Raw genomic sequence first — 57,671 nt, forward strand, 5'->3', positions numbered from 1 at the left:
TAACATCTAACTTAAACTCTTTGCTGAAGCTACGTCGGGTTTGTTTGTTACTCATGATCTATTAGGTATAAATTAACAGCCACAATCTATGACTTAACCGGGTGTCTACCAAAATGTAGCAACTCCATATTCCCTCTTTATTAAGGGGGACTTTTTAAAAAATTGCACCCAAAAATCTCCCTTACCAAAGGGAGTACCGACTTTAGTCGGGGAGGGTTGTCTTCTTAAGTGTTCAACGCATTAAAACCAAAACAAATAAGGGATGATCATGATAAAGTGGAGCATAAAATACCTATTCATATTATGTGCAGCGCTATTCTTGATTCAATGCGATAGTTCTGTACATAATGTTTCTTCAGAACCTAATGAAAAATCATCTGGCGCTCCTAAAAATTCCCCATCAGACACCAACCAAACATCCGGCGTCATGATGCAGGGGTTTTACTGGGATGTACCCAAAGGCGGCACATGGTGGGAAACCATAGAACACAAAGTCAGCACCCTCGCGGATATGTCCGGTAGATATGGAATTGACCGAATTTGGCTGCCCCCCGTTTCCAAGAGCCAAAGCGGTGGATATTCGATGGGATACGATCCCGCCGACTATTACGATCTGGGAAACTACAAACAGTACGGTACGGTAGAAACCCGCTTCGGATCTAAAACAGAACTAAAAAATCTTATTTCTACCTTAAAAAGCAACGATATATCCGTTATGGGAGATATCGTTTTAAATCATCGATCCGGCGGTGATAAAGAATACAATCCTGCAACCGGTGATAGTACGTGGACCGACTTCAGTCAGGTAAAATCCGGAAAGGCAACCTGGAGCTGGGCGACCTTCCACCCCAACGATGACCATACCACAGATCCCGGTGATTTTAGCGACATGCCCGACGTCTGCTACACCACCGATATTGCTTATAACGATATGAAAACCTGGATGAACTGGCTGCAGGATAATATTGGCTTTAACGGTGGATGGCGATTCGATTATGTGAAAGGACTTGAACCCCGGGTCATAAAAGATATGAAAGCTGCCACGGGGGATCCTTTTTCTATTGGCGAGTACTGGGATGCCAACACCGATATCCTGCAATCCTGGTCGAGTGAGACCGGGGCCTCCGTATTCGATTTTGCGCTATATTACACCATGGCCGACATTTTTAATGCCACGGATGGCAGTGGATATCTTCCCAATATGATAGACCCCAGTCAATCTTTTGCTGCCAAAAACCCGATGCGCGCCGTTACCTTTGCCGGCAATCACGACACGGATGACATTGTACACGACAAGATGATGGCCTACGCCTTCATGCTGACTTACCAGGGCTATCCATCTATCTGGTGGAAGGATTATTTTAACTACGGATTGGATGATCTAGGCGGAGAATGGGGCAACGGAATTAATCAGCTCGTCTGGGTGCGTGGCCAGCTGGCAGATGCCTCGCCAAATATCGAACTGCTCAAAACCGACGACGGCGACCTGCTCATCTACGCAGCAGAGGGGTATTCCTCGAAGAGTCCCGGCTATATTGTAGCTATCAATGACCATCCAAAGGGATGGAAAGGCGCTTCGGTACAAACCGACAATACCTATCTCCATGACAAAACACTCAAGGTCTATGCTTGGTATTCAACCGTGGATGGACAGAATGTGCAGCCTGAATCCGAGTATGCCAACAGCTCCGGAGAAGTGGAAGTATGGGCTCCGCCCAGAGGCTACGCCGTCTATTCGGTTGAGGGTTTCTGAAAACCTACCCTTTCTCTATGTCAATAACCTTATACAGAAGTTACACCTTATCTTAAATTACATTACCTATGAAATCCATTATTCGTCTAATCAGCTTTATCCTGCTTTTGTCTATATCTACTTATAAAGCAGAGGGTCAAAATTACGACCTCAAGCGCATAGAGCCACTCAACTGGTGGATCGGCATGGAGAATCCAGAGCTGCAGATCATGCTCTATGGGCAAGACATTGGTGAGCTGACTCCCGTTATAGATTATGAGGGCGTTACCCTTAAACGCATCCAATCAGTCGATAATAAGAATTACCTGTTTCTTTACCTGCACATTGCCCCTCAAACTGAAGCCGGAACGGTCAACATTTCGCTGATGAAGGATCAACGCGAGGTCGTTTCATACCCTTATAAGCTTAAAGAACGGGAAAACCAATCAGCGCAACGCCAGGGATTTAATTCTTCGGATGTAATCTACTTAATTACCCCCGACCGTTTTGCCAACGGCAATCCCCAAAATGACGAGCTGGCAGGCTACGCCGACTCACTCGATCGGGATGATCATTACGGCCGGCATGGTGGAGACCTCCAGGGTATTATTGATCATCTGGACTATATTGATGACATGGGCTTTACGGCTATATGGTTGAACCCTGTTTTAGAAAATGCCATGCCCAACGCTTCGTACCACGGCTACTCTACTACGGACTATTACAAAGTCGATCCTCGTTTTGGAAGCAACAAATTGTATAAGAAACTCAGTAAAGAGGCCGAAAAACGAGGGATAAAATTAGTCATGGATATGATCATGAATCACATCGGTTCTAATCATTGGTGGATGGATGATTTACCCTCTCCCGACTGGGTGCACTACCCGGATGAATACCAGCAAACCAATCACCGGAGAACCGTTCTGCATGATCCGTATGCCTCAGATATTGATAAAAAGCGTTTCACTTCTGGATGGTTTGTTAAAACGATGCCTGACCTCAACCAAAACAACCCCCTTTTGGCCGACTATCTAATCTACAGTAGTCTCTGGTGGATTGAATATGCCGGCCTGCGTGGTATTCGTCACGATACCCATCCTTATGCTGGTCAGTCGTTCATGCACAAATGGACCTGCCGCATTATGGAAGAGTATCCCAACTTTAATATTGTTGGCGAGGAATGGAGCGTAGATCCCTTGACCATTGCCAAATGGCAGCGTGGAAGCGATTTACCTACAGATTTTGGCTCTTGTTTACCCAGTATGATGGACTTTCCTATCCAAGTGTCCCTTGTTGAGGCTCTGACCCAAAAAGAAAGTTGGGATAATGGATTTATTAATCTTTACGAAAAACTCTCGTCCGATCATTTATATCCAAATCCACAAAACCTGGTCATTTTCCCAGACAACCATGACATGGACCGCTTTTACCGCCAGGTCAATGAAGATTATGACCTCTATAAAATGGGTCTTACCTACATTATGACGATGCGCGGCATTCCCCAGTTCTATTATGGTACCGAAATTCTTATGAGCAATGAGAAGTCACATGATCATGGCCAAATAAGAGAAGATTTCCCCGGTGGCTGGATTTCGGATAAGAGTAATGCATTTAGTGGCCAGGGACTCTCAGAACATAAAAAAGAGGCTCAAGGCTTCGTTAAAAAGCTTTTGAACTGGCGAAAGGATCATCCCGTGATCCATGATGGAAAAATGATGCAGTTTGCCCCGAAACATGATGGTTTATATGTCTATTTCCGCTATAATAAGCAACAGAGGGTGATGGTCATCTTGAACAAAAATAATAAAGAAACGCCTATAGCAACGGACTATTACCACGAAATGACAGGCGATTATAACCAAGGTACAGACGTCGTTAGTGGAATAACCTACTCTCTGGATAAGCTTACAGTTCCGGGCCGCTCTGCTCTCATTTTGGAATTGAAGAAATAGACATATTTTTTCGGACTGGGGGTACCGAGTCAACATTTAGCTTGGAATAGCCTCCTGTAAGGCCCGGGCCTTTACCAGGGTTTCCTCCCATTCAGCATCTGGGTCTGAATCGCCGGTAATGGCACCACCTACTGCATAGTAAAGGTTCTCATCCTGGATGATCGCTGTTCGAATCACCACATTAAAATCAAAATCACCATTGGGCTTTATATAACCAACGGCGCCGGAATAGATACCTCTTTTATAATTCTCCAAGGTCTCAATCGACTGCATGGCACTAATTTTGGGTGCACCGGTCATCGATCCCATGGGGAAACAGGCTTTTAGAATTTGAATAGGATCGCTTTGTCGGGCTTTTGCTTTTACCGTCGAAACCATCTGATGGACTGTTCCAAAGGTTTCAATTTTAAACAGATCGCTCACCGCTACCGATCCTTTCCGGGCAATCCGACTCAAATCATTTCGGACCAGATCAACAATCATTAAATTTTCGGCCCGTTCTTTAACTGATGCCGCCAGCTGCTCTTTTAGCCTCTGATCCTCCGATTCCGTATCTCCTCTTGGTGAGGTCCCTTTGATGGGTTGAGTAAAAATGTCCTCTCCGTCCTTCCTTAAAAACCGCTCCGGTGACTGGCAACAAACTGCAAGGTCATCGAACTTTAAAAAGGCTCCAAATGGAACCGGGCCTATTTCTTTCATGGTTTGATAAAGCGACCACGGATTTCCCCTAAATCCACCTTTCATTTGATGGGAAAGATTGATCTCATAATATTCGCCCTCTCGGATGGCCTGCTGTGCTTTTTTAATGCTATCCAGATATTCATCCCTCGATGTTTGGGCTGTCAGTCCATCAGTCTTAAAACGGCCTTGTGCAGCTTCACCTGTTGGATGGGGTAATTCTCCTTTGATGGTTCTTGTTTCTAAGGATTTGCGATGCTGCCGTAAAATCAATTCAGGAACCATAAAATAAAGATCCGGAGCACCTATGGGATCCGAATTTTGTGAATGGAGCAGCTCCAGATGGTTTTTAAGATCATACCCCAGATATCCAAAAAGCCAGTCATGGTGTCGGTCTCTAAACTCCTGCAAAAATTTCCAGGGATTCCCCTTCCGAATATATTTTTCGCCGTCTTCGATTAGATGCACTTCATTACCATAGGCTTTAATCTCGGTCTTCGGCTGGCTCGCAAGAAAGGAATACTGCGACCAGGGATGGTCCTGCGATTGGGATTCGAGTAATATTACTGAACCCTTGGTGCTAATTTCGTTCGAAAGTACAGCCAGATCAATATCCATCACCTATTGCAATGCATTTAAGTGTTGGGCACGAAAGCTGGAATATAACTGCTGAACCTCTTTGGTAACAGGATGATCCGTATCATACTTCTTTCCATCAACCTGATGAACGGAAAGTACCTCCCGGACTGAATTACACATAAATATGGCCTCAGCATCATCTAATGTTCTTAGTCGATACTGACCCTCATTTAACGCCCATTGCTGCTTGTCTTCAGTAATGGTTATAATTGCCTGGCGGGTAATGCCCGGAAGGAGATCACAAGCCTCTGAGGGTGTAAAAATTTGGTCATTCTTAATCCAAAATAGATTAGCGATCGTCGTTTCTGATACCCATCCATTCATTGTTTGCATGAGTGCATCATCTGCCCCCTTTTGGGCTGCTTCTCTTGCAGCTAAAATATAGTTTATGCCATTGGTAAACTTACCCACTGATGGTAATGCTTGTGAAGGTATCCTCCGGACATCAACCGTTGCCAATGTGGGAGGTTCGAAAAAATTCGGACATTTTGAAGCCATGATCATATAATGCAGTGTGCCACTACCCTGAGATTGATATCCTCGCATGCCTTCTTGCCAGCACTGTATGCGTACAATAGCATCGGTGGCAAGCAGCTCTTTTTGCTGCAACAAGTCAGCTGTATTTTTTCTTAGCTCATCCAGTGAGGGTATCCCCGGAGCTGAGATGCCCAGTACGCCCAGCCCATCTCTCAAACGATTAATATGCTCTTCCAACAGTAATGTACGGCCCTGATAAACCCGAAACGTTTCAAAGACTCCTTCTCCGTACATCATGCCCCGGGAATTCGCCTTCACAATCGGCTGTTCCGCAGACTGAAGCTGCCCGTCAAATAAGATCCAGTTATTACTTTGACCCACGGTGAATCATAGTTTTTAAGCTATCCAAATGTGTCTTTTCCAGACTTCCCAAAGAAACAAAGCGAACCTTTCCACCGGGTTGAAAAAGCAGGTAAGCCGGCAAACCCGGTACCTGAAACGATGAGAACTGGCGGGATCCTGCAACATAATGAAAAGGATAATTATGCTCCTCAATATAGGTTGTAGCTTCCTCCTTCTGGAGGCCAACGATAGCTGAAAAAATGGCCAGTTTACTTCCCGCCTCTTCTTTAAGCGTAGATAGCTTTTGATGTTCTTCTGCCGAAGTATCCGACCAGTTTGACCAGAACTGCAATAACACAAACGAACTATCAAAGCTGGAAATTCTCAGGCTATCTGGTTGGCCAACCCGTTTCCAACCAACCGTCTGTAATAAGTCTTGCTGCATCATTTGCTTATTAAATGCCCTTCGCTTGTCCTGCTGGGTATTGATGGTCAAATAAATGATTGCCAAAGCTGCTATTACTGCAACAACGGCTAAGAAAGTATTAAAATACTTTGGATCTAATCGCATTGATCTTTTTGCTCAGGAATTAGAATAGCACCCGAAACCGGTGGCAGGCTAATTTCTGCCGAATGTTCTGAAAATTCGATACCCGTATCCGTTAGTTGGTTTTCGAGGTATGTATGCTCCGGAAGCTCAAAATTCGCTAATGGGATTTTAATCTGCCGGGGTTCCTCCGATCTGTTAATGACTACAATCGCAAAATCAAGTGAGCTTTTTTGCCGGGCAAAAACGAAATACTCCTGCTCATCTGACGGGAGTGGAACAAAATTGCCTGTCTGTAGAACCTCATGTTCATTTCTTATCTCCCCGAGCTTCTTATACCAGTTAAATAATTTCTCGTCGAAATTGTTATCATCAACGGGGCGTTCCCGGTCTAACGGATCTAAACGCTCAGGATCATATTCAAAATCAGGCCAGACCATTGGTTTACGATCATCCGGATCGCCAGCTCCCCACATTCCGGCCTCCGTTCCATAATAAATCATAGGCGCGCCGACATAGGTATACTGAAACAGGGATACCAATTTTTGGATTCTTCGCTCCTCAGCATTGGGCTTTCGAACATCAAATCCGAGCTTGGGCCGCCCATCCTCATTGTATTCACGTCCCGGATTGACCACCATCGATGCCAGGCGTGGCGTGTCATGGCTGTCCATTAGGTTCTGCATAACATAGGGAGCGTCTTTCGGAAAGCTATTCCGCACCTCTTCCAGTTCATCCAAAAATTCATTAGTGCTAATCGACTGATCAATGATGTAACGCTGCACCGATTTGGCAAAAGGATAATTCATAGCCGCGGTAAAAAGCTCTCCACTTACCCACTCCTTGGAATCGGAGGTCCATAACTCGCCTACGGTATAAGCTTCAGGATTAATTGATCGAACCACGGCGTTCCACTCCTTCCAGAACCCCTTCCCCACTTCTTCCGGTACATCCAGTCGCCAACCGTCTACTCCATCTGAGGGATTGCCATCACCATTGGGATCCATCCAGCGCTTTGTAATTTCGAAGATGTGTTCCCGGACTGGCTTTACCAGGGTATCACCTTCTTCTTTAAGCTCAGGCAGTGATTTATGCCCCCACCAGCCCTCGTAATCGAATACAGAACCAACATATGGATCATTAAACGATTTTACGGCGTACCAGTCTTTAAATATGGACTCATCCTGCTTTTCTGCTAAGTCACGGAATGCCCAAAAGTCTGTCCCCGTATGGTTGAAGACGCCATCGATGATAATTTTCATATCTCGGTTATGGACTTCTTCAATCAGCTTTAAAAACAATTTATCTGCTGAGGTCCATTGCCAGGTAGCAGGATTTTGCGGATCCTCTTGCTCTATGATTGCCCGATCTCCTTCCGGGTCCGGCCCAAAAAAGCGATCGATATGGCGGTAACAGCTGGCATCGTACTTATGCAACGAGACTGCTTCAAATATAGGATTTAAATATAAGGCACCGATACCCAGCTCCATCAAATAGTCCAGCTTATCGATAACGCCCTGGAGGTCGCCCCCATACCGACGATGATAAACACCGTCCATGAAGCTATCACCCATCGACTTCTCCCAGTCGGCACGATCGTACCAGTCGGATGTCCAAGGTGTAGGTGCCCATCCCTCTGGACCATTAACACGCTCTCCGGTAGGATCGTTAGACGAATCTCCATTCCGAAAGCGTTCTGGGAAAATCTGATACCAAATGACGTGCTTAGCCCATTCCGGAGTGTGATAATTATTATCAGCTGTATCTAATAATTCATCAGTTACTTCTGCTTCAATCGGTTTTGTTAGCATAATATAGTGCCGTAATTCGTATTAATGTCCTGTTGCAAGCTCAATATTGTATCTTTCTATCTTTGAGTATTACTTAAATAAAGATTAGCTATTAAGTATGATTATATCCTTTAAACCTATTTATGCTGATCAGATCCATATTATTTCTGTTATTGAATAACAGCTTAACGCTATAAAAGTCCTGAAATTATTAACTTAAGGGTACGGATTTATCGGCATCATCCTCAACGAATAACATCATTATCGATGCTATTGTCAATGTGATACCTCCAATTATAAGCGCATAAATAGCTTCTCCTCCAAAATAATTTTGCACCAAAAAACCCAGGATGCTTGCTGCGATAATCTGAGGTAGAACCACAAAAAAATTAAAGATACCCATATAAACTCCCATTTTGTGGGCAGGAATAGCTGATGATAATATCGCATAGGGCATTGCTAAAATACTTGCCCAGGCTAAGCCAACGCCAAGCATGGGAATTAATAAAACATACGGATGACTTACAAAATAAATGCTTACCAGACTTAGTCCGCCGATAAACAGTGAAAAAGCATGAACAACTTTTCGGGAAGTCCATTGTGCAAGCGTAGGCAACGCAAATGCTACAATTGCAGCAAAACCATTGTAAACACCAAAAGCCACACCAACCCAGTCGGCTCCCTCATTATAGAGTGCTGAGGTAGTATCGGTTGTACCGTAAATGTGGGCTGTTACCGCGGAGGTAGTATAAATCCATAAAGAAAACAGGGCGAACCAAGAGAAAAATTGCACCATTGAAAGTTGAACCATGGTCTTGGGCATCCCAATGAAATCGGTCATGACCTCAACCAAGCCATGCTCTTCATACCCACTTTTCTGTAGGTAACCAGCAAAAACTAATAAGACGCCCAATGCCAGTAATCCGCAGGAAAAAATAAGTAATTCTTTCTCATAACCTTCCCCCATAAAAATAGCAGTCAATCCAGCTCCGGCAATCAATGCTATGATGCCAGCATACAGTTTCCGAGCTCCTGAATTCTGTACCTCGTTGGTATCTGGTCTAATTGCGGCTTCTGTGTTCCCTTTTTCTTCAAATCGCTCCATCATCTCCGGGGGATATTCTCCTGTGCGGAAAACCGTCCACAGTACCGCGCCCAGAAAAGCAATGGCTCCGATGTAAAATGACCACTGTACCGATAGCGGAATTTCACCGGCACCAGCAGTATTGGGTAAGCCAATCCAGTTCGTCATGATATAGGGCAACAAAGAAGCGATGACGGCCCCCGTACCGATGAAGAAGCTCTGCATCGCAAATCCCTTGGTTCGCTGATAGTCGGGCAGCATATCGCCCACAAAGGCGCGGAAAGGTTCCATAGAGATATTAATGGAGGCATCCATAATCCAAAGCATGCCTGCTGCAATCCACAACGCCGGAGAGTTCGGCATGATGACCAGTGCTACAGAAGCCAATATAGCTCCCACTAAAAAGTAAGGACGTCGGCGGCCCAAGCGGTTCCAGGTTTTGTCACTGAGGTAGCCGATAATCGGTTGTACTACCAACCCCGTTACTGGTGCTGCTATCCACAAGATAGGAATATCATCAACGGAGGCACCCAGGGTTTCAAAAATGCGACTCACGTTAGCATTTTGAAGGGCAAAACCGAACTGTATCCCCATGAATCCAAAACTCATATTCCAGATTTCCCAAAATGAGAGGGCTGGCTTTGAAGTTGCTTCGGTTTTGTCCATTGGGGATTTATTTTAACTCACATTTACTGTTTAACCAATACAATATATCCATTAGCTGGTAACTGTAGGTCTGTAGATGGCAGGTCCAGCGTATGATCTGGCATAAATGCATCTTGGTACGTTCCGGCGGGCAATGATGATTCTAACGCTACCTGCTTGGACTCAGTGGCAAAATTGAGAACCACAATAACCGTACCTTCTCCTTTGGTGCGTTTATAGGCATACACCTGTTCGTGGGCTGTTGGCAGAACTTCAAAGTCACCGCCATATTGCCCATTCCAAAGGGCTGCATGTTGATCCTTTAGTTTAAATAATTGCTTATAAAAAGCTTCGTATTCGTACCCATCCCACCGAATGGTATCCTTTTTAAAGAATTCGAGTCGCTCGTTAAGGCCCGTTTCTTGTCCGCTATATACCAGTGGCATACCATCGATTGTAGCTGCCATCACTGCAAAATTTTTAAAATTATCGCCAAACAACTCCTGGTCGCTTCCATTCCATGAGTTTTCATCATGGTTGGTCGTAAAATAGAGTCGGTAGGCATGCTCTGGGTACAACGAGTCTTGTTTGGCCATATATTCTGTAATCGCAGACAGGCTTTCCTCTCCGCTGGCTATGGCCGTCGTCAAATGAAAATACTCCCACGTATAGGTCGCATCAAACCAGGGGTGCATTTCCGGGGTATTCCATTCAGCCAGCCAAAAGAAATCTTCTTTTTCTTTGTTCACCGCCGGTATTGCTTTTTTCCAGAATGCAAGGGGAATATCATGGCCTGCATGATCAACTCTGTAGCCATCAATATTGGCTTCTGTAATCCAAAACTTCATTCTCTCAATCATTTTGTCCCACAACTCCTTGTTGGCATAGTTGAGCTGTGCAATGTCGGTCCAATCCGCCTCATAAGTAATATTCCCCAACGAATCTTGCATGTAATATTCCGGGTATTCTTCTATCCAGGGATGATCCCATGCCGTGTGATTGGGCACCCAGTCCATAAATACTTTCATTTCTTTCTGCTGAGCCTCATCAACCAAGGCCTTAAAATCATCCATGGTCCCAAAATGGGGATTCACGGCCGTATAGTTTTTAATGGAATAATAGCTCCCCAACTCTCCCTTTCTTTTTTCTTCCCCAATTGGATGGATAGGCATGAGCCAGAGAATATCTACTCCCATCTCTTTCAACCGGGGAAGCTCTTTACGGAAAGCATTGAAGGTGCCTTCCGGGGTATACTGCCGGATATTTACTTCATAAATATTAGCACTTTTTGACCATGCCGGATGGTCTGTATGATCTACAGAGACTTGGGAAGCACCTGTGGACGGATCATCGATATTCGTGCCACATGCACACAGGCTAAAAACCATCCCTGCCATTATGAAACATTTCAGGTATCCCGAAATATGTAATGGTCTTTGTAACAATGAGGGAATGATTTCTTTCATCGTTTTCTGTTTGTATTAAATAGAAATGATATCAGCAACGCGCATCAATTCTTGATCCATCTCAGGATTTCGCTTGGTGGCATTATCAAAATCGGTAAATCTGATTTTCCGATTTCGAACTCCGACCATAAACCCTCCCTTGCCATCTCGCAGGGCTTCAACTGACGTTACCCCCAGTCGACTGGCCAGCACCCGATCGGTACAGCTGGGACGCCCTCCTCGCTGGACGTGGCCTAAAATCGTTACTTTTGTCTCATAGCGATCACCGAACCGCTGTTTAACTTCCCGCTCCAGGTCATATACACTTCCATTTTTATCTCCTTCTGCAACAATAACCAGTCGGGAACTTTTCTTACGCTGTGATGTTTGCTCAAGAGATTCATACAGGCGTTCAACATCCCGGTCCTTTTCTGGAATAAGGACCTCCTCAGCTCCAGCCCCAATACCCGAATACATGGCAATAAAGCCCGCGTCACGCCCCATAACTTCAATAAAGAACAGGCGGTTATGGGATGTCGCCGTATCACGAATCTTATCAACCGCCTCGACCACGGTATTAACGGCCGTATCGAAACCAACGGTAAAGTCTGTACCGTAAATATCATTATCAATGGTGCCCGGGATACCAATGATGGGGAAACTAAACTTTTCTCCAAACTCCATTGCTCCTTTGAAAGTACCGTCTCCACCTATAACAACCAGGCCATCCAGTCCATGCTCCTGAACATTTTTCCAGGCCTTCTGCATCCCTTCTTCAGTCTTAAATTCTAAACTTCGGGCAGATTTTAAGATAGTGCCTCCCTGATGGATGATATGCTTGACCGATCCGGCATCCATCTGAAAAATGTCGTTATTGATTAAGCCTTCATACCCCTGAGCAATGCCAAAGGGAGTAATACCATAATAGACGCATGATCGTACAACCGCTCTTATAGCGGCATTCATACCGGGGGCATCTCCACCGGATGTTAAAACTCCAATTCGTTCTTTTGAGTGATTCATATCTGACATCAATGTATCCTGAAAGGGTTATAAAATTATAAATTTTAATTTTGTTGGCTGCTTGTTGATCGGAGAATCAGATCAGGGATGTATTCCTTTTGAACAACCTTGGGTTGGTCTTTCCCAATTTGATCCAGCAATACGTTAGTTCCTTCTTTGCCCATTTTATACATCGGCTGACGCATAGTAGAAAGGCCAATATATTTGGCAAGCTGGATATCATCGTAGCCTATAATCGGAAGGCTAAGGTTCTGCTCCTTCATAGCTGAGATAGCACCTATAGCCTGGATATCTGACATGCAAACAACAGCCTCCGGGTTAGGTGTTTGTTCCAACAGTTTTTGCATTGCCTCATAACCATTTTCTTCATTAAAGCCATCGCGATATTGTGTATCTCCTGACACAATAAGAGATTCGTCGGGTGTAAGCCCCCAATCTGTAAGGGTTTGAATATATCCCTGACGACGTTTGGCCGCTGGAATGGACTCTTCCTTAGCTGTAATAAGCGCAATACGTTTAAAGCCATGTTCTAAAAAATAACGGGTTGCCTTCCGAGCCCCCTGCTTATTATTTACCTGGAAATAGTTGCACGCAGAATAGGCATCATCAATCAGCACCATTTGTTGGTCAAATTGACTTATCATCTTCCATTCGGAGTCACTAAGATGAATGGACACAAATAGGTAACCATCGGCCCACCGGCGACCTAATAACCTTTTAAGCTGGTCTACCGGTTTTTCTGATGATTTTACATTATAAATATGCAGTTCGAAATTTGTTTCGGATATCGCATCCTGAATGCCGTTAAGTACTTGAAGAAAAAAATAGTTCGAAAGCAACGGGACAACCGCCATAATAACATTTTTCTTACGTCGAGCCAATCCCTGTGCCATCCCCTGGGGCTGATATCCCATTTCTTTGGCAACATTCTGTACCTTCTTTCGCGTCTTGGAAGACACATTGGGACTTTCATTAAATACCCTGGAAACCGTTGCAATACTAACCCCTGCCTGCCGGGCTATGTCGTATATTGTATTAGACAAATTACGTTATCCTATTAGCTTATTTTTGTGAAAATATTGAAAGCGCTTACACTTTTCAACAGAATTTAAATACTGTTTACAAGGATATTCTGCTTAAAGGTCCTCAATAAGCTCTTTACATTGTTGTTTAATTTCCATGTCTCCGGGCACCAGAACCGGCAGCTCAATAGCTTTTTGACATGTTTCTATGGCTTGTACTTCTTTATCTAATTCGCGATATGCCCGGGCCAGGTCAAAATAATAGAGCACATAATCTTCATCCAGTGTTATTGCTTTCTGAATATATTCTGCAGCTTTTTCGTTGCTTGCATCAGGGATGCCGCCAAACAAAGTGTTGGCTGCGGCACGCTCTAACCAGCTTAAATTAGCTACTTTAAAGTGCCAGCGCCCCAACACGTGCCACGCCCCTGCGTTAGTACTATCATATTCTATTGCTCGATCGGCATACTTTTTTATAGCCCGGGAGGCCGATACCTTTTCTCTTGCACCTGAAATAAGTGCTTTACGCCCCATTGCAACAGACATTACAAAATTGGACTGTGTATGGGTAGAATCAACAGCTAACGCTTGCTCTGCTAAATCGATTGCCTTGTTATAATATTCTTTCTGTCGGTCTTTGCCCTCCTGCCTATTGCCAAGCCGCGAATACAAAAAACTGCCCCTCCACAAGGCCTCAAAATTCTCGGGCGATTTTGTCAATATTTGCTCATAGAGCTCCAGGGCTTGCTCTTCCTCGTGCTTTTCATATAGAGAGTCTGCACGCCCCTCTAACATGCTATGCTCTTGCGCCAGCAATAAACCAGGCAACACCAATAATCCAATAAGTAGTATGGGCTTTCTTATAATATCCATAATAAAAGAATTAGATCTGTATAAAGGTTTGAAAGCTATAAAAATATTACTGCCATAAAAATTTTTTATTCTGCTAATTCTATACTCCCTTTGCTATCAACATGATATTCAGCTTGTATAGAATTATTCTGCTCGAATGGATACTGGATTGCCCGATCCATGCTGCTTAAAATGACTATATGGTCCGGTGTTCTTTTTACCCCAACATGAGTAGAAATGTCTTCAGAAAGGTTTTGTCTATATATTCCAACCACTCGATAATCTACCAAGCGGTTACGATGGATTGTCGCCAGCAAAAGTTCTTTATCAAGGTAGATGGAAGAGTTCGTTAACACAATCCACTGCGCTTCTATTTCCCGGAAAGAAAGGCAAGCAATCAAATTAAGTTCATAGCCTTCTCCACTTGACATTCCCTGTGCCGATAAATCTCGTTCTCCAATGGTCGATGCAGCTAAGCTAAACGGTGGATCCGAAGTATTGGAATGATCACAATGGCCCAATGTAGATAAACGCTGTAACAGACTTCGGTTTTCTTTAACCGACTGTAGTTGTTCCTGGTTAGCCTGCTTGTTAAACTGGCGAAACTCCTTCGAATTCAGATACTGTTGCCCTATAGTTGCAGTATCGACCTCGGCGGAACAGGAAAGACACAAATAGCAGGTCAAAGCAAGAAAGTAAGAGAGGTTATTTCTTGCCATAAGAAACTATATCCAATTAACTATGAGGCTGCGTACACTCGGCAACCTTTTATGTGACCTCTTCGGTCTCTTTTTGGCCATAATTACGCATTATATAATCATCGAGTATTTCACGAAACTCCTGCCCTATCCCTTCTCCCCGGAGGGTTGAGTGATGTTCACCATCCATATAAACCGGCGCCTTAGGTTCTTCAAAAGTGCCCGGTAGTGATATCCCAATATTGGCATTTCTGGATTCTCCCGGTCCATTGACCACACACCCCATGACGGCCACATCCATCTCTTCGACGCCCGGGTACATCTCGCGCCATACCGGCATCATTTCCCGAAGATATTGCTGTATTTCTTCCGCTAACTCCTGAAAGTACGTGCTGTTGGTACGACCACACCCCGGACAAGCTGTAACTTGTGGTATAAAATTACGGATACCCAGCGATTGCAAAACCTGCTGGCATACCCGAACTTCTTCTGCCCGATCTCCACCTGGTTTAGGCGTCAGCGATACGCGTATAGTATCACCAATGCCTTGTTGTAACAGCACCGACAGAGCAGCTGAACTGGCAACCATCCCTTTCATCCCCATCCCTGCTTCCGTGAGTCCTACATGAAGAGGGTAATCCAACATCTCAGCAATACGTTCATACACGTGAACCACATCCTGGACATGTGACATCTTGCAGCTGATAATAATCTTGTTGGATGCTAAACCTACGCTTTCAGCAAGCTCGGCCGAACGACGGGCACTCTCGACCATGGTATCGAGCATGACCTGTTTGGACGATTTTGGATTCTCCAGCTTACTGTTTGCATCCATTTTATCGGCTAATAACTGCTGGTCAAGCGACCCCCAATTAACCCCGATGCGGACAGGCTTATCATACTTTATGGCTTGCTCAACAATGGTACAAAAATTTTCATCCCGCGTCTTAGTGCCTGTATTTCCAGGATTAATCCGAAATTTAGATAACGCTTTAGCAGCTTCCGGGTATTCAACCAATAACTTATGGCCGTTATAGTGAAAGTCGCCAACAATAGGAACGTTGAAATCATCGGCCAATAAACGGTCTTTAATATGTGGGACTGCCTGGGCTGCTTCCTTATTATTGACGGTAATTCGTACAATTTCAGATCCCGCCCGATGCAGATGTTTAATCTGTTCTACTGTTGCTTCTACATCCGCGGTATCGGTGTTCGTCATCGATTGGACCACAATAGGCGCTCCCCCACCTACCGGCACATCTCCAACCATAACTTGAATTGATTTTCGGCGTTTTATCTGGGACATATAGTTATTAATCTATGCTTAAAAATCTCTGCCTATTAAACGATCTGTTTCTACAACAGTATGAGATATATTAAAATTCGTTTGTCAATTCTTCTTGCTTAACTCAAAGAGTTTCTTTTTTTCCTCTTTTGTAAGCCCATCATATCCCTTTTCGGATATTTTTTCCAGGATTTCATCCAACTCCGATTTGTCTGTTTCTTCTACAATCTCAACATCCGATACCGAATACATATTGTCATTCTTCGGTTTGGATTTCTGTTTTTGATAGATTCCCTTTAGACGATACCAAAACTGTTCGATCGGTAAAATATACCGACTCAAATCCTGCCCCCCTTGCTGCGCCTTCATGAGCAAATAACCAACACCCGCCCCAGCCAAGTGCACAATTCGGGCTACCCCATCAGTCGAACCAACCAAAAGCATATCTATAGCAATAAGACCGGCTACCACATAGCGAGCCTGTATCGGCGGTAACAGAAAAAGCATGATAGGCATTGTAGGGAATAGCATGGCAAAGGACACCATAATACCATATACCGCTCCTGAGGCGCCAATTACCGGGTTAAATCCCAGAAATGGAGCCAGCATAACGTCAAAAAGTGCTCCTCCCAAACCAGCTCCTAAATAAATAACAGTAAATGTTCGTGGACCCAAAGACTCCTCAACGGCCCGCCCCATCCACCAGAGCCAGAGCATATTAAACAACAGATGGAATGCGCCCCCATGTAAAAACATATAGGTAACCATACGCCACGGCTGGAAAAGAGCCGTCTGCCAATCCGGATAAAAAGCAAAAGCCTGAATGAGGGCATTACTGTAGGAACTGCTAAAAATCTGAAGAAATATCTGCAGTATAAATACAGCTACATTGAGCGTAATAAGCGCACGAATGGCTACCGGCATAGCCCAGTATCCACGCTTTAATGAACTACCAAACGATTCGTTATACATACATTACATCTTTTGATCAATATCTGTCCATAAATTAACAAATATTTTAATGCTATTGGCGATAACTTTCGCCTTTTAAGCCCCAATATTTTATAAGGATAAAACCTACAAGCATCCCTCCCAAGTGAGCAAAATGAGCGACCCCCGAATTGGCCCGACTCAAACCACTGATAAGCTCAATAACACCAAAACCTGCCACAAAATACTTTGCCTTGATGGGAATTGGTGGAAACAAGAGCATAATCGGCCGTTCGGGAAACATCATCCCAAAGGCTAACAAAATTCCGTAGACCGCTCCCGAGGCGCCCAGCGTTGGAGCTCCGCCTGCACCTATTAACATATGCAGGAGTGCTGCCCCGATGCCGGTTAGGAAATAATAAACCGTAAATCGCCGCGTTCCCCAATAGTTTTCAATGGCCTGGCCAAACATCCATAGCGCAAACAAATTAAAAAAGATATGGCTAAAACCGGCGTGTAAAAACATATAGCTTACCAACTGCCAGATGTCAAAATGCCCGGACCCGATAGGCCAAAGCGCCCCATATGCAAACAGAGGTCCTCCAATTATCGGGGTATTAAGTGCGACAAAACAGAGAGCATTGATAATTAAAAGATGCTTAACAGCCGGCGGAAATATCGATATCTGCGTATTGGGCTGGTAGTTTGGGGACTGGTAATTCAAGGATGATAAAATTAATTGCTGTTTTCTTTCAACGGAATATACGGTTCCTTAGCTTCAATTCGAACCGCTCAGTTTATGTAAATCATAATGCTGTTGCTAACGCTTAACAACTAATGGGTTAGTACGAAAAAACATCCTACTTGTTATAAGTCACCTGCATACGCTACTTATAAGACTTTATAATCCAATTATATATTGCCTTCCTAACCTTCTGCATAAGTGAATAATGATAGGACAATATTCAATGATTATAACTAACTGCTTATCAATTTTTTATACAATTCATCCAAAAAATATTTAGGCCCAACTATCTATGCCTCAAGTCTTTACGAAATCTTGTTGAAAAGAAAAAGTGCTACCCAATTAAAATATTTTAATTAGGAATGCGAACCCAAAATCCATTTCATTGAAACCAGTGAGACGTTAGGTATGTTTTTACAAAAAATTTCATCTATTGGCTAACTAACTGGGGGTTGTTCAATGAACAACAGGGCTATTGTTACCATATTGGTTTATATTGCTTTTTGGGGATATGGGAATATAAGTATTGCCCAAATATCTGCAGATTATAAGTCGTATACAATTCAGTCAGAAGATAATACTCTATCAGATATTGCTGAAAAGTTGGGCAGTGAAGATTTTTGGCAACCTATCTATCGTGCTAACTCTGACATTATTAGTAATAATGGTTTTATAGAAGAAGGTCAGGTATTAACTCTTCCTGCTGCGGTATTCCAATCCAAAGAGTTTATTTATCATTCATCCAATAAAGGAAACACTTCTACCAATCCAACTGACAAGGAGTCTAAAGAAAAGCAGTTAGAACAATTTAGATCGGCCTTTAAAAGTTTAGTCAACAAAGAAAAACAAAACCAGGAGCAGTCCGAAACATCTCCTCAACAGGATCCTACCCTGGAACTGGGTGGTTTCGTTCTGGATGAAACACGAAGTAAAATGGGGCGTGATTTCTATAACCTGTTTTACCAACACTGGGAGGCCCCTCAAAATGCTTCTAACTTCACCATTACCATCTCTGAACAACCTACAATCGGAAGAGGCAGCCAAGTGACTATTAAGCTTGATTACAATCAGATTTTTAGTGCGCGCTTGCAGCCCCGATACGAATATATTGAAACGTTAAGTAAGCAAGCTGTAGCTCGTAGTCAACAAGCTGTTCAACAACAAGCATCAGTAAAAAATCAATTAATTGGCTATTAACCCTAAAATTATGAAAACATTTATATCATCCATACTTGGTTTAGCTATTACGTTATTACTCTTAGCGCCGGGTTCTGCCCAGGCACAAGATTTCGTCTATACTCCGGTAAATCCAGCCTTTGGTGGTAGCTACCTTAATTATCAGTGGCTGCTTAGTTCAGCAAATGCTCAGAACAAGTATAAGGGCGGCAGTGGCTATAGTTATAACAACGATCCCCTGGCCAATTTTGAAGAACAACTCCAACGGCAGGTTTTATCTCAGCTCACGCGTAATGTCATCCAAGATCGATTCGGAGATGTTGACTTGAGCCAACAAAATACCTTTGAGTTTGGAGAATTTTCAATTGATATCGTCCCCGGTGCCAATGGCGTAGATATTAATATTTTCAACCAATCATCAGGCGAGCAAACAACAGTTACCGTACCCAGCATATAATCTGATATGAAATATCTTAACCCTACATATCTTCTATTACTTGCATTACTTACCTCCTCTTGTGCTGGTAGTTTAAAGCCCTATAAGACTGAGCCAGCCCAGGTTGGGTGGGAAAGTAAATCGAACCAATCACTTAAAGAATTACCTAAGCCTAATAATAAGGTGGTAGCAGCAGTCTACCGATTTCGAGACCAAACCGGCCAATACAAACCTTCCCAACAGTCTATCAGCTACTCTACGGCCGTAACCCAGGGTGCTACCTCTATCCTGATCAAAGCCATGGAAAATTCAGGATGGTTTACCCCTATTGAACGAGAAGGCATTTCAAACCTCCTGAACGAAAGACGCATTATCCAAAATACGCGGCAGCAAAATAATGATAACACCAAGCTCCCTCCCCTGCTCTTTGCAGGCGTTGTACTTGAAGGAGGTATTATTGGCTATGACAGCAACGTGATGACAGGCGGAGCCGGCGTTCGTTACCTGGGGATGAGCGCTTCTGGCCAATACCGCAAAGACCAAGTCACCATTTACCTACGGGCTGTTTCTACCCAAAGCGGTCGAATTTTGAAAACCGTGCATACAACCAAGTCTATTTTATCTACAAAGTTAGACGGTGGTATCTTCCGTTACGTGGATGCCAATGAATTACTGGAATCTGAGGTAGGCGTCACCTTTAACGAACCTCCGGTTATGGCTGTCACCGAAGCAATTGATGAAGCCGTTAAACGACTCATTGTTGAAGGAGTTGATGCCAACATCTGGCAACCAGCTGACCAAGAGTCCTTTAAAGAATATAAAGAAGATTATGAGCTTGCTGTAGCTAAGCAGAAGGAACGGCAGAAAAGCAATTATTATGGAATAGCAGAGCGGCCGGATTTACGCTCAGGATTTTCAGTCAATGGCAGCTACTCTTTTGGAAGCTACATCGGCAGTTTCGGAAATGAATCACAGAATTCAGGCTTTGGCATCCAGGCTGAGCAAGCTATTGTCAACAGTCCCCTATCCATGAAGTTTAACTACCATCGGACACAGATAGGATCTCAAAATATTTTCTCTGAACCTGTGAATAACTTAGATGTATTGATAAACGCTTATTTGACTCCCAAACTTAAGCTATCACCCTATGTTGGTGTCGGTGGAGGCGTGTTGGCTTATGACAGTACACCAGAATTTACAGAAGATCAATTCTTTCCAACCCTCTCCGGAGAGGCAGGCCTGGACTATCGTTTTTCAGAAACCTTTGGCCTAAAGATAGGGCTGAGTTACCGCTATTTAATTAGTGACGGAGTTGATGGTATAAAGGCGGGCAGCATTCACGATCAACAATGGAATATCATGACAGGATTTACTTTTTACCCATAATTAAAAACGAGTAATTACATGAAACAGGAAATGTTGAACTAAGAATATGGAGTAACATAGGAAAGGCAACGCCGAGGACCTTACGACCGATTAACCGGAAGTAAGGGGGAGACCCTGCGACGCTGCCTCACTAATGGCATTATAATAAAACTTAGCCATTTATTTCCTCATTACTCCTGCTATCCATCAAGAGATAGCAACACAGTGTGTTAGCAAAATGCTACGCACTATTAATTAATCATCATATAAAAAGAGGAGTAATACTATGAAAAGAATAGTAACCCTTACATTCGCACTGCTATTTACAGCAGGAATTACCTTTGCACAGAACAACGCTTCTGTGGACCAAAATGGTAATGATAACCAAGCTACGGTAGAGCAAACCTATCAAAGTGGTGCCTCCAGCGCGATGAATAATGCTACTGTTAATCAAGATGGAGACAACAACAAAGTTGAACGCTTGCAACAAGTCGGTGCCGGCAATTCGTTCGACGTAACCCAAAATGGTGATAATAACATTGTTCAGTCGCATCCCGAACAAGGTACCAATGGAAATGCCAGTTTTGGCGGGGTAATTGATATTACTCAATCCAATAATAGTAACGAAATCTGGGATGCTGATCAGGCCGGCCAGAACAACAAACTGTACGTCTCTCAGGATGGCGGTGATGTTGTTAACGTTGAAGCCCAGGTTTCAAGCGGTAGTGCAGGCAACCTGATCGACATTTCACAAACGGGTGGTAATAACAGCGTTGGCCTTGCAAGCTCAAATGGTGCTGGTGCTTATCAAGAAGGTGAAAACAACGCCATGAATATTAACCAAAGTGGTGGCGCTTCGGCCGGTGTAACAGATCATATGCCTTCAAGCAGCTACGATAATACATTCTTCCGTTCTGGTGAAGGCGGACAAGGACTTATCCAGCTGGGCGAAGATAACACCATGACTCTTGATCAGACAGGTGCAAGCACCATCGGATATGTATTGCAGGATGGTCTTAATAATACTGCTACTATCACCCAAAATGGTAATGGCCATACTGCTACTACATCACAGGTAGGTTCCAATAATTCCTCTACCATTATTCAAAATTAGGTTTAATTGAAAGCATTCCTTGACGGGAATGCTTTCTTTTCTGATGCATCGTTCTTTGAACTAAAAGTATGGAGTAAAATAAGAAAGGCAACGCCGAGGACCTTACAACCGGTTACCCGGAAGTAAGGGGGAGACCCTACGACGCTGCCTTAGTGATGGTAATATAACAAAAAAATTACCATCTAATCACTTACTCCTGAATAGCTGTCTCATTGGGATAGCGACCAACATAATGGCAAAATGCCGTTAACACTAAAAACAAACACATATAACCATAGGAGTAATACTATGAAAAAGCTAATAACCCTTACATTTGCATTCATGCTTTCTGTTAGCGTAGCAGCTGCACAAAGCAACACAGCTACCAGCTCTTCCACTGGTGACTATAATACCTCAACAATTGAGCAGGACGGTTCTTCCAACACTGCCGAAGTTACACAAAATGGTAATAGCAACGAAGCTTCTATTAGCCAGGGTATTCAAGGCATAACTTCAAATAACGATGAAGCTACCGTTAATCAGGTGGGTGACAACAACAGCGCTGACCTGAACTCTCGTGACGGTTGGGGCGGATCTTCAAATGCTGTTATTTATAATGTAGATCAACAGGGAGATAATAACTCTGTGAGAGCACGAGCATTCAATGCTCCGGCCGAAGGTACCATCCATCAGGCAGGCTCATATAACTCTGCTGACCTGACACAGGCTAACAGCCAACGAGCAACAGCTATCCTTACCCAGGCTGGAGAAGGAAACTCCGCTGACATCGACCAGATGAGTGGTGCTCATGACGCCCATCTCGAAGCTAACTTTGCGGGCGACTACAACTCAATGGACGTGACTCAAAATAGCACATGGCAAAAATTCATCTTGGATGTATCTGGTTCTTCTAACACTATTACCGGTACACAGGGCGAGCATGATGCTGACCAGTTTACTGCTATCTCTGGAGATAACAACAGCCTTGACTTCTACCAAGCAAAGTCTTCTGATGCCGGCATCTCCGTTGCAGGAGATAACAACACCATCTCTCTGATGCAGAATGGAGAAGGTAACAGCGTATTTGCTACCAATCCATGGGACAAAGATGGTATCGTTGTTAACGGTTCCTATAACGCTGTTGATGTTACACAAAACAGTAATAACAATACTGCTGTCGTTAATATTTCAGGAGCCGGAAATTCAAGCACCATTATTCAATAATACTTTTCGGGGGCATCTCTTGATCGGGATGCTTTCCTTTTTGAACAATCGATCTTTGAAGTAAAGACTATGGGGTAAAAGGCAACGCCGAGGATTCTTATGACCGGTCACCCGGATGTAAGAGGGAGACCCTGCGCGGCTGCCTGAGATAAGTAATGGCATAAAGTAATGCCAATGAGACATTTACTCCAAAGCTATCTCTCCGAGATAGCATAACATACAAAGCCAAATTGGCAACATAGCCATTGGCGTTTAATCAATCATTAATTAAAACGGAGTAATCATGAAAAAGTTAGGATTAACACTTCTCATAGCGCTGTTTGTTGTTAGCCTTGGTAAGGCACAACAAAATACAGCAACTACGAACCAAATAGGTAATGACAGCGATGCTGCTATTACTCAATCTGGTAGCGAAAACGATGCAAGCATCAACCAAAATTCATCATTCGGTTCCGGCCATACAGCTGAAGTCACACAAAATGGTTCTGAGAACCTCAGCGAGGTTGAACAAAATCAAGCTAATTCCGAGGCTTATGTCTCGCAAACGGGTTCTCAAAACGAGAGCTATTCGAAGCAGGCTGGGTTCAACATACTCAATGTTACACAAGACGGTAACGGCAATGTGTTGAGCGGATATGGTTCAAGAAGCCAGGTTTATCAAAAAAATGGTACCGGTATATTTAGTTCCGACATGAATGAACTGACCGTTGACCAGCTTGGAGATAATAACGAGGCCGGAGTTTGGCAGGAACACCATGCCAGCGCCAACATTTCGCAGACTGGAGTTGGCAATAATGGGCAGGTCTTCCAAACGGGAACGCCGAATGCCGGAGCCATGAACGAAGCGACAATCACTCAAAATGGTGACGACAACAGTGCCGATATCAATCAACGGGGTGACGGCAATGGTGCCCTCGTTGAGCAAGGCGTTTATGGCGGAGCAACTGGGAACGAGGTTGATTTCGACCAAATTGGTGACGGAAACTATCTGGAAACCAAGCAGGTAGCCGCTAATGATAACCAGGTTACTGGCAGTCAGACAGGTAATGATAACTATTTCCGTGCTTCTGTTAAGGGCGATGGTAATACGGTTGATGCCTCTTCTGATGGAAATGAAAACCGAGGCAGCTGGGATTTAAGCTCAGACTGGCCCGCATTTTCTGATGGGAACATGCTTGGCATTACTCAATCTGGTAATGGCAACGAAAATACCGGTAAGATTTCAGGAGATAATAACACCATTGACATAATGCAAGATGGTAACAACAACTCCATTGGATCTGACTGGTATACCGAAGATGGCGTTATTATTTCTGGTAATAATAACGATGTATCAATTGCCCAAACCGGAAATGCTAATATGGCAACTTCCATAGTTAATGGCGCAGGCAATACCTCTACTATAATCCAAAATTAATGATGTATTGAGGAAGCATTCCCTGACCGGATGCTTCCTTTTCAAAAAACTGCATTTATAACATAACCTGATTGAGGTGTTTATTATGAAAAAACTGATCTTACTACTTACTCTGTTTTATGGAGTCGCATTATCCAATGTTCAAGCCCAGGTAAATATTGATCAGATTGACCCCGGAAATGATTTTGATAATGGATCAGCTATGACCTCTGAAGAAGATCTACTGGGCATTTTCCTCAATAGCCCATTTCTTTCTGCCATCCAGCAACAGGCTATAGATGCTGATCAAGTAGCTCGTACCAACATTGAGGGTGATAACAATACGGCCCATCTCAGTCAATCCGGATTTAATAATGTTGGGATCATCAATATTATTGGATATGGAAACGAAGCATCGTTAGAACAACAAGGAAACGGATTATTTTCAGCAATAAATGTCAATGGCTCAAGTAATAATCTGGACATTGAACAAAATGGAAATGCACTGCAAAACCTGATTAAGCTCGACGGCTCAGGTCTTAACTATGAAGTACTTCAGGATCCTTCAGGTGTTGAGGTTACTCAAACAGGTTCCAGTATCCCCTTACAGATAAAACGCACAGGACGAGTTGTCCCTATCATCATCAGAAATAATTAATTCAGTTAAACTCAGAGCCTATTCTTATGTCATCTACAAAATATATAATCATAGCGCTGTTATCCCCACTCCTTCTTTGGAGTTGCTCCAAAGAAACGGTGGACCCTAACTTTACAGGCAGTATTGAGGGGCAAGTACTACACGCCAAAACCGGTGAACCTGTTATCAATGCAGAAATCACTACCAATCCCGGTACAGATGTCGTATTAACCGATGATAGTGGACAATTTTCCGTTGCCGATATACCCACTGGCAACTATTCTATCCAGGTGAGTAAGGAAGGCTTTGTCACAAAATCGGTCCGTATTTCTGTAAATGAAAACCGTATAGCCAGTGCCAATGTTCTTCTTACGGAGGAAGATGAAGAAGCATCATCGGATAATAATATTAGTGCTGAAGTGACCTTCTTTGAAAACTTCAATTATGGTCCCCGAGACAGTATATATGTAAATGTGGAGTATAAGTTTACAAATATCAGTGCTTCCCAGCGGATTGGAAACTATGAAGTATACTTTAAAATTTTTACTCCGGGATCTGCTTTTTACCACGAAGTTCCCGGGGATTCGCTGGCCGTTGGGGAACAATCAACCGGCACTTTTGAAAAATATATTTATCAGTACGAAGCTGATTCGGTTCAGGTGTCCGGAGTTTTTGCTCCCTAGCCATCGTATTACGACACCCCTACTGACTACCCCCTTCATTTAAGCACCTCCATCAAAAATTCAAGCAATGCCGCATAACGGATTTACATCTCGCACATACTTAATATGGACAGGCCTTGCCATGATAGCCTTGCTATTTGCTATTATTGGCTACCGCTATTCAGAGATACATTCCCTGGAAATAAGAGAATCGGGTACCTCCTCCCCTGATATGGATACCTCCGTTGAAAAAGAACTTGAGCTTCCTCAAGCTGATTCTGGGACATCATTATTTTCCAACTTGGATGTTATTCCGCTAAAGCAAATAAATAACTTCCAGATTACGGTAATGCCGCTTGTTCATGATAGTCCAGAATTTTCCATTATACTACCAGATCGTGACAGGAATACGGCCCCAGCAACATCCCCTAATCATTTTATAAAAGATAAGATCAAAATCAGCTCCAAAAGTAAGATTTTGACACCTGATAATACTACCCAAAAGCACCCAACAGGCTCTTCCCCATCAAGGACTATTTCGGTCAACCACAGCTTCTCAGAAAATATGGATTTGGGCAAAAAGTCTCTTCCCAAATATCACCTCTCACTGGCCTCTTATATCTCAAAAAACAAGCAACCAATTATACGATCTAGCAGTATAAATCAAGTAGGCATTAAAAATGTAACTGCTATTATACAGAGTAGGAATGACATCGGTTATGCTTCTGTCGAACAGATTGGCTCACATAATCATAGTCTTACTGAGCAGTACTCAACAGCGGACCTAAGCCAAAATATTGCTCGAATTGAACAAGAAGGAGCTCATAATTTGGGCCTGCAAAAACAATATCAAATGGATAACTTACATTCTAACAACACTATTTTACAGCAGACTGGAATGTTCAATATCTCCAGCCAGCAACAACATGGAGTTGGGAATACGAACACCAGCCATGTCGTTCAGCAGGGAACTCACAATTTTGCGCAAACTTCACAATCTGGGATGTTCGGCACAATGCAATCAACAATTAAGCAACAAGGGTCAAGCAACCACACTTCTATTTCACAGCAAGACTTTTAAAAAGTAACCGGGGAAGTTTCTACGATGACAGGATATCACAATAGCATTACTATCACTCCCTGTACGAAGGATCACTTGGTACTTACTCCAGGATTGAGTTCGCTGTAAAATCAGGAATAATACCAGAAGAGTTGATCTTTAATTCTACATTCTCAGAACGTGTATTTCCAGAAAAGACCAATAGCGTTTTAAGACCAAATTTATTCCCTCCAAGGATGTCGGTTCTAAGCGTATCACCAACCATCAGGATGTCACCTTTATCATAATTCCCTGTCTCATTTAGCTCATCATAAGCATACATAAACATTTGAGAGTCGGGCTTCCCAAAACGCATAAATCGCTGGTTCACCATATACTCGACAAGGCGTGAGATACCACCGATTGCTATAGCTACATCGCTGTTGGATACCGGATAATATTTATCCGAGTTAGCTACGATGACCGGGAGGTTTTTGCGCCGTAAAAAATTGACTGTTTTATTGATATCATGGTTCCAATCAAAACCTTCATCGTCCAAAAAGACCAAGGCTGATATTTCATCCAGATCGTCAAGATCAATATCAGATATAGGAATATGCTCCAGGCCCGTTTGCAAGATATAGTTGGCGGAACTTTCGGTCCCCAAATAGGCAATTTTTCCCGATGTTATTTTAAGTTCCAAAAATTGTCGGGCCAGCATACCGGAAGTAATTATCTCTTCCTCCTTCAAACCGTTAAGTCCCAGGTTTTCAAATACCTGCACCTGCTCCTCTTGACTCCGGGAGGCATCATTGGTCAGTATACGCAGTGTAATGCCCGTATCTCTAATAAAATCAATGGTTTCCTGTACGCCATCAATAAGGCCTTGATGATTCTTAAGTACTCCATAAGAATCTAAGAAAACCGCTTTATAGTCTTGAACTAAAGTTTTAAACGATGTGTTTTTCATTTGGTCGGCTTAAAAGTTTAATGCTTCCAATAATGGTTCTGGGTCAAATTTTTCGTCGATAACGGGCAGATGCTCGGTATATGCTTCCTGCTGTAATCGATTGGCAAATATTTCATGAAAGAAATAACGGCCATATTTGATCACATAGTTGAGTAAGAAAAATCGATAAGCTTCTTTCAAGAATCGTACTTCCACTTCCTTCAACGGGTATTCCTCATGATACGCCTTCAGAAAAAGGATAAACCGTTCTTCCATCAGCTGATCAATATCATAGCTAAAAATAGTTTTATCCCCAACCTTCGAAACGATGCGACTAAAAAAGTAGAAATCCATCATCCGGGAACTCATCCTAAACCAGTCATAATCCCACCGTGAGAAAAGCTGAAGATCCTCCGTCACGGAGAAATTACCGATATTCCAATCCACAAAAACAGGAATAATATCGAACTGCCCGGTATTGAGTTCATCTATATTCTGTAAAAAGGTATGGCACTGATCCTTTATAAGATCCAAATGCATTCGGTGCTCGTGCTGCCCTTCCCTGGTTTCAAGAATGTCAAGCAGATGGTTAACATCCACTTCCAGTGTCTTGGATGAGGGTGGCAGAGTATTCCGGATACTATAGCACGCTTTATGAAACTGAGCTAAAGATTTCGCCAGTTTTTTAATTTGCTCTTCATTAAGTCGTTTGGGCAACTTTTTCCTAACCTCTATCGGACGATAAAACACAACCCAGACATCCAGAACCTCATCCTGGTGACGATGGACAAACAATGAATTCCCTTTGATTAACGAACGTGCCAACACATTTTCAAAAGGAGAAGGCAGGTTATTAGCCAGCGAGTTAATAATGCTGTGGTCTTCTACGAAATGCTCAAATTTTCCAAAATATGAGAGTTTGGCAATGATTATATTTTCATCCGAGAACGTAATCCGATAGACATGATTGGTAGAAACCTTAGCACTGATATCGGTAATACTTACAACCTCTTTACTGTCGTCGTAGGCTTCTACAGCCTCTTGGACAATCTGATTAAAATCAATTTGGAGCATATAAAAGCTTCTTAAATTATTTCAAAATATCGTTTCAATTCCCAGTCGGTTACTTGTTTAGAAAATTGCTTCCATTCCCATTCCCGGGTTCTAATAAAATGATCCACAAAAGTTTCTCCAAACAGTTCTTGGGATAATTCTGAGGACTTCATTGCTTCAGTCGCTTCCTTAAGAGTCGTGGGCAATGGCCTGTTGCCACTGTTATCATATTCATTACCCTCCGTCATGGGAATATCCAGACTGAGTTCATTCCTAATACCATATAAACCGGAAGCTAAGCTCGCCGCCATAGACAAATAGGGATTGGCGTCGGAGCCCGGCACTCGAGTTTCCAGGCGAGCAGATGATTCATCCGGGGTTATTACCCGGAGGGCGGTTGTCCTGTTTCCGATGCCCCAGCTCACCGTTGTTGAAGCCCAGGAACCTTCTACATAGCGCTTATAACTGTTGATAGAGGGAGCATACATTGGCAAAATATGTGGAAGACAATAAAGCTGACCAGCAATATACTGCTCTAACAGCTTACTGATACCCGCATCCTGTTCAGCATCATAGAATATATTCTTGTTGGTCTCGCGATCCCATAGACTTTGATGAATATGGCCACTGCAGCCCGGGAGATCCTTATTCCACTTAGCCATGAAGCTGGCAATGATTTCATGTTTATAAGCAATCTCTTTCACTCCTGATTTAAAGAGCGAGGCCCGATCAGCGGCTTTTAGCACATCGGTATAAGCAATACTTGCCTCATAAACACCATCTCCTGTTTCGGTATGCTGTCCCTCGAGCGGGATACCAAAATCGTGCAGCTGATCATACAAATCATTAAAAAAAGAAGCATTTTGTGAGGATCTGAGAATCGAATAACCGAACATTCCCGGCGTTAGAGGGGTCGGCTTATGATAATCTTTATCGTGAAGTGTCTGTGGTGTTTCCCGAAAGTTGAACCATTCGAATTCATTGGCAAAAACAGCTTTGTATCCAAGCTCCTGGCACTGCCCCCTGATTTTTTTCAAAAGCGTTCGGGGACATACCTCAGAAAAATCATCCGACTGGCTAAAATCGGCCAGGAAAAAGGGAGTATCCTTTTCCCATGGAATAGTTCTATACGTTGACGGGTCAATGGTGGCCTCAGCATCCGGATAACCGGTGTGCCAGCCAGTAACTTGGGAATTGCCATATACCGCGTCATTGATATCCCAACCAAAGACGACATCACAAAACCCAATGCCACTATCTAACCCCTTTAAAAATTTATCTTTCGAAATAACCTTGCCTCTTAATACGCCATCAATATCAACCACGGCAAACTTAATCTTGTTGCCATTGTAGGTTTCTATTTTTTGGACAACATCTTTAGGGACCATAAAAATGACTTGGTTAAATAGAAGTTGTTAATATAAATATGATCGATATCCCTCCCTTACTCACATTCTCAACGTCTTTTCAAAACCAACTGTAACAACTATTACTCTTGGCAATGAACCATTTAACTATACAGGCTGCAATAGTTTATTTAAAAACCCATCTTTGCAGCCATAATAATGACTAAAAACGTCGTATCTATTTTCTATCAAGGAGTAGAGAAAATACAAATTCGGGGAGTATATCAAAATTACCTTAATGAAAAACCCCGCCTCCAAATGGAAACGGGGTTTTAATTGTCAAAGGTAAAAGTAGGAGATGCCTACATTTTATACATCAGCACCATTAACCGTCTCAATGATACGAGCACCAACCTCGTATGGATCAGCATTGGATGCCGGACGACGATCTTCCAGACGACCTATCCAGCCATCTTCTTTCGTGGTAACCGGAATACGGATAGAAGCACCACGGTCAGAAACGCCATAGCTAAACTTGTCGATAGACTGTGTTTCGTGCTTACCAGTCAATCGCTGATCGTTATCTGCACCGTAAACGGCAATATGCTCCTCAATATGATCGCCAAACGCTTCACAAATGGCTTTCATACCCTCTTCGCCACCTGTTTCTCGCATAAATTCGTTCGAGAAGTTTGCGTGCATACCGGAACCATTCCAGTCAGTATCGCCCAATGGTTTTGGATGCCAGTCGACAACCAATCCATATTTTTCGGCAATACGTTCGATCAGGTATCGACCGATCCAGATTTCATCACCGGTTTTTTTCGCACTCTTTCCAAAAATCTGGAATTCCCACTGTCCTGCAGCAACCTCAGCATTAATTCCTTCGATATTCAGACCCACTTCGAGGCAGAGATCCAAATGCTCTTCGATAATTTCTCTACCGAAAGCAGAATCACCGCCTACGCCACAGTAATATGGTCCCTGGGGTGCAGGGTAACCATTGGTTGGAAAACCTAACGGGCGTCCTGTTTCCGGATCAGACAGAAAGTATTCCTGCTCATAGCCAAACCAAAAATCTCCATCCTCTTCTTCAATAGTTGCCCGTGCATTTGTTTCGTGCGGCGTGCCATCAGCATTGAGCACTTCGGTCATTACCAAGTAAGCTGACTTCCGGGAAGGATCAGGATAAATAGCCACTGGCTTCAACAGACAATCCGAAGAACCACCCTCAGCCTGCTGCGTAGAACTTCCGTCGAAATTCCACATCGGGGCATCTTCAAGATCACCGCTGAAATCATGAAGCACCTTCGTTTTACTTCTCAGCGTTTGTGTTGGTTCGTAACCATCAAGCCAGATATATTCAAGTTTAGAAAAAGCCATGTAAGTTTCAGTTGTTGATTGTTAAGTTAGTTGTTGACGTTTTGGAATTAAACCTTCTGATAATTTAGTCTCTGGACCTTCGCTATCGACCCATAAACTTTTATATTAGGGAGATTATTATTAGCACCTTGTAAATGAACTATCTGTAACATCTAAGTGAACCCTGTTTGTTGGCTCAATTCAAGCTTCAATAAAAAGCTTTTTGCAAAAACTGTCAACAAAAATTTAAACAAAACCCAAAAAAGCCTAACTAAATAACATTATATGAAATATTGATCTAAGTTAATTTTGCAGCATATTTTTTATTTTCATCAAAAATAATAGCGAATTAATTAAATAATTAAAGTTGGATGTCGTTTTTGAACCTTCGTTCCTTAAAAATATGGGTCGATGCCGCCCGGCCTCAGACATTAGCTGCGGCCTTTATTCCCGTCTGTGTTGGCGCTTCTTTAGCCATTTATCACCAAAATTTTAGCTGGCTCCCTTCTCTGATAGCCCTCCTCTGTGCTTTCCTTATTCAGATAGGCACAAACTTTGCCAACGATTATTTTGATTTTAAAAAGGGAGCCGATACCGATGATCGCGTTGGGTTCGAACGGGCTACAGCCAAAGGACTTGTTTCTGCACGAACCATGCGCAACGCTACCATCCTGACGATGGGGATAGCGTTTTTACTGGGGCTTTACCTTGTTTGGCATGCCGGCTGGATTATTTTTTGGGTCGGTATTGTCTCTCTGATATGTGGAATATTATACACCGGCGGACCTTTTCCATTAGGCTATAATGGACTGGGTGACCTCTTCGTCTTTATCTTCTTTGGCATCGTTGCAGTTATGGGCACTTATTATGTTAACGCCCTGGAGTGGACTATCGATTCCTTTTGGGCTTCACTATTTGTAGGCGCACTATCTACAAATATTTTGGTCGTTAACAACTTACGAGATGTAGAGCAAGACGGTCCGGCAGGTAAAAATACCCTCGGTGTGCTTTTCGGTGAAGATGTTTTGCGATGGGAATATCTGTTGATGATGCTTTTAGCATTAGCTATCCCTCCCCACTTTTATTTTAGACTCAACTATGGGGTTGCTATTTTCCTCCCCTTTCTGTTGCTTCCCTTTGCAGTATGGCTGGTGTTTAAAATCTGGACGATCGAAAAAAAGCCCAAACTAAATGCCGTACTTGAACGAACAGCGCAATTTATGACTGCTTTTGGTCTCCTTTTTAGCGGTGGAATACTAATTGACCTGTTTTGAAATTAATGTGCTATTCATACCGACTCCCCTTTAAAGAACCGCTAAAAACCAGCGCTCGTACCTACAATAACAGAGAGGGCTGGATTCTCTGCTGGGAAGAATTAGGGGAGTATTATGTCGGAGAAGCAGCCCCCCTGCCTGGATTTATCCAGACAAACATGCAGGATATCGGGAACTACATCCAGGAGCATATTAATCTATGGGTGCAACTCCTGAAAAAAGAAATGCCTGTAGAACAGTTCCAACAGCATTACAAAGCAGCTAATATTCCCCCTGCCCTGCAGTTTGCTTTGGATTCGTTGGCTTATCAGGTCGAAGCACAAAGAACCAATGCTCTATTGGAATACTTTTTATTTAACAATGATATCACAAATTCCATAGCTGTGAATGGACTGGTATCTCTGATGAATAAAGAACATACCCTGACGGCGGTCCGAAGATTAGTAGATGAGGGCTTCCAAACCATCAAATGCAAGGTGGGTAAGCACTTTCAACGGGAAAAGGCAATCTTATCCAAAATACGCGCCGCTTTCCCCAATCTTCTTATCCGTCTGGATGCCAACCAAAGCTGGGATATTTCGGAAGCCATCGATTACCTTGCAGAATTGGAACCACTCAATATTGAATACTGCGAAGAACCGCTTTCCACACCTACTCCTTCAGCCTTTTCTACGCTGAACAACAAAACCAGCATTCCCCTGGCACTGGATGAATCCATCAACAGCTCTGATCATTGGCCTGCTCTCCTGCCCTTTGTTTCTGTATTGGTCATAAAACCGATGGTGATTGGAAATTTCAGAACGCTTTTTAATATTAGTCAGCAATCGGAAAAGGCCAACCGTTCTCTTGTGTTCACCTCCAGCCTTGATAGCAGTATTGGCCGTAGTATGACCGCTTTGTTGGCCTCCGGGCTGGGAGCTGGTGGCTACGCTCACGGACTGAATACAGGCAATCTATTCTCGCAGGACATACATCCCAACCGCCCCCTAATTCAGCAGGGTCATATTCAATTGGATACCGGCATTTTGCCGCTCAAAACTGATATAAAACGGTTACAAACTATTTCAACTTCAACAATTAAAAGTTCATGAATTCAGAACAAACTATTCCTACTTTTAACGATCCACTCCCTATCGATCTTTTTTTAGAATCAGAGGATAACGCTTATCTCTATGACGATCTGCGACAGTTTGAACATTACCTGCTAAACTACCTTGCCGATGCTGGCCATGACTATGATTCTCCGCTGGCACTTTGGGCCCAATCCAGTGATGAGCTGGTCTTTTTAATTGCTGCCTGCTGGAGGCTTGGCATTCCCTTCGTTCCCCTTGATCCCCAATTAACCGACGCTGAATTCATCAAAAGAGTTCAGCAGTTAAAGGTTGCAACCGTCATCACTGACAAAAAAAGTGCACCGGATTCCTCCATCCATGCCATTGATATTCAAGATCTTGACTTAACCAATGTCATACAGCCTGATTTTGAACCCCTGGATTGGGTTAAAGAACGTAGAAAGAGTGTACAGCCCGATCAAATATTTGGATATTTCTTTACTTCCGGAACTTCCGGCAAGCCCAAAACTGTGCCTCTAAAGCGCCGACAACTCCTTTTTGCAGCTCGGGCATCAATTCAAAACATAAAGCCCAATCGCAATCGGTTTTGGCTACTCTGTCTGCCCTTGCACCACGTTGGGGGAATATCAGTTATTTTGCGATCGGTGCTGTATGGGGCCGGTGTTTTCCGAATGGACCGTTTTGATGAGGATATAATATCCGGCTACCTAGCCAATGACCATCGGTTCGAGGCTGCCTCATTAGTTCCAACCATGCTTAAGCGAATACTGGCTAAGCCCGAAGTAAAGATACATGATGATTTCCAGGCTATCTTGTTGGGCGGCGGACCAATAGATACATCAATGGTGGAAGAATGCTTTGAAAGAGGTGTTCCTATTATTGCCAGTTATGGCATGACCGAGAGTGGTGCTCAAATTGCAGCTAATCCCCTGATGACCATCGGTGATTTAAGTAGACCTAAAAAAAGTGTCGGCAAACTTTTTTCACCTAATAAAGTTGAAATCAGAAATGCAGATAATGAACCTCTCGAAGCCGAAACCTCAGGCCAAATATGGCTTAAAGGTCCCCAAATTTTTGACGGTTACCTGGAGCAAGGTCTAAACCAGGCTTTTGATAATGAAGGATGGTTCAACACCGGTGACTTTGGCTATTTGAACAAAAATCAGGAGCTTTTTATTGAGGCTCGACGAACCGATTTGATTATAAGCGGCGGAGAAAACATACCCCCCCAAGAAGTAGAAGAAGCCTTGCGAGGCCTTCAATCTATCCAGGAAGCCGCTGTTATCGGAGTTCCTGATAAAGAATGGGGGCAAAAAGTTGTTGCTATCGTTGTTCTTCACGGGGATTCTGCCTTCAATGCTGCAGACATCCAGGATCAGCTCCGACCAAGCTTACGCTCCTTTAAGATACCCAAAGAAATTATTCCAACCGATCATCTTCCACGAACCAAAACTGGTAAAATAAGCCGCCATAAAATCAAGGAGCTCTATCCCAAGCTAAGCAGGCAATGAGGGTATGGAGTCGATAAGGCCAAAATTTTCCAAGGTCATCCAGACGAGGAACAGCCCATAAATGACCAACAGCCAAACAGATTCTATACGACTGAGGGTCATATCAGTACGCATAAAGCTAAATAAAATAAGGGTAGCTATAGTCAGCGCTCCCATTAAGGGTGCTGCAATCGTGAAGTTTATAACAGCTGTGCCGGCAATAAGAATACCCGCCGGAATACATACCAGCAAATCAAAAATGTTGCTCCCCAAAACATTGGCCAACGAAGTGATAGCATCTCCCTTTTGGGCTTTACGTACGCTAACAAACAGGTCGGGGATACTGGTTCCGGCTGCAACTATCGATATACCCCAAAGAAACGAAGGTGTACCTAACAGATCGCCAAATTTAATAGCTGCTTGCACCAGCATTTCAACGCCAATTAGAATAACGGCCAGGCTGACCATCAACAGTCCCCATTCTTTCAATACATGAATTTGATCGGCTTCAAATTCCGGCTCATAATCTAACGTATCCTGGTATTGAATAAAGATATACAAGCCATAGATGAGCAATGGCAATAAGGCAAGAACCCTATTCATTTCTCCGAGAATAATATGATCATCGGAAGCAAGGGGAAAGTAGATGGCCGCAAATGAAAAAGTTATTATCAGGACGGCCACAGAGATCATATAAAACTGGGCTTCTTTGTAAACCAGATCTCTATTCGGTTCCAACGGACTTTTGGCCGCCAAACCTGCACAAGCTGGTATTACAAGGATATTAAAAATAGCTGACCCCACGATGGCCGAAACACCAAGGTCAAACTCGCCATGCAACAAGGTCGATAACACTACCGTAGAAAGCTCCGGGAAACTGGATCCTATGGCCACGACAATAGCTCCCTGAACAATTGCAGGAAGCTCATAATAATTTGAAAGTTTTTCAGCTGACTTTTCCAGCCAGTCGCTTCCCTTCCATAAAATAGCCGTAGCTATTACTGAAACAAGCACCCAAAAAAGAAGTGACAGAGCCATCAACGAGAACTAATGTTTTTATTATTTAACATGCTGAGACTTCAGACAAATGTTTTCACTCTTTAGGAAGGGAGAGAACAAGAGAATTTTAGGGGGGCAACCCAACTCCCAAATACATCAGCTTTCAAAATTTTACGTTTCTAGTTCCGTGTAATAAACCTTGTCCCCACCTATACGATAAGCAATCCAGCTTTAATCATCGGTATAGGCCAACCCTTTAGCTCCAATATCAGAGCGGAAATACTTATTGGAAAAGGAGATTTTCTCAACCTCCTGATACGTATTCTTGATAGCTTCGGCCAGCGTATTACCACCGCCGACGACATTCATAACTCGTCCACCGTCTGTGAGTATCTTCCCATTTTCCTCTTTGGTGCCCGCATGGAAAACGAATGCCCCCTCTGATACCTCATCTATGCCGGAAATCTCTTTCCCTTTTTTATAGTCCAGCGGATACCCATCGGAAGCTAATACAACACAGCATCGATACTGGTTATCTATCCGCACGTCTTTTTGATCGAGAGTTTCATTGGCAGCAGCTTCCAGAAGCTCAAGCAGGTCCGACTCCAGAGAAGGCAAAATAGCCTGGCATTCCGGATCCCCGAATCGGCAATTGTACTCCACGACTTTGGGGCCATTCTTGGTAATCATCAAGCCAAAATATAGAATTCCTTTATAGGGATTCTCATCCAGCAACATTGCTGAAATAGTCGGTAAGATCACTTCTTTTTCAATACGTTGCAGCATTCTCCGTCCTAAGACGGGGGTTGGAGCATAGGCGCCCATACCACCGGTATTAAGTCCGGTGTCTCCTTCTCCTATCCGCTTATGATCTTGGGCATAGTGTATGATTTTAGCAGTTTTTCCATCCGATATTACAAAAACAGAGGCTTCCTGACCTTTCATGAACTCTTCCACGACAAGCGTATCCGCAGCTTCTCCAAAGCGGTCGCTTTCTTCGAGTTCATTGAGTCGCTTCTCTACTTCTTCAGCAGTCTCACAAATAAAGACCCCTTTACCACCTGCCAGGCCATCAGCTTTGAGCACTACAGGATAGGTATCCTTCTTTTTAATTACGGAAAGCGCTTTATCGAACTCTCCCTGACTATAGGTTTCAAAATCAGCTGTTGGAATGCTGTTCTTCTTCATGAATTCATTAGCGAACTTCTTACTCCCTTCCAACTGGGCCGCTTTTTTTGAAGGGCCGAAAACCTTATGCCCTCTCTCTTCCAGGAAGTCGGTAATACCTTCTACCAATGGCTTTTCCGGCCCAACGACGGTCAGATCAACGGCTTTATTCTCAATAAAATTTAGAATAGCCTCGAAGTCCGATAGTTCAAGGTCCACATTTTGGCCATGCTGTGCCGTCCCCGGATTACCAGGGGCGATATACAGCGTGTCCAGTTTATCAGATTTGGCGATGCTCCAGGCCATCGCATGCTCGCGTCCGCCACTACCTAAAAGTAATACGTTTAAACCCATATTAATTTATTCCGTTCAGGATAAAATTAGAGTGATAAATTTATGATGACAACTGATCTGCAATTTCAATAATCGCGGTAAAGCTATCGGCTTTCAACGAAGCCCCTCCAATAAGTCCACCATCCACATCCGGCTGGCTGAGCAGTTCTTCTGCATTATGAGGTTTCATACTTCCGCCATAGAGCACCTGTATTTGACCGGCTTTATCCTGGCTGTATACATCCGCAAGTACTTCCCGAATCATCTTGTGCATTTCTTGCGCCTGTTCTGGGGTTGCACTCTCACCGGTGCCAATGGCCCAAATCGGTTCGTAAGCAATAACCAAATCCATTGCATCATCTGCATCAATATCCAGTATGGCAGCTTCTACCTGTTTGCGGACTACAAGCTCATGCTCGTCTGCTTTACGTTGTTTCAGCGATTCTCCAACACAAATTACGGGACGCAAGTTATCGGAAACGGCCTTCTTGGCCTTGGCATTGACGGTTTTATCCGTTTCGCCAAAATATTCTCTTCGTTCGGAGTGGCCTAAAATTACATAGGTACAACCGACTTCATTCAGCATCTGGGTACTTACCTCGCCTGTATAAGATCCATTGTCTTCGGAATAGACATTCTGTGCTCCCAAGCTGATATCTTCTTGGTCTTCAAGTTCTGCAGAGGCCGTTGTCAAAGAAATCATCGGTGGGCACACCAGTACATCTATAGAATCAGGAATTTTGACATCACTATTTTTAATGCCCTGTAGCAGGTCCGATGTTTCTTGTGGACCACAATTCATCTTCCAGTTACCTGCAATTAAAAAATTTCTCATAACGCTAATTGTTGTCTTTATTAATAAGAGTTTGTAAATCTTTTATAACATCCTGGAATTCTTGCCCTACATACTTTCGAATGATCTTTCCATCCTCGTCAATTAAGAACCGAGTAGGTATAAGACGGATATTAAATTTTTCGAGTAATTTTTGGCGATCAAAGGCCTGTGCATCAGCTACAGCCCAAAGTTTGGGTCGTTCTTCAAAAAAAGCATCTACCGTAACCTGGCTTTCATCCAGTGGAATGGTCACCACGTCTAATCCAAAATTCTTGTAGAGGTTATAGATGACCGCTGTTCGTTCAAACTGCTCCTGGTACAATCTGTTGGCCAACCGGGTAACTTCAAGGATATATGAGTGCCCCAACAGGGAATCTCTGCTGACTACCCTCCCCTTTTCGTTAAATTGGAATGACGGTATACTATCGCCCGGTGACAGGTAATTTAAATCATAATCAATTGATTCAACCCAGCGAATGGCCGTGCTGTCATCCGAATATTGCTGGCGAAATTCATCCAGTTGCTGCTGGGCCTTATGAACACGAGCACTGTCATACAGCAGCTTAATTCGCTCCATACTGATATTCCTACTGGGTTCACGTTCTTGGGTAATGCCAGATAATGTATCCAAGTATGCCAACGCTGCATTCAGGCCTTGGGTTTGGGCGTAATATTCTTTGCCATAATTTGCAGCTACCTGTACCAAAGCATCATTTTCTCTAATTGATTTCAGGCGGTCCATCATTTTAGCATTATTCCATCCCTGTAACAATTGAACCGATTCTACAGCCGCCAGCTCGGCAGCCCTCGTATCGGGATTCTCTTGGTATAAATCCATATACAGGTTGCTCCACTTGTTGAGTTCTTGTTCAAGAGTATCCTGGCTTAACCTTCCGGCGTTAGCAAATCGTGCTATCCGCTGAAAGCCTGAATTAAGTCGGCGGAACTTCTGCATCGCATCATGCTCGCGGGATGAAATTGTAAGCGATTCGCGCAGGTTTGGAAAGGTTCCATTGATAGTTACAGAATCACCGTCTGCCAGAATGATCCCCAACTGTCCAAGTCGGCTACCACTACTGGTGGTCAAAAACGCCGGGTATTGCCCCTTCTCCTTAAAAGTGGCGGTGCCCGAGAAGGCTCCGGATGAATCCGACATAGCATGGAAAAGGGTATCGGGGGATGCCCCAGCCGAATCGCGGTGAACAATATTAATCCCGATCGGTAAAATCTGCTGGGCATTACTGATTGAGTCAGCCACTGAAAACTGACCACTTATCTCTGCCTGTTGTTGGGTATTTTCAGACGAACATCCCCAACTGATTAATGCAATAAAAACCCCAAAAAGTAAACGTTTTTTTAACATATAAAGGTATATCAGGCGCTTGTTGAACTTTTAAACTACGAGTTATTCAGACGCTCAGCAATAAGCTCTCGAACCAGCTGTGGATTGGCTTTACCCTGAGATTGCTGCATCACCTGACCAATAAAGAATCCGATTAATCCTTTTTTACCGTCGCGATAGCGTTCTACCTCGTCGGGGTGATTTTCAATTACTTTATCCACTATGGGTTCGATAAATCCGGTGTCAGAAACCTGCATCAGATTCATTTCCCTGGCTAACTCTTCAGCCGACGTACCTTCATCGAGCATGGCATCGAAAACTTCAGTCATAGCTGAGGAATTTATTTTATCATTCTCGCGGAGCTGTACTAAGCCTGCCAACCGTTCCTCAGAGATAGGAAATGCTCCAATTGCAATGCTCCGCTCATTGAGAACACGCAAAACTTCAGACAGAACGAGGTTGGACACTGCTTTAGGATTATCAACATGACTCAATACACCTTCGAAATAATCGGCTAAATAGCGATCTTCCGTCAGCGTTTCAGCATCCTCTTCACTTAGTCCTAAGGCATCAGCAAATCGCTGTTTGCGCACATCCGGCAACTCCGGCAAACTTGCTTTTACTTCTTCGAGCATCTCATCGGTCACTACTACCGGGGGGATATCCGGCTCTGGGAAATAGCGATAGTCGTGCGCTTCTTCTTTAGAACGCATTGTGCGGGTTTCCATCTTGTTGGCATCCCACAAGAGTGTTTGTTGGACCACCTCTCCGCCGGATTCAATCAGGTCGATCTGACGATCAATTTCATAGGTTATGGCTCGTTCCACGTTGCGGAAAGAGTTCATATTTTTAAGCTCGGTGCGGGTTCCGAATTCCTCCTGCCCTTTAGGGCGAACCGAAACGTTGGCATCGCAACGGAGGCTTCCTTCCTCCATATTGCCGTCACAGATTTCAAGATATTGTACAATCTGCTTGATGCGTTTCAAATATTCATAAGCCTCTTGCGGTGTGCGGATATCCGGTTCGGAGACAATCTCAATGAGCGGCACCCCCGAACGGTTAAGATCAATAAGGGTATTGAAAGGATCCTGATCGTGGATAGATTTGCCAGCATCCTCTTCCATATGGATACGTGTAATACCTATATCCTTGGAATAGTCCTCCAACTCAATCGTTAAGTTACCATCATGGCAGATTGGAGTTTCATACTGCGAAATTTGGTATCCCTTTGGCAAATCCGGATAAAAATAGTTCTTACGGGCAAAAATAGACTTGCGAGCAATACTGCAGCTGGTTGCAAGACCCATTTTTATAATATATCGAACTAAATTTTCGTTCAGTACCGGAAGTGTGCCCGGGTGCCCCAGGCATAATGGAGTTACCTGAGTATTGGGAGAGCCCCCAAATTTTGTTGATACTGGTGCAAAGGCTTTACTTTCTGTTAATAGCTGGGCGTGCACCTCTAACCCGATAACTGCTTCAAACTCTGTATTCGAACTGCTCATGGATAACAATTAATTACCAATTCCTTTTTAATGATGGCAAAATATATTAAACCTATCGGACATTTATTAGTTAATATATGAACGATTTATGAACGATGAGTCGATCCACACAAATTAATAACTTTATTATGTAATTTTATAGCTGCAAAACGCTATTAAAATACCGAAACTTTATGCATCAGGAACTTCACATTTTTGAAGAGGAAACACCTGTCTTTTGGGGATTGGCTATTCTTGTTTGTACAGCCGGGGGCACCTATCTCTTATCAGGTACTTTTGTATCTATGGATTGGAATTTGCTTAATATTCAGCAAATAGGCGCACTTGTTTTATTCCTGATTAGTTTTTGGGGTATTTTCAAACTTTCAGAGCCAAAATATCATTTTGCCTTTCATTTTGAGAGTGAAATACTCGTCATTGACATCCAGAAAGGGACACATTTGCTCAAAACGCTCAAGCTTCCGGCACAAGAAATCGATGCCCTTCGCTTTTCTCCCGAATATCCCCGGCTGCCAAAAGAAGCTCTGTTCGACTTTTCGCGATCATACCATCTGATGTGGCGCAGAAAAAATGAGCCTTCATATCAGAAAGTGCTATCGGTAGAATCTGCCCAATTCACCCTTAAAGTGGATGATATAGCTAAAATTATGCACTTTATTCAACAGCGGGTCCCTGACATTTATATCCCACCCGAGCAATCTGACTTTTTCAACCTATAGTATTTCTAACAGTCAGGTTCTAATAGAGGCTCTCTATATAGGCTATTAGATATTATCAATTACGAATTGACCGCAAATAAGAATACCTTCTTTATCTCAAATTGAGACTTACATAAAAAGATGCTCAGTTATTATAACATAACTTTTTAAAAGTATCTAATATTACTTCATGGTTACCCTTGGTTTTTTGCCAAGCTTTGATATAACGATTGTATTTCTTTGAAAAAGAAGAGTTATCCCGATGACCAGTATATGTAAGATGATGATGTATTGATTGAATGATTTCCCTTATCATAATCCCTAAAGGCGGCGTACCTGGAATATTGGACGCCGCCTTCTCTTTTTTTATTACAATAGTTATAGTACCAAACTCGCGGCCTTGAGGTTGGCCTTTTCCCTCCCTAGTTGAAACAGTCAGCCCCTTCTATGTGGTTTTCCCTATCTTTTCAGATCGCTCATTATCAAATGAGTGATCTGGAAATAAAACGGGTGCTTATCCCTGGCATATTTGCCTGACAAATAAAAATGGACTTCACACCATTGTAAAGCCCATCCTGCATTTCTCAATCAACGTAATAGTTATCTAAGATCAATGATAGTTAGTGCAAACAATTAATTAGCCTCAATACCCCAACGAGGGAATCCAAGCCTGTTGGCCTCATTATCCGTTAGCCTAATAGCATTTAAACCATCCGGCTCAATAATCCAGATAGCGTCACTGTTTTCGCTATTAGCCAACTCAAGAAACGTAATGTAATTACCATCCGGTGACCAAGAAGGTTGACGAGCATCGTTATTATTTCCATCAGGCTCAATCATCTGGATATTACTGCCCTCTGCATCGGCCAAGAATATTCTCGGGGATCCACCGGATGCAAATCCCTGGTAAACAATTTGAGACCCATCAGGAGACCATGCCGGATTTGATAAATTAATTCCATTATCAGATTCTGCACTAATCAAAATAGCTGCATTAGATCCGTCTGCATCCATCTGATAGATATCCGCACTACTATCCCCCTGTCGGTCACTTACAAAAGCAATTTTATTATCCGCAGACCAGCTGGCAGAATGATCTTGCCCCTCATCATCGGTAAGTTGAGTTTGATTACTACCGTCAGCATCCATCACATAAATACTAAAGCTGTTCTTTCCTGACTCAAAGACGATTTGGCTTCCATCGGGTGACCAGGAAGGACGTTTATCATCAACTGTATTATCGGTCAGCTTGATAGCATTGCTGCCATCGATATTCATGACCCAAATATCGTTATCCACAGTCGGGCTGTCCTTATCCTGACGAGAAAAAACAATTTTCTTGCCATCAGGAGAGATAACCGGATATTGGTCCTGCAGGGAAAAGTTGGTAAGCTGTTGTAATTCAGTACCATCCGGTTTTACGGTAAATATTTCTAACTGCTGATCTACCGTTTGTGAAAAGGCAATGATACCCTCTGCACTAAATTGTTCACAGATAACTTCAAAGTTAGCATTCGTTGTTTCACCAGCAGTTATTTGCGCTGATATTGGATTTTCTCCATCAACAGAGCAACCCGAACCCAATCCATTTATAGTAATATTGTACGTTCCTTCATCAAGATCATCGAATGTTGCTGACCCGTTGGTTTCTACGGATACTGATTGATCCTCGAGCACCACCTCATATCCATCATCATCCGTACCACTGCCTGTAGTAGTAATGTCAACTTTTAGCGCCCCTGTCGTAGCTCCCGGATCAGGATCGGGACCGGTAGATGAATTGCTACACGATGTTGCCAAAATTGACAAAGTACAGATCAACATTGATGGGAGTAAACTCTTATACATGACTTTTTTTAAATTTTATTATTATTCTCTCTTTAATACGACATTTATAATTAAATGTGCTCATTTTAAAGTTAAATCCTCTAAATTCATTTCGTATATGTTTCCTGTAGGATAATATTTGATAACGACGGACCAGAGCTAAATGCCTGTTCATTTTGTTTATTCCCGGCATTTATGCTCAAATAGGATTTCCCAAAGTAGTACTACAGCGGTAATCTATAATTTTTTACAGTAATGACTTGCCTAACATTGAATTCAAGACTTTGTTTAATTAAATTCGCTTGTAATATTCTCTGGCAGATGGGTTTACTTGGCTAAAAAAGGGTCATTAACTTTACATATAGATGCAAAAAGCAGGCATTACCCAATTATTAGTTCGTCTCAACGACGATGAAGATATTTACGATAAACTTTACCCCCTTATATACAATGAGCTAAAAAATTTGGCTTATATGCATATGAGCAGGCAATCTCCAGACCATACTCTTTCCAAAACAGAGCTGGTGCATGAAGCTTATCTGAAGATGATTGACCAGACACAAATTGATTTTAATGACAAGAGTCATTTTCTGGGTATCGCCTCTCGATGCATGCGCCAAATTCTCATAGACTATGCTCGTAAAAAGCATGCCCAAAAGCGGGGCGGCGATCAAAAAGATCTAACATATATTGATGAGCTTTTTGCAGCAGAAAATAAAAAAGCGCAAGAACTTATTAACATTGATAATGCTTTAGATGAATTAGCCAAACTGAATGAGCGGCTGAGTAAAGTCGTTGAAATGCGTTTTTTTGGGGAGATGACCATCGAAGAAACGGCCCAGGCATTGGATATTTCAGAGAGTACGGTCAAGAGAGATTGGATGAAGGCCCGTGGATGGCTTTATAAAGAGCTAAAAGGTCGGTTTGAAATAAATTAAAACTGGCTTATATATTTTCATAAATAACCTTTAGTTGTTTTTCCAGGGATTAGAACAGCAATACAATTAAGTATGTTTGGTAATTTAAAGAACGACGGGCATAACCTCATTTAAGAGACTTTTATGGATAATCTTACCTGGCAAAAAGTCGAAACGATTGTAGATCAGGCACTAGAGGTACCCGCTGATCAGAGAGAAGATTTTATCTCTAAAAAATGTGGAAATGATGAACAGCTAAAGGGACAAGTTACCGAATTTCTTGCATCGATATTCCATTCTGAGGGCTGGCTTGACAATCCCGCAGACTATAAGGAAGAATTATATGAAGAGATTGGAACCTTCCCCTCTCATGAATCACTTGTCGGCAAAAAGGTTGGTTCCTATACCATCAAAGAAAAAATTGGAGAAGGTGGCATGGGGGCTGTTTACCGGGCCTTGCGCGAAGGCGATACTTTTGAGCATGAAGTTGCTATCAAAATTATTCGCCATGAACGTGCTACTGACGAAAATATTAGGCGGTTCAGACGTGAACAACGTATTTTGGCTGGCTTCAGCCATCCCGGTATAGCTCGTCTCTTTGATGGTGGAGTAACAGAAGATGGATACCCTTATATCATCATGGAGTATGTTGATGGCATCCCTATTGATGAATTCTGCCAGAATAATGGCTGCTCAACAAAAGATAAAATAGCGCTTTTTCAGCAAATACTGGAGGCCGTCCGTTATGCTCACGAGAATCTTGTTATCCATCGTGATCTTAAACCAGCCAATATTTTGGTTAATGCCGATGGTGATATAAAAATCCTGGATTTTGGCATATCGAAATTACTTGAGAAGGAAAAACATACCTCTGATATAACACAGAACGGTACCCGGTTGCTCACCCCCCGATACGCTGCACCTGAACAAATTACCGACGAAAATATTACGACTGCTACCGACCTTTATGCGCTCGGTATTATTCTTTATGAATTATTATCTGGCAAAGGTCCCTTCGACCTTGATGAATGTTCACAGTATAACTTAGAGCAGATTATACTACATGAGCTTCCGCCTAAACCCAGCACAAAAGCGGTTTCTAAAAAAGTCCGTAAAAAGCTCCAGGGCGATCTGGATGCCATTGTTCTAAAAGCAATCCGTAAGGATTCTAACCAACGTTACCGGATAACAAATGATCTTATAGAAGATCTAAACCGTTATAAAAACGGTCTCCCTGTCTCCGTCCGGATAGAATCATTAACGTATCGTGTCAAAAAATTCATAGGTCGGCATACCATTAGTATTGCCGCTACTTTTTTGATGATTGTGCTCTCTGTTGGCTTCCTCATTCTACATACTTCTCGTATTACGCAAGAAAGAAATAATGCCGAACTGGAAGCCCGTAAAGCAACCCAGATTAAAACATTGTTGAGTAATATATTACAGCAACAGAACCCCTTTGCGCAACCCGACAGAGATATTACGCTGGCGCAAGTGCTCGACGATGGCCTTAAAAACATAGAAAGCAGCCTGGACAACCAACCGGAGGTTAAAGCAGAGCTTTTGGGACTATTGGGCGATAATTTTGCCTCCCTCGGTGATTTCGAAAAGAGCGAAGCGTTAGTTAAGCAGGCATTGGACTTGTATAACCCCTCTCAGCTACAGAGCGCTCTGCAAACGTATGTCAATAATTTAGCTCGCCTGGGCAGAATTCAATATCGGACGGGACGTTTTGACGAGGCCGAATCTTCCTATTTTGAGGCGTTAGAACTGGTGAAGCGAGAGTATGGTCCAGACTCCAACCAAGCGACTCACTTATATGGCTCTTTGGCCTCCATCTATCGGGAAAAGGGACAACTGCTGAAAACCGAAGAGTTTTATAAAAGGGCAATTGCACTTGCTGACACTACCCAAAAAATAGCGCTGGCGACCTCTCTGGGCAACTTGGCCATTGCCTACAGAGATCAGCGCCAGTTTAAAAAAGCCCTTAACCTCCACAAAGAAAGTCTGACACTCGAACGGCAGATCCGAGATACCCTTCACCCTGATCTGGCCAGCGCTTATAATAACATCGCCTTTACCTATCAGCAAAAAGGAGATTTCCAAAAAGCTGATTCCCTTCACCAGATATCATTATCCATGCGCCGCAAGCTGTTTCCACCGGACCATCACCATATCGCATCTTCCCTCGTTCGGCTGGGCCTGCTCAAAATCAAGCAGTTCCATACCCAGGAAGCAGAAGAGTATCTCGAAGAAGGTTATGAAATTCTAAATAATAAACTGCCAGAAGAGCATTGGCAAGTGCTCAGTGCCAAAGGCGGGTTAGCAGTCAGCAGAGCCATGCAGGGGGAGTTCGAAAATAATGTACCTGTTGTAGAAGACGTTTATCAACAGTTTGTAGATAAATTTGGAGTCCAGGACTGGCGGAGCCGGGAAGCGGCCCTTGCGCTCACGAACCTCTATAGAGCATGGGGAAAACCGGAACAAGCCAGTTTTTATGCCGAAAGGCAATAGCTCGGACTTATTAATAACGCTTATATACGATAACAATGGGAAATTATGATTGGGAAAAGGTACCCTGAAATTAAGACAAGGCAAAATGACGGAAGCCCAACCCATGATTAACCGGGCGTACCAAATTTACCTGGACAAATTTGGACCAGATTATGACAAATTAAAAGACATTCAGTCCTTACAGAGTCGCTATAAGCTTGACTTGACTGCCCTAAAAGATAAATAGAGTGATGCCTTCTTAAAAATTCAGCAACTGAATAAACCCATGCTAATTATCTGTTATCATCGTTTCTCATTTGGCGTAACAATCTTTTCTGTACAAAAGGTGATGAGGCAAAACTATAGCAAAAAATAAAAAAATGGATACCGCCTTTGGGCAGCATCCATTTCGAGGTATCTATCTTGCTTTCCGTGACCTTACTGTCGTTCAACAACATAAATATTGGCATAGCTGTCGTTGGTTTCGGCAAGTGTATAATTATACCACCGCATTTCGTTTTCGCCATATTCCTCTACGCGGTATGTAGGATCTCCTCCCTCTTTAGAAAAAATAAGATCATCTCCGTCCAGCCTCCATGTGATGTCTCTCCTCCTTTCGGTGTCGCTATCCGGGTTTTGGTAGTATTCACCGGTCCTGTCTGCATTGAATGTCCATGTGAATGTGCCAAAATCTACCGGTCCTGCTCCCAGCCCTTCCCCCTCAGTACGCACGTGTTTCCAAGTTCCGGCCATTTTCTGTTCCTTTTCTGATAGCTCGGACAAGTTGGGATCAGGCTCGGTGCTTGTGTCTGAACAGTTAAAGGTACTGAAGATTAAAAAAAGCGCGGCTATAATACCTCTTGATGTAGCATAGAATATTTGCATAAAAGTTAACTTTTATTTGGTGTTTACTATTCGTTATTACATACGTGATGCAACATTAAATGAGGGCATTTAAATACTATCAAGGAGTTTAAAAGTATTTATCTAATTAAGTTACGAACTATGGAATCTTAACCACTTAAAATTGCTGCTTTATTAGGATTAGTTGTTACCAAACCCATAATAGTCTGCCACTTCCTGGTAGTTGGAAGTGTCCAGCTCATCGGGGATAATGGCATTTTTCGCTTTTTCCTTGGTATGATCTTCTGTGCTGGAAGATTCAATGCGAACTATTTTGATCTGATCATATTCTTCTCCAGGTCCGCTTTGCAACCGAATTCTAAGGGTTATATCAAAATAATGAAACACGCTGTATTGACTATTTCCGCCGTAACCCCATCCCGGCATATGATAATAAATATCAATACCGTTAGGATCAGTTTTCTTTAAATACACTACCCAAGCACTTTCCTCTGAATTATTAACTTGCATACCAATGCTAAGATCAGAGTCAACGGTAAAATCATGGCCCGGGTGGATATACTGTGTAACATTGGCATTCCCGTCAGCTCCTTTGATATTTATGGGAGATCCCCAGCCACTGCCTGTTTTGGGTCCGTACAGGTCGTAGTTGCTTTTGTCAAGGTAGTAATCCCCGACTTTACCCAGCGAAGCATCAGGGACACCAGTGCCGGAATGGATCTGGCTGCCGTCTTTACCATCTTGGCCGTCGGCTCCATCCTGCCCATCAGTTCCACTGAGACTAATCGGACTGCCCCAGCCGCTATCCGTTTTGGGTCCATATAACTCTTTGTTGGTCCGGTCGAGGTAGTAATCACCTTCGGCCCCCAGCGACGCATCAGGCGAGCCATCACCAGCATGAATCTGGCTACCATCTTCACCGTCCTTACCATCAGCACCATCTTGTCCGTCTTCGCCCATCAGATTGGTAGGACTGCCCCAGCCATTTTCGGTCTTGGGTCCATAGAAATCGCCCGTATCTTCATCAAAGTAAAAATCTCCGGTGCTACCCACATTAGCTGATGGAGCGCCTGTACCGGAATGGATTACGCTGCCATCTTTACCATCCTGACCATCGGATCCATCCTTTCCGTCGGTGCCGTCTTGCCCATCAGCACCGTCTTCACCCATCAGATTGGTAGGGCTGCCCCAGCCATTTTCGGTCTTGGGTCCATAGAGATCGCCCGTATCTTCATCAAAGTAAAAATCTCCGGTGCTACCCACATTAGCTGGTGGAGCGCCTGTACCGGAATGGATTACGCTGCCATCTTTACCATCCTGACCATCGGATCCATCCTTTCCGTCGGCACCGTCTTCGCCATTTAAGCTTATGGGAGTACCCCAGCCACTGTCGGTCTTTGGCCCATAGAAGTTTTTATTAGAAAGATCGATATAAAAATCGCCAACTGCTCCTAACCCTGCCTTTGGTGCACCAGTGCCGGAATGGATCTGGTTGCCGTCTCGTCCATCTTTGCCATCCTGCCCGTCAGCGCCGTCTTGGCCATCGGCTCCATCTTTACCCATCAGTACGATAATTGGATTGCCCCAGCCCTCGGCATCTTTGGGGCCGTAATATTCCCCTGAGTTAGTGTTAAGGTAATAATCGCCCTGACTTCCGATATCAGCGGTAGGGGCACCCGAACCGGCATACATAATGCTACCGTCTTCACCTGCAGGGCCGACTGCTCCTACGTCTCCCTTTGGACCTTGCGGCCCTTCAGAACCAGCCGGTCCTTTACAGCCTGTACAAATTAATGTTACAGCTGTTAAGAGAAACAGTATACTCCTCGATAAATGTTTGGTTATAGCACTCATAATAGATGTTTCCTTCATTATTTTTAAATCGAACGTACTTCTCTGTCATTCTATACGAAATTTTGAAACAAAATCAGATCAAATCAGCCCAATTTATTTTCAAAAATGCATTTTGGGTCCCTTCTGGAGTGGCAGATGAAGTCCACACTGGCTTTCACACCCGAATGAACAAGCTATCAGATATTACTTAGAACGCTTTTAGAATGCCTAATGGATATACCTGTACATCTTAGAGTACTCATCCCCGGAATATTTCATCATCAATTAAATAGCAAAGTTGTTTATCGTTCATTATTATATATGTGTTTAATTAAATAATTAGGTTATTTAATGTATAAGGAGTCGGGAAAGACAGGGGTACACAGTTACTTTTACACCTTAAAAAGGCGACGAGAGACTGGATGAAAGCCCTGGGCTGTTTATACCAGGAGCTCAAAAGTGAAGTTTGAGATTGAGTAGATTGATAAAGCTTTCCGATTGAAAGTACGGAGAGTGGGAGGTCTCCAGTGATTTTGTAAATATATCATCGATAATGGCCACCATAAAAGAATGCAATGGGTAACCCAAACTGGGATAATGTAGAAACCATAATTGACGAGGTTCTTTCCCTGCCCAAAAGCAAACGAGCTAAATACATTAGCTGTGCTTGCAAAGACGATAAACAACTTAAGGGAAAAGTCACGGAGTTTTTGGAATCCATTTTTAACTCGGAGGGATGGCTCGAAGATCCCAAGAAGTACAAAGAAAATTTCTACCAGGCAATAGCAGACGACGTTGACGATCTCGGTTCTACCAATACCCTTCTAGGTTGCAATGTAGGAGCTTATACTATTAAGGAAGAGCTGGGACGAGGCGGAATGGGAGCTGTTTACCGTGCGGAACGCTCAGACGGTACTTTTGAACATCAGGTAGCAATCAAAGTAATCCGGAGCGGACGGGCTACCCCGGAAAATGTCCGGCGTTTTGAACGCGAACGGAATATTCTGGCGGGACTTAATCATCCCGGTATTGCCCAACTTTTCGATGGCGGAGTTACTGATAACTGTGTCCCCTACCTAATTATGGAGTATGTAAAGGGTATCCGTATCGATCAATACTGCGAAAAACATGACCTCACCGTTGACAAACGCACTGAACTGTTCATGCAAGTGCTGAAAGCGGTAATGCACGCTCATGAAAACCTGGTAATCCATCGCGATCTAAAGCCGGATAACATTTTAGTAACCCAACAAGGACAGGTAAAGATTCTGGACTTCGGCATTTCCAAGCTGCTCGAAAAGTCCGACCCCCGCCAACAGGACAGAACACTCACACATGCCAGAGTACTTACTCCTAAATATGCCGCCCCTGAACAAATCAAAGAAGAACCGGTTACCACTGCAACTGATCTTTATGCCTTGGGTACCATCTTTTATGAATTGATAAGCGGCAACCATCCACTACAGCTTGAAAACAAATCTTACTTTGACACCGAACGGATTATTCTGGAAAAAGAGCCCCCTCCGCCCAGTTTAAACCTCACAACAGAACGAAGTGACCTAAAGAATAAAATCCGGGGCGACCTTGATGCCATTTCATGCAAGGCTTTAAGAAAAGAGCCTGATCAACGCTATCGTATGGCTAATCATTTTTTATACGATTTGACAAACTATCAGCAGGGGCTGCCCATCTCTGTCCATGCTGATTCTTTTAGATACCGCAGCAAAAAATTTCTACAGCGTAATAAATATATCCTCGCTGCCGTAGTGGGATTTGTAGTTCTTATTTTTACCTTTGCCTCAATTTATACTTGGCGTATTACTGAAGAGCGGAATGCCGCGCAAGCTCAAGCAAGTAAAGCAGCTCAAGTTACCGATTTTATGGTTGAACTTTTTGAAGTTCAAAATCCGACCGAATCACTCGGAAGCGATGTTACCGCCGACCAATTGATACAACGGGGTATTGAACGAGCCAGCAAGCTGGAGAATCAACCCATTGTTCAGGCTCAGATGTTTAGTGCTGTAGGCCGGGCACAACGCCGGCTTGGCAATTATGACAAGGCTGAAAACCTTCTGCTTAAAGCATTAAACCTCAGGAAGAATCACTTGGGTCTTAACCACTCAGAAACGGCTAAGAGCCTTGACCATTTGGGCTTACTTAAAATTGAAGCCGGTAAGTTTAAGATAGCCGATTCGTTATTGCGCCAAAGCCTAAATATTCAGAGAACCACATCAGGTATCCAGCAGTTATCCTCCGCTCAAACACAATACCTGTTGGCCTATGTTCAGAGAAGGGTGGGCAATTATGATGAAGCAGAAAAACTATACCGAAGCAGCTTGTCTATCCGAAAACAATATCTTCCGGAGAATGACCCCTTAATTCTCGAGAGTTTAAGCGGTTTGGGTACGGCTCTACACAGCAAGGGAGAATACACAGAAACACTGGATCTATTTACCAGAGCGTTAGAGGGACGAAAAAAGATCTTCAGCATGCGACATCCGGATGTGGCTATGAGTTTTAATAATTTAGCTGCCCTGAAGTTAAACATAGGTCAATTTGCGGCAGCGGAATCATTATTCAAGAAATCCCTCCAGATACGGCAATTCCTTTTGGGCGATGAACATCCCAAAGTTTATCTCACTAAAAATAACCTGGCTCTTGTTTTACAAGAACAAGACAAGTTAGCCGAGGCTGAACAGCTTTTCAGGGAAACATTAAAAGCCCGGATCAAACAATCCGGACCAAATAGTCTTGGGGCTAAAATAACCCAATTTTGCCTCGCAAATCTCATGAATAAAACAAATCGGTTCCACTCTGCACTCAGGCTGTATCAGGATGTACTTCCTGTTTTTAGGGAAAAACTGTCTGATGATCACTCATTTACTGCTCGAACCTGGCTAGGGATGGGAAGTGCCCATTTACATCTTGGCAAACCTCTTAAAGCGGATTCCTTGATGAACAAAGGGTTTAATATTATCCGAAGAATCCATAAAGAAGAATCACTTGAAAGAGCTTTAGCAGATCAAGAGATGGCAGATCTTAAAATTGAACAACAAAACTATACAGAAGCTGGTTTACTTTTGAATCATGCCTTGAAAGCTCTCCAAGCTATCGAAGGAAAGCAGAGCTTAAGACAACAACGTATTATCTCTAAATTACAAGTGCTTAATCTATAAATTTGGTGGAATAACATTTTCCCTCTAGAAGTATGACCAAAGTTGCCTGCCCATTATACTAATAGTACAAGCCGGTTAAAATAATAACGGCTTATGGGGTGAAGATAGCATTGGTTCCAAATACAAGTCTCACCAATTCAGATCTAACCGTGTTATGGGTTGTTTTCACAAGGCTCATACCATACTATGGTCCTAAAAGCGGTCTTCTCATCCGAATTCTGGAGTTGAAATCGGATGAGTGTAATGACCTATTCATCGCCCCCTCTTCCGATGAGAGACGATATCCTTGTTTTACATGTTTGTTCAACCGCACAACGCGTCTAATCTAAGGTATTTAGGGCTTAAACTATCCCTGCTATTCACAACTATTTGCTCCTTTAAAAATTAAAAGTATACCTCAGAGCAAGTGTTTAGAACACGGTTGTAAAAACCTCTCCTTATATTTTTTTTCCATGAATCAACGTAATTTGATCTTGGTTGGTTATTTTACTTCATAGTTTTACTTGTAGAAACAGAAATATAAATTTTTTAAGGATGAAAGCGCTTACCTATCAGAATCGCTTCATCTTTCTTTTCACGCCTCATAAACAGTGCAATAATGCTTATACTAATATTTCCTTTGATGCATTAAGAAACATTGATAACAGGAACTTTAATAAGAAAATGGACGATTTTGATGAGCAACCAAGCACATCCAAAAAGCAGCGTTGGACTTGATTACCTAAATCTTCAAAATAATGATCAGGATCTGTGGAATCTTACTCCTCCTGAGCTTTACGAAGAAGCCATACACAATGGGGAGGCTTCGTTAACCAAAGACTACGCTTTGCGGGTATTAACGGGCAAGTACACCGGAAGATCTCCTTCAGATCGATTTATTGTAGATCAGCCATCTATCCGTCAGGATATCGACTGGGGAACCATCAATAAGCCGATTGAAGAGGAAGCTTTTGATGCTCTTTTTGAGAAAGTTACCCATTACCTGCAGGATAAAAAAATCTATGTGAAAGATTGCTTTGCCGGTGCTGATGAGAAATATCGGCTTAATGTTCGCCTCGTAAGCGAAGCCGCCTACCATGCCCTCTTTGCTCATAATATGTTTGTTCGTCCCTCAAAAGACCAGTTGCAAGATCACGAGCCAGATTTTACGATCGTTGCCGCTCCGAATTTCAAGGCCAATCCGGAAGTGGACCAAACCAATAGCGAAGCATTTGTGCTCATCAATTTCGACAAAGGTATTATCCTGATTGGCGGCACACTTTATTCCGGAGAGGTCAAGAAGGGCATTTTTTCAGTTATGAACTATCTGCTACCCAAACAGAATGTCATGGCGATGCACTGCTCAGCCAATATGAGCAGCTCCGGCGATACGGCCATCTTTTTTGGCCTATCCGGCACCGGTAAAACAACGCTGTCTTCCGACCCCGACCGTGTTCTCATCGGCGATGATGAACATGGCTGGAGCGAAGATGGTGTCTTTAATATTGAAGGAGGATGCTATGCCAAAACCATCAACCTTTCCAAAGAAGGCGAACCGTTAATTTATGCGACTACACAGATGGCCGGCACTATCCTCGAAAATGTGGTTCTGGATGAATACCGGACCCCCGATTTTAATGATCTGAGCCTTACTCAAAATACGCGATGCTCCTATCCCATCCACTATATTCCCAATGCCACTGAAGAAGGAACCGGCAACCATCCAGATAATATCATCTTTCTTACATGCGATGCATTTGGGGTTCTACCACCTATATCAAAACTTACACCCGAGCAGGCTATGTACCATTTTATAAGCGGATACACCGCCAAAGTTGCGGGTACTGAACGGGGGATTACAGAGCCAAAAGCTACTTTTTCGGCCTGCTTTGGTGCTCCATTTATGCCATTACATCCTACCGTTTATGCCCAATTACTGGCCGATAAAATTAGGCGGCACAATGCCACTGTATGGCTACTAAATACCGGGTGGACCGGCGGGCCACATGGCGTGGGGCATCGGATGAAGCTTTCTCATACCCGCAGAATACTCAGCAAAGCCCTGCAGGGTCATTTAGAGGATACTCTTTTCGAAACGGACCCTATTTTTGGCGTAGCTGTTCCAGAATCAATCAATGGAGTGCCCGACAAAATTTTATTCCCCCGGAATACGTGGCAGGACAAAAAAGCCTATGATGAAAAAGCTCAAAAACTGGCCGATATGTTTGCCCGAAACTTTCAACAGTTTGAAGAGAAAGCGAGTGAGCGTTTACTTAAGGCTGGTCCCAAGGTTTAGTTATCTGTTCATTGTTATTGGTTATTGGGCATAAAAACCCTGGTAACCAATAACAAAATGACAGCTATCCTTCTTCCATTACCGCATTCAGCTTATCGAGGTTATCCTGAACGCGCAGAGCTTCAATAACCTCATCCAAATCTCCTTTCATAATACTCTCAAGGTTGTAGAGCGTCAGGTTAATCCGATGATCCGTCAATCTGCTTTGCGGAAAATTATAGGTGCGAATTTTGGCACTGCGATCACCGGTAGAAATTTGGCTCTTGCGCTCTTTGTCACGCTCTTTGCGTAATTTCTCTTCCTCTTGTTCATACAGTTTAGAACGGAGCATCTTCATAGCTTTCTCCTTATTCTGATGCTGTGAACGCTCCTGCTGACATTCTACCACTACCCCCGTTGGTTCGTGGGTGATCCGAATCGCAGAATCTGTTTTATTAACGTGCTGCCCCCCTGCCCCGCTGGCCCGGAAGGTGTCGATACGCAGATCGGCAGTATTCACTTCGATATCCACCTCTTCGGCTTCCGGTAGCACGGCTACGGTCGCCGCCGAGGTGTGTACTCGTCCCTGTGTCTCAGTCTCAGGCACTCGCTGCACTCGGTGGACCCCACTTTCATATTTCATCTTGCCATATACTTCTTTGCCTTCCAAACCAAATGTAAGTTCTTTATAGCCTCCCTTATTGGATTCGTTAAGGCTCAGCAGGTTCAGGCTCCACCCGAGTTGGTCGGAATACCGGCGATACATATCAAACAGATCGCCCACAAAAATAGCGGCTTCATCACCCCCGGTTCCGGCACGCAGTTCCACAATCACGTTTTTGGAATCATCAGGATCTTTAGGTATCAGCTTAAACTTAATGTCTTCTTCTAACTCCTCTACCCGAGGTTTAAGCTCCTCATTTTCTTCCCTGGCCATAGCGGTAATTTCAGCATCTTCCCCATCTTCGATCAGTTCTTCGTTTCCCTCAATCCTATTCCGGATGTCTTTCCATTCATCGTATAGCTCTACTAACACCTTTAAATCGCTGTGCTCTTTGGTCAATTCCGTATATCGGTCGGGATCATCATAGACCGCCGGATCACTCATCGCCGCGGTTACTTCTTCAAATCGTTCCCGAACCTGTTCTAACTTTGCCTCTATGTCCATGCTCAAAAATTACCTTATAATTCAATGGGTCAATAACTGCTAATTCTTAAAATACGATTCTTTATGGGAAGAATTAAAAAATATAAGAAAGAGAATTTGTCGCCCCTTGCTACTTGATAAACGAATATTCCGGGGCTCATATCCAGCCCGATTTCCATTCGTCCAATTTTAAGAGGCAGCTGAAAATAAACCTTTAAACGGATTCTAATTCTTAGAAGGTTTTACAAAACTACCACACCAGTCATCCTGATCCCTATTCCCAGCCTTCGAAAGATTCCACGGGTACCTTATACAGTGCGCTACTCCTGGGTAGTCGTCCGCGAGACCGTTAGCTGTCCTCAAGAGATTCAATACATTGGGCTAAATTTTTTCTTGTTTCTTCAATCTCTTCTTCGGTTAAATCACTCGTCATTTCACCTTCGATATTTTGTACTATCTTGTGTGCCTTTTTGAGTAATTTTTTCCCTTCTGAAGTTAAAAGAGTATTAATTTTCCTTCCGTGAGAAGGATCTGCCTTTCTTTCAACCAATCTCTTTGCCTCCAGTCCACCTATAATTTTGTGCATTGTTTGGGGCGTTAAAAAGCAGCGGCGGGCTAATTCAGCATTCGAGAGTCCCTGATCTTCTTCCAAAATACTCAGTGCCGCATATTGAGGTGTTGTTACTCCAACAGCATCCAATTGTTCATCCATCCGCGAGCGCAACACTTGCTGTGTACGTTTAATCACATATCCTAACCTGTGGCCAACCATAACTATTCATTGATTTATCAGTATGCTGATATTATATTGTCAGTACAC

General features: G+C 43.2%; 46 protein-coding genes. 19 read left to right on the plus strand and 27 right to left on the minus strand.

Annotation, left to right across the window (positions count from 1 at the left end; all coding sequences use genetic code 11):
• Positions 1-262 precede the first annotated feature (262 nt).
• Together J6I44_RS09780 and J6I44_RS09785 are read left to right on the plus strand one after the other, a co-directional pair.
• A complete protein-coding gene (locus J6I44_RS09780; protein WP_265765910.1) occupies positions 263-1,753 on the plus strand; it encodes an alpha-amylase family glycosyl hydrolase in 1,491 nt (496 codons plus the stop codon).
• 68 nt (positions 1,754-1,821) lie between these two features.
• Complete coding sequence (locus J6I44_RS09785; RefSeq protein WP_265765911.1) at positions 1,822-3,684, plus strand: glycoside hydrolase family 13 protein; 1,863 nt, start codon at positions 1,822-1,824, stop codon at positions 3,682-3,684.
• A 36-nt stretch (positions 3,685-3,720) separates the two neighbouring features.
• On the opposite strand, the gene pabB is transcribed toward J6I44_RS09785, so the two are convergent.
• The 13 genes from pabB to J6I44_RS09850 form a co-directional block, all read right to left on the minus strand.
• Positions 3,721-4,980 carry an aminodeoxychorismate synthase component I gene (pabB, locus tag J6I44_RS09790; RefSeq protein ID WP_265765912.1) on the minus strand — a complete coding sequence of 420 codons (1,260 nt, stop codon included), beginning with the start codon at positions 4,978-4,980 and terminating at the stop codon, positions 3,721-3,723.
• A 3-nt stretch (positions 4,981-4,983) separates the two neighbouring features.
• Positions 4,984-5,859 carry an aminotransferase class IV gene (locus J6I44_RS09795; protein WP_265765913.1) on the minus strand — a complete coding sequence of 292 codons (876 nt, stop codon included), beginning with the start codon at positions 5,857-5,859 and terminating at the stop codon, positions 4,984-4,986.
• Positions 5,846-6,391, minus strand: a complete 546-nt coding sequence (locus tag J6I44_RS09800; RefSeq protein ID WP_265765914.1) for a TlpA family protein disulfide reductase — start codon at positions 6,389-6,391, stop codon at positions 5,846-5,848. The genes J6I44_RS09795 and J6I44_RS09800 overlap by 14 nt, the downstream gene beginning before the upstream one ends.
• Positions 6,382-8,178, minus strand: coding sequence for a glycoside hydrolase family 13 protein (locus tag J6I44_RS09805; RefSeq protein ID WP_265765915.1), 1,797 nt, complete (start codon positions 8,176-8,178; stop codon positions 6,382-6,384). The genes J6I44_RS09800 and J6I44_RS09805 overlap by 10 nt, the downstream gene beginning before the upstream one ends.
• A 190-nt stretch (positions 8,179-8,368) precedes the next feature.
• Positions 8,369-9,907 carry an MFS transporter gene (locus tag J6I44_RS09810; RefSeq protein ID WP_265765916.1) on the minus strand — a complete coding sequence of 513 codons (1,539 nt, stop codon included), beginning with the start codon at positions 9,905-9,907 and terminating at the stop codon, positions 8,369-8,371.
• Between the two features lie 23 nt (positions 9,908-9,930).
• Positions 9,931-11,352, minus strand: coding sequence for an alpha-amylase family glycosyl hydrolase (locus J6I44_RS09815; protein WP_265765917.1), 1,422 nt, complete (start codon positions 11,350-11,352; stop codon positions 9,931-9,933).
• A gap of 15 nt (positions 11,353-11,367) precedes the next feature.
• Positions 11,368-12,354 (minus strand): 6-phosphofructokinase, encoded by a 987-nt coding sequence (pfkA, locus tag J6I44_RS09820; protein WP_265765918.1) that lies wholly within the window; start codon positions 12,352-12,354, stop codon positions 11,368-11,370.
• A gap of 44 nt (positions 12,355-12,398) precedes the next feature.
• Positions 12,399-13,397, minus strand: coding sequence for a LacI family DNA-binding transcriptional regulator (locus J6I44_RS09825; protein WP_265765919.1), 999 nt, complete (start codon positions 13,395-13,397; stop codon positions 12,399-12,401).
• A 93-nt stretch (positions 13,398-13,490) separates the two neighbouring features.
• Positions 13,491-14,249, minus strand: a complete 759-nt coding sequence (locus tag J6I44_RS09830; RefSeq protein WP_265765920.1) for a tetratricopeptide repeat protein — start codon at positions 14,247-14,249, stop codon at positions 13,491-13,493.
• Positions 14,250-14,314: 65 nt separating this feature from the next.
• Positions 14,315-14,947: a hypothetical protein gene (locus tag J6I44_RS09835; protein ID WP_265765921.1), complete on the minus strand. Its 633-nt coding sequence runs from the start codon at positions 14,945-14,947 to the stop codon at positions 14,315-14,317.
• A 49-nt stretch (positions 14,948-14,996) separates the two neighbouring features.
• The gene (ispG, locus tag J6I44_RS09840; protein WP_265765922.1) at positions 14,997-16,232 is read right to left on the minus strand and encodes a flavodoxin-dependent (E)-4-hydroxy-3-methylbut-2-enyl-diphosphate synthase; all 1,236 of its coding nucleotides are present in this window, start codon (positions 16,230-16,232) and stop codon (positions 14,997-14,999) included.
• 84 nt (positions 16,233-16,316) lie between these two features.
• The gene (locus tag J6I44_RS09845; RefSeq protein ID WP_265765923.1) at positions 16,317-17,183 is read right to left on the minus strand and encodes a rhomboid family intramembrane serine protease; all 867 of its coding nucleotides are present in this window, start codon (positions 17,181-17,183) and stop codon (positions 16,317-16,319) included.
• A gap of 52 nt (positions 17,184-17,235) precedes the next feature.
• Positions 17,236-17,865: a rhomboid family intramembrane serine protease gene (locus tag J6I44_RS09850; protein ID WP_265765924.1), complete on the minus strand. Its 630-nt coding sequence runs from the start codon at positions 17,863-17,865 to the stop codon at positions 17,236-17,238.
• A gap of 480 nt (positions 17,866-18,345) precedes the next feature.
• Here J6I44_RS09850 and J6I44_RS09855 point away from each other — a divergent pair, with 480 nt between their 5' ends.
• From J6I44_RS09855 to J6I44_RS09895, 9 genes are all read left to right on the plus strand, one after another.
• On the plus strand, positions 18,346-19,083 hold the full coding sequence (locus tag J6I44_RS09855) for a CsgE family curli-type amyloid fiber assembly protein (protein WP_265765925.1): 738 nt from the start codon (positions 18,346-18,348) through the stop codon (positions 19,081-19,083).
• Positions 19,084-19,093: 10 nt separating this feature from the next.
• Positions 19,094-19,519, plus strand: a complete 426-nt coding sequence (locus J6I44_RS09860) for a curli assembly protein CsgF (protein WP_265765926.1) — start codon at positions 19,094-19,096, stop codon at positions 19,517-19,519.
• A gap of 6 nt (positions 19,520-19,525) precedes the next feature.
• Positions 19,526-20,884 carry a CsgG/HfaB family protein gene (locus J6I44_RS09865; RefSeq protein WP_265765927.1) on the plus strand — a complete coding sequence of 453 codons (1,359 nt, stop codon included), beginning with the start codon at positions 19,526-19,528 and terminating at the stop codon, positions 20,882-20,884.
• Between the two features lie 265 nt (positions 20,885-21,149).
• A complete protein-coding gene (locus J6I44_RS09870) occupies positions 21,150-21,977 on the plus strand; it encodes a hypothetical protein (RefSeq protein WP_265765928.1) in 828 nt (275 codons plus the stop codon).
• A 288-nt stretch (positions 21,978-22,265) separates the two neighbouring features.
• On the plus strand, positions 22,266-23,180 hold the full coding sequence (locus J6I44_RS09875; RefSeq protein ID WP_265765929.1) for a curlin repeat-containing protein: 915 nt from the start codon (positions 22,266-22,268) through the stop codon (positions 23,178-23,180).
• A gap of 283 nt (positions 23,181-23,463) precedes the next feature.
• On the plus strand, positions 23,464-24,597 hold the full coding sequence (locus J6I44_RS09880; protein ID WP_265765930.1) for a hypothetical protein: 1,134 nt from the start codon (positions 23,464-23,466) through the stop codon (positions 24,595-24,597).
• An 85-nt stretch (positions 24,598-24,682) separates the two neighbouring features.
• A complete protein-coding gene (locus tag J6I44_RS09885) occupies positions 24,683-25,234 on the plus strand; it encodes a hypothetical protein (protein ID WP_265765931.1) in 552 nt (183 codons plus the stop codon).
• Positions 25,235-25,260: 26 nt separating this feature from the next.
• The gene (locus J6I44_RS09890; RefSeq protein WP_265765932.1) at positions 25,261-25,896 is read left to right on the plus strand and encodes a carboxypeptidase-like regulatory domain-containing protein; all 636 of its coding nucleotides are present in this window, start codon (positions 25,261-25,263) and stop codon (positions 25,894-25,896) included.
• 67 nt (positions 25,897-25,963) lie between these two features.
• Positions 25,964-26,956 (plus strand): hypothetical protein, encoded by a 993-nt coding sequence (locus J6I44_RS09895; protein ID WP_265765933.1) that lies wholly within the window; start codon positions 25,964-25,966, stop codon positions 26,954-26,956.
• A gap of 82 nt (positions 26,957-27,038) precedes the next feature.
• Here J6I44_RS09895 and J6I44_RS09900 read toward each other — a convergent pair whose 3' ends face one another.
• The 4 genes from J6I44_RS09900 to J6I44_RS09915 all read right to left on the minus strand — a co-directional run bounded on the left by J6I44_RS09900 (position 27,039) and on the right by J6I44_RS09915 (position 31,645).
• Positions 27,039-27,884, minus strand: a complete 846-nt coding sequence (locus J6I44_RS09900) for an HAD-IIA family hydrolase (RefSeq protein ID WP_265765934.1) — start codon at positions 27,882-27,884, stop codon at positions 27,039-27,041.
• 9 nt (positions 27,885-27,893) lie between these two features.
• Positions 27,894-28,937, minus strand: coding sequence for a hypothetical protein (locus tag J6I44_RS09905; protein WP_265765935.1), 1,044 nt, complete (start codon positions 28,935-28,937; stop codon positions 27,894-27,896).
• An 11-nt stretch (positions 28,938-28,948) separates the two neighbouring features.
• Positions 28,949-30,304, minus strand: coding sequence for a glutamine synthetase family protein (locus J6I44_RS09910; protein ID WP_265765936.1), 1,356 nt, complete (start codon positions 30,302-30,304; stop codon positions 28,949-28,951).
• 327 nt (positions 30,305-30,631) lie between these two features.
• Positions 30,632-31,645, minus strand: coding sequence for a glutamine synthetase beta-grasp domain-containing protein (locus J6I44_RS09915; protein WP_265765937.1), 1,014 nt, complete (start codon positions 31,643-31,645; stop codon positions 30,632-30,634).
• Positions 31,646-31,995: 350 nt separating this feature from the next.
• On the opposite strand from J6I44_RS09915, the gene J6I44_RS09920 reads away from it, so the two are divergent.
• The 3 genes from J6I44_RS09920 to menE are packed head-to-tail and all read left to right on the plus strand — an operon-like array spanning position 31,996 to position 35,482.
• Positions 31,996-32,898 carry a 1,4-dihydroxy-2-naphthoate polyprenyltransferase gene (locus tag J6I44_RS09920; RefSeq protein ID WP_265765938.1) on the plus strand — a complete coding sequence of 301 codons (903 nt, stop codon included), beginning with the start codon at positions 31,996-31,998 and terminating at the stop codon, positions 32,896-32,898.
• 5 nt (positions 32,899-32,903) lie between these two features.
• Complete coding sequence (menC, locus tag J6I44_RS09925) at positions 32,904-33,989, plus strand: o-succinylbenzoate synthase (protein WP_265766211.1); 1,086 nt, start codon at positions 32,904-32,906, stop codon at positions 33,987-33,989.
• Entirely contained in the window at positions 33,986-35,482 is a 1,497-nt protein-coding gene (menE, locus tag J6I44_RS09930; RefSeq protein WP_265765939.1) for an o-succinylbenzoate--CoA ligase, read from the plus strand. The genes menC and menE overlap by 4 nt, the downstream gene beginning before the upstream one ends.
• Here menE and J6I44_RS09935 read toward each other — a convergent pair.
• From J6I44_RS09935 to gatB, 5 genes are all read right to left on the minus strand, one after another.
• Positions 35,468-36,499, minus strand: a complete 1,032-nt coding sequence (locus tag J6I44_RS09935) for a sodium:calcium antiporter (RefSeq protein ID WP_265765940.1) — start codon at positions 36,497-36,499, stop codon at positions 35,468-35,470. The two genes, menE and J6I44_RS09935, sit on opposite strands and share 15 nt — an antisense overlap.
• 192 nt (positions 36,500-36,691) lie before the next feature.
• Positions 36,692-37,981 (minus strand): phosphoribosylamine--glycine ligase, encoded by a 1,290-nt coding sequence (gene purD, locus J6I44_RS09940; protein WP_265765941.1) that lies wholly within the window; start codon positions 37,979-37,981, stop codon positions 36,692-36,694.
• Between the two features lie 40 nt (positions 37,982-38,021).
• On the minus strand, positions 38,022-38,795 hold the full coding sequence (tpiA, locus tag J6I44_RS09945; protein ID WP_265765942.1) for a triose-phosphate isomerase: 774 nt from the start codon (positions 38,793-38,795) through the stop codon (positions 38,022-38,024).
• Between the two features lie 4 nt (positions 38,796-38,799).
• On the minus strand, positions 38,800-40,158 hold the full coding sequence (locus tag J6I44_RS09950; protein ID WP_265765943.1) for a TlpA family protein disulfide reductase: 1,359 nt from the start codon (positions 40,156-40,158) through the stop codon (positions 38,800-38,802).
• A 35-nt stretch (positions 40,159-40,193) separates the two neighbouring features.
• Complete coding sequence (gatB, locus tag J6I44_RS09955; protein WP_265765944.1) at positions 40,194-41,642, minus strand: Asp-tRNA(Asn)/Glu-tRNA(Gln) amidotransferase subunit GatB; 1,449 nt, start codon at positions 41,640-41,642, stop codon at positions 40,194-40,196.
• Between the two features lie 173 nt (positions 41,643-41,815).
• On the opposite strand from gatB, the gene J6I44_RS09960 reads away from it, so the two are divergent.
• The gene (locus J6I44_RS09960; protein ID WP_265765945.1) at positions 41,816-42,361 is read left to right on the plus strand and encodes a hypothetical protein; all 546 of its coding nucleotides are present in this window, start codon (positions 41,816-41,818) and stop codon (positions 42,359-42,361) included.
• A 612-nt stretch (positions 42,362-42,973) separates the two neighbouring features.
• Here the strand turns inward: J6I44_RS09960 and J6I44_RS09965 are convergent.
• The gene (locus J6I44_RS09965; protein ID WP_265765946.1) at positions 42,974-44,140 is read right to left on the minus strand and encodes a TolB family protein; all 1,167 of its coding nucleotides are present in this window, start codon (positions 44,138-44,140) and stop codon (positions 42,974-42,976) included.
• 392 nt (positions 44,141-44,532) lie between these two features.
• On the opposite strand from J6I44_RS09965, the gene J6I44_RS09970 reads away from it, so the two are divergent.
• Positions 44,533-45,105, plus strand: coding sequence for a sigma-70 family RNA polymerase sigma factor (locus tag J6I44_RS09970; protein ID WP_265765947.1), 573 nt, complete (start codon positions 44,533-44,535; stop codon positions 45,103-45,105).
• A 123-nt stretch (positions 45,106-45,228) separates the two neighbouring features.
• Positions 45,229-47,598, plus strand: coding sequence for a serine/threonine-protein kinase (locus J6I44_RS09975; protein ID WP_265765948.1), 2,370 nt, complete (start codon positions 45,229-45,231; stop codon positions 47,596-47,598).
• Positions 47,599-48,015: 417 nt separating this feature from the next.
• Here J6I44_RS09975 and J6I44_RS09980 read toward each other — a convergent pair whose 3' ends face one another.
• Both J6I44_RS09980 and J6I44_RS09985 read right to left on the minus strand, forming a co-directional pair.
• Positions 48,016-48,462, minus strand: a complete 447-nt coding sequence (locus tag J6I44_RS09980; protein ID WP_265765949.1) for a lipocalin-like domain-containing protein — start codon at positions 48,460-48,462, stop codon at positions 48,016-48,018.
• 159 nt (positions 48,463-48,621) lie between these two features.
• Positions 48,622-50,295 carry a collagen-like domain-containing protein gene (locus J6I44_RS09985; protein WP_265765950.1) on the minus strand — a complete coding sequence of 558 codons (1,674 nt, stop codon included), beginning with the start codon at positions 50,293-50,295 and terminating at the stop codon, positions 48,622-48,624.
• Positions 50,296-50,849: 554 nt separating this feature from the next.
• Here J6I44_RS09985 and J6I44_RS09990 point away from each other — a divergent pair.
• Both J6I44_RS09990 and pckA read left to right on the plus strand, forming a co-directional pair.
• The gene (locus J6I44_RS09990) at positions 50,850-53,450 is read left to right on the plus strand and encodes a serine/threonine-protein kinase (protein ID WP_265765951.1); all 2,601 of its coding nucleotides are present in this window, start codon (positions 50,850-50,852) and stop codon (positions 53,448-53,450) included.
• A 676-nt stretch (positions 53,451-54,126) separates the two neighbouring features.
• A complete protein-coding gene (gene pckA, locus J6I44_RS09995; RefSeq protein WP_265765952.1) occupies positions 54,127-55,725 on the plus strand; it encodes a phosphoenolpyruvate carboxykinase (ATP) in 1,599 nt (532 codons plus the stop codon).
• A 64-nt stretch (positions 55,726-55,789) separates the two neighbouring features.
• Here the strand turns inward: pckA and prfA are convergent, their stop codons facing one another.
• Positions 55,790-56,866: a peptide chain release factor 1 gene (gene prfA, locus J6I44_RS10000; protein WP_434084233.1), complete on the minus strand. Its 1,077-nt coding sequence runs from the start codon at positions 56,864-56,866 to the stop codon at positions 55,790-55,792.
• 334 nt (positions 56,867-57,200) lie between these two features.
• Positions 57,201-57,563: a MarR family winged helix-turn-helix transcriptional regulator gene (locus J6I44_RS10005; RefSeq protein WP_265765954.1), complete on the minus strand. Its 363-nt coding sequence runs from the start codon at positions 57,561-57,563 to the stop codon at positions 57,201-57,203.
• Between the last annotated feature and the right edge of the window lie 108 nt (positions 57,564-57,671).

Origin of the sequence: Fodinibius salsisoli (genome assembly GCF_026229185.1) — a bacterium.
GTDB lineage: Bacteria > Bacteroidota > Rhodothermia > Balneolales > Balneolaceae > Fodinibius > Fodinibius salsisoli.

Bases quoted from the DNA above. Each gene is read 5' to 3' on its own strand.
- J6I44_RS09885 (WP_265765931.1), top strand. From the start codon at position 24,683: ATGAAAAAACTGATCTTACTACTTACTCTGTTTTATGGAGTCGCATTA.
- J6I44_RS09895 (WP_265765933.1), top strand. From the start codon at position 25,964: ATGCCGCATAACGGATTTACATCTCGCACATACTTAATATGGACAGGC.
- J6I44_RS09915 (WP_265765937.1), bottom strand. From the start codon at position 31,645: ATGGCTTTTTCTAAACTTGAATATATCTGGCTTGATGGTTACGAACCA.
- J6I44_RS09815 (WP_265765917.1), bottom strand. From the start codon at position 11,352: ATGAAAGAAATCATTCCCTCATTGTTACAAAGACCATTACATATTTCG.
- J6I44_RS09905 (WP_265765935.1), bottom strand. From the start codon at position 28,937: ATGCTCCAAATTGATTTTAATCAGATTGTCCAAGAGGCTGTAGAAGCC.
- J6I44_RS09870 (WP_265765928.1), top strand. From the start codon at position 21,150: ATGAAAAGAATAGTAACCCTTACATTCGCACTGCTATTTACAGCAGGA.
- J6I44_RS09980 (WP_265765949.1), bottom strand. From the start codon at position 48,462: ATGCAAATATTCTATGCTACATCAAGAGGTATTATAGCCGCGCTTTTT.
- J6I44_RS09985 (WP_265765950.1), bottom strand. From the start codon at position 50,295: ATGAGTGCTATAACCAAACATTTATCGAGGAGTATACTGTTTCTCTTA.
- J6I44_RS09960 (WP_265765945.1), top strand. From the start codon at position 41,816: ATGCATCAGGAACTTCACATTTTTGAAGAGGAAACACCTGTCTTTTGG.
- J6I44_RS09860 (WP_265765926.1), top strand. From the start codon at position 19,094: ATGAAAACATTTATATCATCCATACTTGGTTTAGCTATTACGTTATTA.
- pckA (WP_265765952.1), top strand. From the start codon at position 54,127: ATGAGCAACCAAGCACATCCAAAAAGCAGCGTTGGACTTGATTACCTA.
- J6I44_RS09880 (WP_265765930.1), top strand. From the start codon at position 23,464: ATGAAAAAGTTAGGATTAACACTTCTCATAGCGCTGTTTGTTGTTAGC.
- J6I44_RS09845 (WP_265765923.1), bottom strand. From the start codon at position 17,183: ATGTATAACGAATCGTTTGGTAGTTCATTAAAGCGTGGATACTGGGCT.
- ispG (WP_265765922.1), bottom strand. From the start codon at position 16,232: ATGTCCCAGATAAAACGCCGAAAATCAATTCAAGTTATGGTTGGAGAT.
- J6I44_RS10005 (WP_265765954.1), bottom strand. From the start codon at position 57,563: ATGGATGAACAATTGGATGCTGTTGGAGTAACAACACCTCAATATGCG.
- purD (WP_265765941.1), bottom strand. From the start codon at position 37,981: ATGGGTTTAAACGTATTACTTTTAGGTAGTGGCGGACGCGAGCATGCG.
- J6I44_RS09865 (WP_265765927.1), top strand. From the start codon at position 19,526: ATGAAATATCTTAACCCTACATATCTTCTATTACTTGCATTACTTACC.
- J6I44_RS09975 (WP_265765948.1), top strand. From the start codon at position 45,229: ATGGATAATCTTACCTGGCAAAAAGTCGAAACGATTGTAGATCAGGCA.
- pabB (WP_265765912.1), bottom strand. From the start codon at position 4,980: ATGGATATTGATCTGGCTGTACTTTCGAACGAAATTAGCACCAAGGGT.
- J6I44_RS09800 (WP_265765914.1), bottom strand. From the start codon at position 6,391: ATGCGATTAGATCCAAAGTATTTTAATACTTTCTTAGCCGTTGTTGCA.
- menE (WP_265765939.1), top strand. From the start codon at position 33,986: ATGAATTCAGAACAAACTATTCCTACTTTTAACGATCCACTCCCTATC.
- J6I44_RS09900 (WP_265765934.1), bottom strand. From the start codon at position 27,884: ATGAAAAACACATCGTTTAAAACTTTAGTTCAAGACTATAAAGCGGTT.
- J6I44_RS09890 (WP_265765932.1), top strand. From the start codon at position 25,261: ATGTCATCTACAAAATATATAATCATAGCGCTGTTATCCCCACTCCTT.
- J6I44_RS09875 (WP_265765929.1), top strand. From the start codon at position 22,266: ATGAAAAAGCTAATAACCCTTACATTTGCATTCATGCTTTCTGTTAGC.
- pfkA (WP_265765918.1), bottom strand. From the start codon at position 12,354: ATGAATCACTCAAAAGAACGAATTGGAGTTTTAACATCCGGTGGAGAT.
- menC (WP_265766211.1), top strand. From the start codon at position 32,904: ATGTGCTATTCATACCGACTCCCCTTTAAAGAACCGCTAAAAACCAGC.
- J6I44_RS09910 (WP_265765936.1), bottom strand. From the start codon at position 30,304: ATGGTCCCTAAAGATGTTGTCCAAAAAATAGAAACCTACAATGGCAAC.
- J6I44_RS09920 (WP_265765938.1), top strand. From the start codon at position 31,996: ATGTCGTTTTTGAACCTTCGTTCCTTAAAAATATGGGTCGATGCCGCC.
- J6I44_RS09785 (WP_265765911.1), top strand. From the start codon at position 1,822: ATGAAATCCATTATTCGTCTAATCAGCTTTATCCTGCTTTTGTCTATA.
- J6I44_RS09855 (WP_265765925.1), top strand. From the start codon at position 18,346: ATGAACAACAGGGCTATTGTTACCATATTGGTTTATATTGCTTTTTGG.
- gatB (WP_265765944.1), bottom strand. From the start codon at position 41,642: ATGAGCAGTTCGAATACAGAGTTTGAAGCAGTTATCGGGTTAGAGGTG.
- J6I44_RS09950 (WP_265765943.1), bottom strand. From the start codon at position 40,158: ATGTTAAAAAAACGTTTACTTTTTGGGGTTTTTATTGCATTAATCAGT.
- J6I44_RS09970 (WP_265765947.1), top strand. From the start codon at position 44,533: ATGCAAAAAGCAGGCATTACCCAATTATTAGTTCGTCTCAACGACGAT.
- J6I44_RS09810 (WP_265765916.1), bottom strand. From the start codon at position 9,907: ATGGACAAAACCGAAGCAACTTCAAAGCCAGCCCTCTCATTTTGGGAA.
- J6I44_RS09805 (WP_265765915.1), bottom strand. From the start codon at position 8,178: ATGCTAACAAAACCGATTGAAGCAGAAGTAACTGATGAATTATTAGAT.
- J6I44_RS09935 (WP_265765940.1), bottom strand. From the start codon at position 36,499: ATGGCTCTGTCACTTCTTTTTTGGGTGCTTGTTTCAGTAATAGCTACG.
- J6I44_RS09990 (WP_265765951.1), top strand. From the start codon at position 50,850: ATGGGTAACCCAAACTGGGATAATGTAGAAACCATAATTGACGAGGTT.
- tpiA (WP_265765942.1), bottom strand. From the start codon at position 38,795: ATGAGAAATTTTTTAATTGCAGGTAACTGGAAGATGAATTGTGGTCCA.
- J6I44_RS09780 (WP_265765910.1), top strand. From the start codon at position 263: ATGATCATGATAAAGTGGAGCATAAAATACCTATTCATATTATGTGCA.
- J6I44_RS09830 (WP_265765920.1), bottom strand. From the start codon at position 14,249: ATGGATATTATAAGAAAGCCCATACTACTTATTGGATTATTGGTGTTG.
- J6I44_RS09835 (WP_265765921.1), bottom strand. From the start codon at position 14,947: ATGGCAAGAAATAACCTCTCTTACTTTCTTGCTTTGACCTGCTATTTG.